53 protein-coding genes (1 of these 53 running past the window's edge) are annotated in these 56,120 nt (G+C 71.9%); 21 read left to right on the top strand and 32 right to left on the bottom strand.

The genetic code is table 11. From position 1 onward, the window contains the following. Together ABZ370_RS39745 and ABZ370_RS39740 are read right to left on the bottom strand one after the other, a co-directional pair. A protein-coding gene (locus tag ABZ370_RS39745; RefSeq protein ID WP_358631979.1) for a transcriptional repressor crosses the window boundary here: on the bottom strand, window positions 1–88 show its 5' end (the start). Its footprint begins 386 nt before the window's first position; the window shows 88 of its 474 coding nt (coding positions 1–88); its start codon is at window positions 86–88; its stop codon lies beyond the left edge, outside the window. Between the two features lie 81 nt (window positions 89–169). Continuing rightward, window positions 170–733: an FABP family protein gene (locus ABZ370_RS39740; protein ID WP_358631978.1), complete on the bottom strand. Its 564-nt coding sequence runs from the start codon at window positions 731–733 to the stop codon at window positions 170–172. 227 nt (window positions 734–960) lie between these two features. Here ABZ370_RS39740 and ABZ370_RS39735 point away from each other — a divergent pair, with 227 nt between their 5' ends. Then, entirely contained in the window at window positions 961–1,323 is a 363-nt protein-coding gene (locus tag ABZ370_RS39735) for a DsrE family protein (protein ID WP_358631975.1), read from the top strand. Between the two features lie 20 nt (window positions 1,324–1,343). Here ABZ370_RS39735 and ABZ370_RS39730 read toward each other — a convergent pair whose 3' ends face one another. The 7 genes from ABZ370_RS39730 to ABZ370_RS39700 all read right to left on the bottom strand — a co-directional run bounded on the left by ABZ370_RS39730 (window position 1,344) and on the right by ABZ370_RS39700 (window position 5,759). Further along, a complete protein-coding gene (locus ABZ370_RS39730; protein WP_358631972.1) occupies window positions 1,344–1,601 on the bottom strand; it encodes a DUF3099 domain-containing protein in 258 nt (85 codons plus the stop codon). Between the two features lie 172 nt (window positions 1,602–1,773). Continuing rightward, complete coding sequence (locus ABZ370_RS39725; protein ID WP_358631970.1) at window positions 1,774–2,061, bottom strand: DUF1416 domain-containing protein; 288 nt, start codon at window positions 2,059–2,061, stop codon at window positions 1,774–1,776. A 37-nt stretch (window positions 2,062–2,098) separates the two neighbouring features. Further along, window positions 2,099–2,938, bottom strand: coding sequence for a sulfurtransferase (locus ABZ370_RS39720; protein ID WP_358631968.1), 840 nt, complete (start codon window positions 2,936–2,938; stop codon window positions 2,099–2,101). A gap of 157 nt (window positions 2,939–3,095) precedes the next feature. Continuing rightward, window positions 3,096–3,176, bottom strand: a complete 81-nt coding sequence (locus ABZ370_RS39715; protein WP_350962106.1) for a putative leader peptide — start codon at window positions 3,174–3,176, stop codon at window positions 3,096–3,098. 199 nt (window positions 3,177–3,375) lie between these two features. Beyond that, entirely contained in the window at window positions 3,376–4,062 is a 687-nt protein-coding gene (locus ABZ370_RS39710; RefSeq protein WP_358631965.1) for a DUF2993 domain-containing protein, read from the bottom strand. Between the two features lie 84 nt (window positions 4,063–4,146). After that, on the bottom strand, window positions 4,147–5,487 hold the full coding sequence (locus ABZ370_RS39705) for a hypothetical protein (protein ID WP_358631962.1): 1,341 nt from the start codon (window positions 5,485–5,487) through the stop codon (window positions 4,147–4,149). Further along, window positions 5,484–5,759 carry a MoaD/ThiS family protein gene (locus ABZ370_RS39700; protein WP_358631959.1) on the bottom strand — a complete coding sequence of 92 codons (276 nt, stop codon included), beginning with the start codon at window positions 5,757–5,759 and terminating at the stop codon, window positions 5,484–5,486. The genes ABZ370_RS39705 and ABZ370_RS39700 overlap by 4 nt, the downstream gene beginning before the upstream one ends. A gap of 123 nt (window positions 5,760–5,882) precedes the next feature. Between ABZ370_RS39700 and ABZ370_RS39695 the strand changes: the two genes are divergently transcribed. Both ABZ370_RS39695 and ABZ370_RS39690 read left to right on the top strand, forming a co-directional pair. Then, on the top strand, window positions 5,883–7,628 hold the full coding sequence (locus ABZ370_RS39695) for an ABC transporter ATP-binding protein (RefSeq protein WP_358631957.1): 1,746 nt from the start codon (window positions 5,883–5,885) through the stop codon (window positions 7,626–7,628). Between the two features lie 65 nt (window positions 7,629–7,693). Further along, on the top strand, window positions 7,694–9,592 hold the full coding sequence (locus ABZ370_RS39690; RefSeq protein ID WP_358632088.1) for an ABC transporter ATP-binding protein: 1,899 nt from the start codon (window positions 7,694–7,696) through the stop codon (window positions 9,590–9,592). 31 nt (window positions 9,593–9,623) lie between these two features. Here the strand turns inward: ABZ370_RS39690 and ABZ370_RS39685 are convergent, their stop codons facing one another. Next, on the bottom strand, window positions 9,624–10,514 hold the full coding sequence (locus ABZ370_RS39685; protein WP_358631954.1) for an alpha/beta fold hydrolase: 891 nt from the start codon (window positions 10,512–10,514) through the stop codon (window positions 9,624–9,626). Window positions 10,515–10,779: 265 nt separating this feature from the next. Here ABZ370_RS39685 and ABZ370_RS39680 point away from each other — a divergent pair, with 265 nt between their 5' ends. The 6 genes from ABZ370_RS39680 (at window position 10,780) to ABZ370_RS39655 (ending at window position 16,893) form a co-directional block, all read left to right on the top strand. Further along, complete coding sequence (locus ABZ370_RS39680; RefSeq protein WP_358631951.1) at window positions 10,780–11,598, top strand: response regulator transcription factor; 819 nt, start codon at window positions 10,780–10,782, stop codon at window positions 11,596–11,598. 23 nt (window positions 11,599–11,621) lie between these two features. Beyond that, the gene (locus tag ABZ370_RS39675) at window positions 11,622–12,644 is read left to right on the top strand and encodes a LacI family DNA-binding transcriptional regulator (protein WP_358631948.1); all 1,023 of its coding nucleotides are present in this window, start codon (window positions 11,622–11,624) and stop codon (window positions 12,642–12,644) included. Between the two features lie 127 nt (window positions 12,645–12,771). Then, a complete protein-coding gene (locus ABZ370_RS39670; RefSeq protein ID WP_358631945.1) occupies window positions 12,772–13,854 on the top strand; it encodes a trypsin-like peptidase domain-containing protein in 1,083 nt (360 codons plus the stop codon). Between the two features lie 81 nt (window positions 13,855–13,935). Beyond that, window positions 13,936–14,676, top strand: a complete 741-nt coding sequence (locus ABZ370_RS39665; protein WP_358631942.1) for a response regulator transcription factor — start codon at window positions 13,936–13,938, stop codon at window positions 14,674–14,676. After that, window positions 14,673–16,091, top strand: a complete 1,419-nt coding sequence (locus tag ABZ370_RS39660; protein ID WP_358631939.1) for a HAMP domain-containing sensor histidine kinase — start codon at window positions 14,673–14,675, stop codon at window positions 16,089–16,091. The genes ABZ370_RS39665 and ABZ370_RS39660 overlap by 4 nt, the downstream gene beginning before the upstream one ends. 76 nt (window positions 16,092–16,167) lie before the next feature. Continuing rightward, window positions 16,168–16,893, top strand: a complete 726-nt coding sequence (locus ABZ370_RS39655; protein WP_358631936.1) for a response regulator transcription factor — start codon at window positions 16,168–16,170, stop codon at window positions 16,891–16,893. A 62-nt stretch (window positions 16,894–16,955) separates the two neighbouring features. Here the strand turns inward: ABZ370_RS39655 and ABZ370_RS39650 are convergent, their stop codons facing one another. The 5 genes from ABZ370_RS39650 to ABZ370_RS39630 all read right to left on the bottom strand — a co-directional run bounded on the left by ABZ370_RS39650 (window position 16,956) and on the right by ABZ370_RS39630 (window position 22,545). After that, window positions 16,956–18,917 carry an ABC transporter ATP-binding protein gene (locus ABZ370_RS39650; RefSeq protein WP_358632087.1) on the bottom strand — a complete coding sequence of 654 codons (1,962 nt, stop codon included), beginning with the start codon at window positions 18,915–18,917 and terminating at the stop codon, window positions 16,956–16,958. A gap of 138 nt (window positions 18,918–19,055) precedes the next feature. Further along, window positions 19,056–19,178, bottom strand: a complete 123-nt coding sequence (locus ABZ370_RS39645; protein WP_358631934.1) for a hypothetical protein — start codon at window positions 19,176–19,178, stop codon at window positions 19,056–19,058. Between the two features lie 323 nt (window positions 19,179–19,501). After that, window positions 19,502–20,896 (bottom strand): LmeA family phospholipid-binding protein, encoded by a 1,395-nt coding sequence (locus ABZ370_RS39640; RefSeq protein WP_358631931.1) that lies wholly within the window; start codon window positions 20,894–20,896, stop codon window positions 19,502–19,504. Window positions 20,897–21,014: 118 nt separating this feature from the next. Then, window positions 21,015–21,275 (bottom strand): RNA-binding protein, encoded by a 261-nt coding sequence (locus tag ABZ370_RS39635; protein WP_358631928.1) that lies wholly within the window; start codon window positions 21,273–21,275, stop codon window positions 21,015–21,017. Window positions 21,276–21,414: 139 nt separating this feature from the next. Then, complete coding sequence (locus tag ABZ370_RS39630) at window positions 21,415–22,545, bottom strand: NADH:flavin oxidoreductase (RefSeq protein ID WP_358631925.1); 1,131 nt, start codon at window positions 22,543–22,545, stop codon at window positions 21,415–21,417. Between the two features lie 91 nt (window positions 22,546–22,636). Here ABZ370_RS39630 and ABZ370_RS39625 point away from each other — a divergent pair, with 91 nt between their 5' ends. Next, the gene (locus tag ABZ370_RS39625) at window positions 22,637–23,077 is read left to right on the top strand and encodes a MerR family transcriptional regulator (RefSeq protein WP_358631922.1); all 441 of its coding nucleotides are present in this window, start codon (window positions 22,637–22,639) and stop codon (window positions 23,075–23,077) included. On the opposite strand, the gene ABZ370_RS39620 is transcribed toward ABZ370_RS39625, so the two are convergent. Beyond that, entirely contained in the window at window positions 23,037–23,489 is a 453-nt protein-coding gene (locus ABZ370_RS39620; protein WP_358631919.1) for an Lrp/AsnC family transcriptional regulator, read from the bottom strand. The two genes, ABZ370_RS39625 and ABZ370_RS39620, sit on opposite strands and share 41 nt — an antisense overlap. On the opposite strand from ABZ370_RS39620, the gene ABZ370_RS39615 reads away from it, so the two are divergent. Next, entirely contained in the window at window positions 23,488–24,351 is an 864-nt protein-coding gene (locus ABZ370_RS39615) for a thioesterase family protein (RefSeq protein WP_358631916.1), read from the top strand. The two genes, ABZ370_RS39620 and ABZ370_RS39615, sit on opposite strands and share 2 nt — an antisense overlap. Here ABZ370_RS39615 and ABZ370_RS39610 read toward each other — a convergent pair. From ABZ370_RS39610 to ABZ370_RS39600, 3 genes are read right to left on the bottom strand one after another with little or no spacing between them, the layout of a single operon-like run. Then, complete coding sequence (locus tag ABZ370_RS39610; RefSeq protein ID WP_358631913.1) at window positions 24,317–24,799, bottom strand: GNAT family N-acetyltransferase; 483 nt, start codon at window positions 24,797–24,799, stop codon at window positions 24,317–24,319. The genes ABZ370_RS39615 and ABZ370_RS39610 overlap by 35 nt on opposite strands. Further along, complete coding sequence (locus ABZ370_RS39605; RefSeq protein ID WP_358631910.1) at window positions 24,793–25,614, bottom strand: class I SAM-dependent methyltransferase; 822 nt, start codon at window positions 25,612–25,614, stop codon at window positions 24,793–24,795. The genes ABZ370_RS39610 and ABZ370_RS39605 overlap by 7 nt, the downstream gene beginning before the upstream one ends. A gap of 33 nt (window positions 25,615–25,647) precedes the next feature. Next, a complete protein-coding gene (locus ABZ370_RS39600; protein WP_358631907.1) occupies window positions 25,648–28,635 on the bottom strand; it encodes an NACHT domain-containing protein in 2,988 nt (995 codons plus the stop codon). Between the two features lie 338 nt (window positions 28,636–28,973). On the opposite strand from ABZ370_RS39600, the gene ABZ370_RS39595 reads away from it, so the two are divergent. Continuing rightward, a complete protein-coding gene (locus ABZ370_RS39595) occupies window positions 28,974–29,591 on the top strand; it encodes a M23 family metallopeptidase (protein WP_358631904.1) in 618 nt (205 codons plus the stop codon). Window positions 29,592–29,646: 55 nt separating this feature from the next. On the opposite strand, the gene ABZ370_RS39590 is transcribed toward ABZ370_RS39595, so the two are convergent. Further along, window positions 29,647–30,234: a helix-turn-helix domain-containing protein gene (locus tag ABZ370_RS39590; protein WP_358631901.1), complete on the bottom strand. Its 588-nt coding sequence runs from the start codon at window positions 30,232–30,234 to the stop codon at window positions 29,647–29,649. Window positions 30,235–30,398: 164 nt separating this feature from the next. Here ABZ370_RS39590 and ABZ370_RS39585 point away from each other — a divergent pair, with 164 nt between their 5' ends. Next, the gene (locus ABZ370_RS39585) at window positions 30,399–32,030 is read left to right on the top strand and encodes an MDR family MFS transporter (RefSeq protein ID WP_358631898.1); all 1,632 of its coding nucleotides are present in this window, start codon (window positions 30,399–30,401) and stop codon (window positions 32,028–32,030) included. A gap of 102 nt (window positions 32,031–32,132) precedes the next feature. Here ABZ370_RS39585 and cseC read toward each other — a convergent pair whose 3' ends face one another. The 5 genes from cseC to ABZ370_RS39560 all read right to left on the bottom strand — a co-directional run bounded on the left by cseC (window position 32,133) and on the right by ABZ370_RS39560 (window position 36,719). Continuing rightward, window positions 32,133–33,431 (bottom strand): two-component system sensor histidine kinase CseC, encoded by a 1,299-nt coding sequence (cseC, locus tag ABZ370_RS39580; protein ID WP_358631895.1) that lies wholly within the window; start codon window positions 33,429–33,431, stop codon window positions 32,133–32,135. A gap of 9 nt (window positions 33,432–33,440) precedes the next feature. Then, window positions 33,441–34,151 carry a two-component system response regulator CseB gene (cseB, locus tag ABZ370_RS39575; protein ID WP_358631892.1) on the bottom strand — a complete coding sequence of 237 codons (711 nt, stop codon included), beginning with the start codon at window positions 34,149–34,151 and terminating at the stop codon, window positions 33,441–33,443. Between the two features lie 9 nt (window positions 34,152–34,160). Further along, the gene (locus tag ABZ370_RS39570) at window positions 34,161–34,931 is read right to left on the bottom strand and encodes a hypothetical protein (protein WP_358631889.1); all 771 of its coding nucleotides are present in this window, start codon (window positions 34,929–34,931) and stop codon (window positions 34,161–34,163) included. Further along, the gene (locus ABZ370_RS39565) at window positions 34,919–35,536 is read right to left on the bottom strand and encodes a SigE family RNA polymerase sigma factor (RefSeq protein ID WP_358631886.1); all 618 of its coding nucleotides are present in this window, start codon (window positions 35,534–35,536) and stop codon (window positions 34,919–34,921) included. The genes ABZ370_RS39570 and ABZ370_RS39565 overlap by 13 nt, the downstream gene beginning before the upstream one ends. A gap of 262 nt (window positions 35,537–35,798) precedes the next feature. Beyond that, the gene (locus tag ABZ370_RS39560) at window positions 35,799–36,719 is read right to left on the bottom strand and encodes an A/G-specific adenine glycosylase (protein ID WP_358631883.1); all 921 of its coding nucleotides are present in this window, start codon (window positions 36,717–36,719) and stop codon (window positions 35,799–35,801) included. A gap of 238 nt (window positions 36,720–36,957) precedes the next feature. Between ABZ370_RS39560 and ABZ370_RS39555 the strand changes: the two genes are divergently transcribed. Next, on the top strand, window positions 36,958–37,830 hold the full coding sequence (locus tag ABZ370_RS39555) for a hypothetical protein (RefSeq protein WP_358631880.1): 873 nt from the start codon (window positions 36,958–36,960) through the stop codon (window positions 37,828–37,830). 63 nt (window positions 37,831–37,893) lie between these two features. Here ABZ370_RS39555 and disA read toward each other — a convergent pair whose 3' ends face one another. Together disA and radA are read right to left on the bottom strand one after the other, a co-directional pair. Beyond that, a complete protein-coding gene (gene disA / locus ABZ370_RS39550) occupies window positions 37,894–38,952 on the bottom strand; it encodes a DNA integrity scanning diadenylate cyclase DisA (RefSeq protein ID WP_358631877.1) in 1,059 nt (352 codons plus the stop codon). A gap of 259 nt (window positions 38,953–39,211) precedes the next feature. Next, entirely contained in the window at window positions 39,212–40,633 is a 1,422-nt protein-coding gene (radA, locus tag ABZ370_RS39545) for a DNA repair protein RadA (RefSeq protein ID WP_358631874.1), read from the bottom strand. 182 nt (window positions 40,634–40,815) lie between these two features. Between radA and ABZ370_RS39540 the strand changes: the two genes are divergently transcribed. Next, complete coding sequence (locus tag ABZ370_RS39540) at window positions 40,816–42,519, top strand: sigma-70 family RNA polymerase sigma factor (protein ID WP_358631871.1); 1,704 nt, start codon at window positions 40,816–40,818, stop codon at window positions 42,517–42,519. Window positions 42,520–43,213: 694 nt separating this feature from the next. Here ABZ370_RS39540 and ABZ370_RS39535 read toward each other — a convergent pair. Continuing rightward, a complete protein-coding gene (locus ABZ370_RS39535) occupies window positions 43,214–43,948 on the bottom strand; it encodes a hypothetical protein (RefSeq protein WP_358632084.1) in 735 nt (244 codons plus the stop codon). Between the two features lie 249 nt (window positions 43,949–44,197). On the opposite strand from ABZ370_RS39535, the gene ABZ370_RS39530 reads away from it, so the two are divergent. From ABZ370_RS39530 to ilvD, 4 genes are all read left to right on the top strand, one after another. Further along, window positions 44,198–45,127 carry a Ppx/GppA phosphatase family protein gene (locus ABZ370_RS39530; protein ID WP_358631868.1) on the top strand — a complete coding sequence of 310 codons (930 nt, stop codon included), beginning with the start codon at window positions 44,198–44,200 and terminating at the stop codon, window positions 45,125–45,127. 66 nt (window positions 45,128–45,193) lie between these two features. After that, a complete protein-coding gene (locus ABZ370_RS39525) occupies window positions 45,194–46,039 on the top strand; it encodes a sugar phosphate isomerase/epimerase (RefSeq protein WP_358631865.1) in 846 nt (281 codons plus the stop codon). Continuing rightward, a complete protein-coding gene (locus ABZ370_RS39520; protein WP_358631862.1) occupies window positions 46,036–46,674 on the top strand; it encodes a TetR family transcriptional regulator in 639 nt (212 codons plus the stop codon). The genes ABZ370_RS39525 and ABZ370_RS39520 overlap by 4 nt, the downstream gene beginning before the upstream one ends. A gap of 154 nt (window positions 46,675–46,828) precedes the next feature. After that, window positions 46,829–48,679 carry a dihydroxy-acid dehydratase gene (gene ilvD, locus ABZ370_RS39515; protein WP_358631860.1) on the top strand — a complete coding sequence of 617 codons (1,851 nt, stop codon included), beginning with the start codon at window positions 46,829–46,831 and terminating at the stop codon, window positions 48,677–48,679. Here ilvD and ABZ370_RS39510 read toward each other — a convergent pair whose 3' ends face one another. Next, on the bottom strand, window positions 48,680–50,899 hold the full coding sequence (locus ABZ370_RS39510; protein ID WP_358631857.1) for a PQQ-binding-like beta-propeller repeat protein: 2,220 nt from the start codon (window positions 50,897–50,899) through the stop codon (window positions 48,680–48,682). It abuts the gene before it with no gap. A 145-nt stretch (window positions 50,900–51,044) separates the two neighbouring features. On the opposite strand from ABZ370_RS39510, the gene ABZ370_RS39505 reads away from it, so the two are divergent. Further along, the gene (locus ABZ370_RS39505) at window positions 51,045–51,320 is read left to right on the top strand and encodes an SH3 domain-containing protein (RefSeq protein WP_358631854.1); all 276 of its coding nucleotides are present in this window, start codon (window positions 51,045–51,047) and stop codon (window positions 51,318–51,320) included. A 70-nt stretch (window positions 51,321–51,390) separates the two neighbouring features. Here ABZ370_RS39505 and ABZ370_RS39500 read toward each other — a convergent pair whose 3' ends face one another. Both ABZ370_RS39500 and ABZ370_RS39495 read right to left on the bottom strand, forming a co-directional pair. After that, the gene (locus ABZ370_RS39500) at window positions 51,391–52,932 is read right to left on the bottom strand and encodes a SulP family inorganic anion transporter (RefSeq protein WP_358631851.1); all 1,542 of its coding nucleotides are present in this window, start codon (window positions 52,930–52,932) and stop codon (window positions 51,391–51,393) included. A gap of 201 nt (window positions 52,933–53,133) precedes the next feature. Beyond that, entirely contained in the window at window positions 53,134–53,520 is a 387-nt protein-coding gene (locus ABZ370_RS39495; protein ID WP_358631849.1) for a hypothetical protein, read from the bottom strand. 299 nt (window positions 53,521–53,819) lie between these two features. Between ABZ370_RS39495 and proC the strand changes: the two genes are divergently transcribed. Beyond that, window positions 53,820–54,629, top strand: coding sequence for a pyrroline-5-carboxylate reductase (proC, locus tag ABZ370_RS39490; protein ID WP_358631846.1), 810 nt, complete (start codon window positions 53,820–53,822; stop codon window positions 54,627–54,629). Window positions 54,630–54,724: 95 nt separating this feature from the next. Here proC and trpS read toward each other — a convergent pair whose 3' ends face one another. Further along, window positions 54,725–55,747 carry a tryptophan--tRNA ligase gene (trpS, locus tag ABZ370_RS39485; protein ID WP_358631843.1) on the bottom strand — a complete coding sequence of 341 codons (1,023 nt, stop codon included), beginning with the start codon at window positions 55,745–55,747 and terminating at the stop codon, window positions 54,725–54,727. Window positions 55,748–56,120 lie beyond the last annotated feature (373 nt).

Genomic DNA, 56,120 nt, shown 5'->3' with positions numbered 1-56,120 from the left:
GGTCGACGGCTTCGAGCACGAGCTGGCGCTGCGGGGTGAGCCGGTAGCCGCGCTCCCGCAGATCGGTCTTCCAGTCGGTGGTCGCCACGCTGCCAGTGTAGGCGGCGTGGCACCGGGCCGCGGTCGCGCTCGGCCGGAGCGGCTCAGAGGCCGGAACGGCTGCGGCGGCTCAGCGGAAGAAGGCGATCCCGTCGTCCGGCAGGTCCTTGAGGTCCTTGGCCCACTCCCGCGGGTCGACGACCTTCTTCAGGTGCGCGGACATGTACGGGCGCAGCTCGACCTCGGGGGTGGCCTTCTCGCCGACCCACATCAGATCGCTCTTGACGTAGCCGTACAGCCGCTTGCCGCCCGAGTACGGCCCCGAGGCGGAGGTGCGCGCGACGGCGTCGGTGGCCAGGTCGATCTGCGGCTTGCCGTCCGCCAGCTCGCCGTACCAGACCTCGACGACGCCCTGGTCGCGGATCATCACGACCTCGATCTTGCGGTTCTTGTCGATCCGCCAGTATCCGGACTCGGATTCCAGCGGGCGGACCTTCTTGCCCTCCGAGTCCAGCACCCAGGTGTGCGAGATGTACTCGATGAAGTCGCGGCCGTCGTGGGTGAAGGTCGCTTCCTGCCCGAAGTTGCACTTCTCGGCACCGGGGAAGTCCGATACGCCGGCGCCTTCCCAGTTGCCGAGGAGGAAGGCCAGCGGCACCAGGTCCGGGTGGAGGTCGGAGGGAATCTCGATCATGGGTTCAGACGATCCGTCGCTAGGCGGGCTGGGGCGAGGGGGCGCGAGCGCTCAGCGCTGGCCCTGGTAGAGCTTCTTCCAGGTGAGCCCGACGAAACCGAGGCTGGCCACGATGACCAGGACCAACAGGACGGTGAAGACTGCCTCAAGCACGAGCTGCTCCTCGTAACGGATGACGGACCGGGAACGAGTCTAGTCGCCGGACCGGCGAGCCTAGGCTGTGGGGCATGGCGAAGAAGCTCGTGATCAAGGTGACGGCGGGCGCGGACGCGCCCGAACGGTGTTCGCAGGCGTTCACGGTGGCGGCGGTGGCCGTGGCGAGCGGGGTCGAGGTCTCGCTGTGGCTGACCGGCGAGTCGGCGTGGTTCGCGCTGCCGGGCCGGGCGGCGGACTTCTCGCTGCCGCACGCGGCGCCGCTGCCGGAGCTGATCAGCGGCATTCTGGCGAGCGGGACGATCACGGTGTGCAGCCAGTGCGCGGCGCGCCGGGAGATCGACGAGGCGGATCTGATCGAGGGCGCGCGGATCGCGGGGGCGCAGGTCTTCGTGAGCGAGATCATGCCGGACGGCGTGCAGGCGCTCGTCTACTGAGCCCGGGCCCGCACGGCGCCTCAGTGCCGGTGGTGGTGCTCGTCCAGCTCCCGCCACCACCGGTCCGACTCCGGGTCCCCCGACTCGTCCCACCAGCGGTCCTGCGGGCCCCGGCGGTTGGCGACGATGGCCGCGAACGGCGGGATGACCATCGCGACGACGCACATCGCGACGGCGGCGGGGATGGACCACAGACGCACGAAGGCCCAGGCCGAGATGAAGAGCGTCAGACACGCGCCCATCAGGAAGAAGTATGCGTGGCGGCGTCGCGCGTACATATGGCCAGGATACGTCCGGGAACACCGCGCGGACAGACGGCGGACGGACCGGCGCACAGATGGAGCGCTCAGACGAGGCGCGCAGACGGAGCGCACAGACGGAAGGGCCGCATCCCGCCGAGCGTCCAACCCCGGGATGCGGCCCTCACGCCTTACGACGCGTGGTGTGGCGTCAGACGGTGATGGCGACCTCCGCCAGACCGCCCTGCTGTGCGACGACCGTGCGGTCGGCGGTGCCGCCCGGGACCAGGGCGCGCAGCGTCCAGGTGCCCTCGGCGGCGTAGAAGCGGAACTGTCCGGTCGCGGAGGTGGGGACCTCGGCGGTGAACTCGCCCGTGCTGTCCAGGAGGCGCACGTAGCCGGTGACGGGCTCGCCGTCGCGGGTCACCTGGCCCTGGATCGTGGTCTCACCGGGCTTGATGGTCGAGGCGTCGGGGCCGCCTGTCTGCGCTCCACACATGTGTCTTGTCCTTACGTTCTGCGTTCGGGGAGAGGGGTCAGCTGCCGGAGCCGAGCTCGATCGGCACGCCCACCAGCGAGCCGTACTCGGTCCAGGAGCCGTCGTAGTTCTTGACGTTGGTCTGGCCGAGCAGCTCGTGCAGCACGAACCAGGTGTGCGCGGAGCGCTCACCGATGCGGCAGTAGGCGATGGTGTCCTTCGACAGGTCGACGCCCTCGCCCTCGTACAGCTCCTTGAGCTGGTCGTCGGACTTGAAGGTGCCGTCGTCGTTGGCCGACTTCGACCACGGGATGTTGCGGGCGCTCGGGACATGGCCCGCGCGCTGCGACTGCTCCTGCGGGAGGTGGGCCGGGGCGAGCAGCTTGCCGGAGAACTCGTCGGGCGAGCGGACGTCGACCAGGTTCAGGCTGCCGATGGCCGCCACGACGTCGTCGCGGAAGGCGCGGATCGAGGCGTCCTGCTCCTGGGCCTGGTAGTCGGTCTTCTCGCGGGACGGGACCTCGGCGACCAGCTCGCGCGAGTCCAGCTCCCACTTCTTGCGGCCGCCGTCGAGGAGCTTCACGTCCTGGTGGCCGTAGAGCTTGAAGTACCAGTAGGCGTACGACGCGAACCAGTTGTTGTTGCCGCCGTAGAGGACGACGGTGTCGTCGTTGCCGATGCCCTTCTCGGACAGCAGCTTCTCGAAGCCGGCCTGGTCGACGAAGTCACGGCGCACCGGGTCCTGGAGGTCCTGCTTCCAGTCGATCCGGATGGCGTTCTTGATGTGGTTCGTGTCGTAGGCGGACGTGTCCTCGTCGACCTCGACGATGACCGTCTTGGGGTCATCGATGCGGGCCTGTACCCAGTCGGCGTCCACCAGGACGTCACTGCGGCTCATGTATCTCTCCTCCGGGGCAGTTGCGGCGGTACGGGTGCTCGACGCGCGGCACTGCGCGGGGCCTGGTCGCGAGCGTACGAGCGGAGTGCTGGGCGGCCCGGGAGACGGGCCGGAGGGGGCGGGGCCGAAGCTGCGGCGGCCGGGCGCGCCCTCGGTTTCAGACGGCGCGACAGAGCATGGCGGCGACGCGGCACAGGTCGACTGCCCGCCGCTTCGTGAGGTCCGCCTGTCGCTTCATGCGTCCGATCGTAAGGACGGACGGGCGGACATGTCACCGGTGTGTCGAATCGTGAGACGCCAATGTCCGCGATGTGGACGCCGACGGGTGTGGGGGACCACGGAGAACGGCCGCCGAGGGGTCCGGCGGCCGTCGGCGTCTGTCATCGCGGACATGATCGTCTCGTTACGTGGACACGGTGGGGTCCGCGGCGGACGGGTCAGCCGGTCAACGCGACGTTATTACCCACGACCGAGACGTCTATGCCGCTCCTGCCGGTCTTCACCGTCTCCAGCCGCATGCCCTTCGGCATGCCGTCGATCTTCCGCTCGATGTCGGTGCGCTCGCGCACCTTGTCCTCCCACTGCGGGATGGAGCCGCCCGGGACGCGCTCGGCGTGCAGCTTGATCGTGTCGCCGTTGACGATGGTCACCTTGGAGCGGGCGCTGAGGCTGAAGCCCAGCAGATTCCCGGTGATCTTGACCTGGTTGGTCCCCTCCGGGTCGTAGCCCACCGTGACCCCGGGGCCCGCGGCCCGTGAGAGGTCCGCGTAGGAGATATGGGCCGAACCGCTGGCCTGGTTCGCGATCGCGGACGTGAAGTTCCCCCCGATGCGGACGTCGTGCAGCTGGGCGTTCAGCTCGGAGACGCGGACGGTGGTCCCGCCGCCCGCGTCCGTCGTCAGCCCGTCCACCCCGACGTCGACCTCGTCCAGCTCCTTGCCCGCGACCTGGGTCAGGAACGGGAAACCCTTGATCGAGACGTGGGGGGTGTTGGTCAGCCCCTGTGAACTCTTGATCTTGTCGGCGGCCTTCGACTCCGCCATGGATACCGCCACCCGGTCGGCCCCCACGAAGAGGCCGCCCAATATCACTGCGACGATCAGTGTGATGCGTAGTGCGCGCATGTACGTAGATCCCCCAGGGTCTCGCTCAGGCCCTTGCCTGACGCAGCGAGCCTAACCGGAGCGGACACCCGGGGGCCTGCCACATCAGACGAGTGCGCGGCCGAGTACGTAGACGGCGGGGGCGGCGGCCGCGAGGGGCAGGGCCACGCCCGCCGTCAGGTGGACGAAACGGGACGGGTAGTCGTACGCCGCGACCCGCAGCCCCACCAGCGCGCACGCCCCGGCCGCGAGCCCCAGCACGGCGGCGGTGGCGGTCCCGGTGCCGGTGAGTTGCCCGGCCCCGACGCCCGCCCCGGCCGCCGCGAGCAGCCCGAGGACGACGGCGGCGGGCGTCGGCAGCGGCAGCGCGCGGGCCAGTGTGCCCACGGCGACCGCGGCCGCGCCCACCACCACGGCGTCCGAGGACTCGGCGACCGCGGCCAGATACCCGGCCGCGATCACGGTGAGGGCGGTCGAGGCGACCGCGGCGGTCAGCCCGTACATCCGCTCGTCCGCCGAGGCGTGGCTGCGCAGCTGGAGGACGATCACCAGCAGCACCCAGACGCCGATCGTGCCGATGAGCACCGTCGGGGCGTGGACGCGCCCGGTGGTGAGCAGGGCGACGTCGGCGGCGAGGCCGCCCGCGAAGGCGAGCGCGATGCCCTGCCGGGCGGGCCACATGCCGTTCAGCCGGAACCAGCCGGCCGCCGTGATCGCCTGGAGCAGCGCCACGGCCACGGCGACGGCGCCCTGGCCGAGCGGCGCGGTGGCCGCGAGCAGGGCGGCCAGGACGGCCGTGAGAGCGGCGGGCTGCAGCCCGGGGTCGACGATCTGGGGGCGGCCCTCGGCGCGGGCCTTCTCGGCGGCGGTCATCGGCCGGTCGGGCTCCGCCGCGGCGGGCTCGGGCCGGGCAGCTTGGGGCCGGGCGGCTTCGGGCCGGGCGGGCTGCTCCGCCTGCGGGGCGGGGTACGGCGGCCGCTGCGCCTGCTGCGCGGCCTGCTGGTACGAGTGTTGCTGCTGATACGGCTGTTGCTGTTGTTGCTGGGCGTAGTGCTGCTGCTGGTCCCAGCCCGCCGGGTACTGCTGTTCCTGCTGCTGGCCCTGGTACCCCTGCTGCGCGGCGGCGTAGGGATCGGCGTACGGAGCGGCGTAGGGCTGCTGGTACGGCTGCTGGGGCTGCTGTTGCTGGGGGTACGCCTGCTGCTGCGGGTAGCCGTACCCGGGCTGCCCCTGGGGCTGCTGGGGCTGCGGCGGCTGCGCGCCGTACGGGTCGGCGGGCGGCTGCTGCTGCCCTTCATACGGCTGCCCTTCGTACGGCTGCCCCTCGTACGGCCGCCCTTCGTACGGCTGTCCCTCGTACGGCGGCGGGTACGACCCGTACGGCCCATACGGCTCGTACTGCTGGTGCGGATCGTGCGGCTGGTTGCTCATGACGTCGTAGGTCACCCTCCTGCGAACGGCGGAAGCACCTCGACCGTGCCGCCCTCGGCCAGTTGGACCGTCTTGTGATCACGGGTGCCGACGGGCGCGCCGTCGACCAGGAACGAACAGCTCAGCAGGACCCGGGCGAACTCCGGGCGCAGGGCGTGCCGCTCGCGGGCGACGTCGAGCGCGTCGGCCAGTGTCACCGCGGTGTACGGCTCCTCGGAGGTGCCGGCCGCCGCCCGGGCCGCTGCCCAGTACCGGATGGTTCCGGCGGGCGTTTTGTTCAGCGCCATCGCGTGTCCCTCTCCCGTCTTCTGCCGCCCTCCATGATGACGGGTGCGGAAGGGCCCCGAGGACGCGGTACGCCACGGGGAAAATCCGGGCGGTTCCACAGTCTGCTCGCTTAGGGTTTCGGTGTGCTGGTCCGACTCATACGGGCGTATCTGCGGCCCTATACCCGAACGATCACTTTGATCGTGCTATTGCAGCTCGTGCAGACCCTGGCGACCCTCTACCTGCCCGCCCTCAACGCCGACATCATCGACGACGGAGTCGTCAAGGGCGACACCGGCTACATCCTCACCACCGGCGGTCTGATGATCGCCATCACCCTGGTGCAGATCGTCTGCGCCATCTGCGCCGTCTACTTCGGCGCCCGCACCGCCATGGCGCTCGGCCGGGACATCCGGGCCGACGTCTTCGACCGGGTGCAGTCCTTCTCCGCCCGCGAGATGGGCCGGTTCGGGGCTCCCTCGCTGATCACCCGCACCACCAACGACGTCCAGCAGGTGCAGATGCTGTGCCTGATGTCGTTCACGCTGATGGTGTCGGCGCCCATCATGTGCGTCGGCGGCATCGCCATGGCGCTCGACCAGGACGTGCCGCTCTCCGGGCTGCTGCTGCTGATCGTGCCGGTGCTGGGCATCTCCGTGTCGCTCATCGTCCGCCGGATGCGCCCGCTGTTCCGGCACGTCCAGGAGCGCATCGACACCGTCAACCGGGTCCTGCGCGAGCAGATCACCGGCATCCGGGTCATCCGGGCCTTCGTCCGCGACACCCATGAGCGGAAGCGTTTCACCGGCGCCAACGCCGCGCTGATGGACGTCTCGCTGCGGGCCGGGCGGCTGATGTCGCTGATGTTCCCCACCGTGATGCTGGTGGTGAACGTGTCCAGCGTCGCCGTGGTGTGGGCCGGTGGCTACCGCATCGACAGCGGCGAGATGCAGATCGGCGCGCTGACCGCCTTCATCAGCTACCTCATGCAGATTCTGCAGTCGGTGATGATGGCCACCTTCATGTTCATGATGGTGCCGCGCGCCGAGGTGTGCGCCGAGCGCGTCCAGGAGGTGCTGGACACTGGGACCAGCGTCGTCCCGCCGCTCGCGCCGGTCACCCCCGGGACGACCGCCGACGGCGGTCACGGGCTGCTGGAGCTGCGGGGCGTGGAGTTCCGCTATCCGGGCGCCGAGGAGCCCGTGCTGCGCGACATCTCGCTGACCGCCCACCCCGGCCGGATCACCGCCGTCATCGGCTCCACCGGCAGCGGCAAGTCCACCCTCCTCGGGCTGGTGCCCCGGCTGTTCGACACGACCGACGGCAGTGTCCACCTCGACGGCGTGGACGTACGCGACCTCGACCCCGCGGTGATGACCCGGTCCATCGGCCTCGTACCGCAGAAGCCGTACCTCTTCTCCGGCACCGTCGCCTCCAACCTGCGGTACGGAAAACCGGACGCCACCGACGAGGAGCTGTGGCAGGCCCTGGAGACCGCCCAGGCCCGGGACTTCGTCGAGGCCATGGAGGGCGGTCTCCAGGCGTCCATCGCGCAGGGCGGCTCCAATGTCTCCGGCGGGCAGCGGCAGCGGCTGGCGATCGCCCGCGCCCTGGTCCTGCGGCCGTCCGTCTACCTCTTCGACGACTCCTTCTCGGCGCTCGACTACGCCACCGACGCCCGGCTGCGGGCGGCGCTGGCGGACGAGACCGGGAACGCGACCGTCGTGATCGTCGCCCAGCGGGTGTCCACCATCCGCGGCGCCGACCGGATCGTCGTCCTCGACGAGGGCCGCGTCGTCGGCAGCGGCACCCACGGCGAGCTGATGGACGGCAACCAGACCTACCGGGAGATCGTGCTCTCCCAGCTCACCGAGCAGGAAGCCGCATGAGCCAATCCACGAATTCTCCGGCACCCCGCAGGGGCCCCGCGCCCGGCGCCGGTCCCGGCCGCTTCATGGGCGGCCAGCCCGTCGAGCGGTCCATGGACTTCCGCGGCTCCGGCCTCCGCCTGCTGGCCGCGCTGCGCCCCGAGCGCGGTATCGCCTTCGCCGTGCTCGCCCTGTGCACGGTCAGCATCACGCTGACGGTGCTGGGCCCCAAGGTGCTCGGCCACGCCACCGACCTGATCTTCGCGGGCGTCGTCGGACGGCAGCTCCCGGAGGGCGCCACCAAGGCCGAGGCCGTCCAGCACCTGCGCGACAGCGGCCAGGGCACGGTGGCCGACATGGTCGCGTCGATGAACGTCACACCCGGCCAGGGCATCGACTTCGGCGCGGTCGGCTCCGTGCTGCTGTGGGCGCTGGGCCTGTACCTCGTCGCCTCGCTCCTCAACCTCCTCCAGGCGCGGGTGGCCACGAGCGTCGTCCAGCGCGCCGTCTTCCGGCTGCGTGAGGACGTCGAACACAAGCTGGCGCGGCTGCCGCTGTCGTACTTCGACAAGCAGTCGCGCGGCGAGGTGCTCTCGCGGACCACCAACGACATCGACAACATCCAGCAGACGCTGCAGCAGACCCTCAGCCAGATCATGGCCTCGCTGCTGACCCTGGTCGGCGTGCTGGCCATGATGTTCTGGATCTCGCCGCTGCTCGCGCTGGTGGCGCTGGTCACCGTCCCGGTGTCGGTGCTGGTCGCGACGCGCGTCGGCAAGCGCGCCCAGCCCCAGTTCGTCCAGCAGTGGAAGACCACGGGCAGGCTCAACGCCCATATCGAGGAGATGTACACCGGCCATGCGCTGGTGAAGGTCTTCGGGCGGGAGCGGGAGTCCGCCGAGGTCTTCCGGGCGCAGAACGAGAAGCTGTACGAGGCGGGCTTCCGCGCCCAGTTCATCTCCGGGCTCATCCAGCCCGCGATGACGTTCATCGGGAACCTCAACTACGTACTGGTCGCCGTGGTCGGCGGGCTGCGGGTGGCGAGCGGGGCGCTGTCGATCGGCGACGTCCAGGCGTTCGTCCAGTACTCCCGGCAGTTCAGCCAGCCGCTCACCCAGGTGGCGTCCATGGCCAACATGGTCCAGTCGGGCGTCGCCTCCGCCGAGCGGGTCTTCGAGCTGCTGGACGCGGAGGAGCAGAGCCCGGACCCGGAGGGCCCGGTGGGGCCGCGGACCGTGCTCGGCCAGGTCGAGTTCGAGGACGTCTCGTTCCGCTACCAGCCCGACACGCCCCTCATCGACGAGCTCTCGCTGTCGGTGAGCCCCGGCCAGACCGTGGCCATCGTCGGCCCGACCGGCGCGGGGAAGACCACCCTGGTCAATCTGCTGATGCGGTTCTACGAGGTCAGGGGCGGACGCATCACGCTCGACGGCGTCGACATCGCCACCATGCCGCGCGAAGAGCTGCGCGCCCACATCGGCATGGTCCTCCAGGACACCTGGCTGTTCGGCGGCACGATCGCGGAGAACATCGCCTACGGCTCGGAGGGCGCCTCCCAGGAGGCGATCGTGGAGGCGGCGAAGGCCACCCATGTGGACCGCTTCGTGCGCACCCTGCCGGACGGCTACGACACGGTGATCGACGAGGAGGGCACCGGCGTCAGCGTCGGCGAGAAGCAGCTGATCACCATCGCCCGCGCCTTCCTCTCGGGGCCGTCCATCCTGGTCCTGGACGAGGCGACCAGCTCCGTCGACACCCGCACCGAGGTCCTCATCCAGCACGCGATGGCCTCGCTGCGCACCGGCCGCACCAGCTTCGTGATCGCCCACCGGCTCTCCACGATCCGCGACGCGGACGTGATCCTGGTGATGGAGTCGGGCCGCATCGTGGAGCAGGGCAGCCACGACTCCCTGGTCGCGGCCGGGGGAGCGTACGCCCGGCTGTACGCGGCCCAGTTCGCGGAGCCGGTGGCCGAGCCGGAGTAGCGCTGACGAGCCGGGTCGGGGGCGGACCGGGTCAGGTGTGGGCGAGGGCCCATCCCGCGACCCGGTCCAGCAGCTCCGCCGGGGCCGCCGTCTCCGCGTGGCCGAAGCCCGGCTCGATCCACAGGTCCGTGGCCGCCCGGTCCGCCGCCGCCATCAGCATCCGCGGATGGTCCAGCGGGAAGTACGGGTCCCGGTCGCCGTGCACGATCAGCAGCGGCGTCGGCGCGATCAGGGGGACCGCCGCCACCGGAGGCAGTGGCTCCTGGTTCCAGCCGCGGGCGTCGATCCGGGTCCGCAGCCCGTAGCGGGAGACCAGCCGGCCGGTCGGCCGGGTGATCGCCCAGTGGACGCGGCGCATCGGGGCCGTCCCCCGGTAGTGCCAACGGGCGGGCGCGCTCACCGCGACCACCGCGTCCGCTCCCGCCGCGTGCGCCCCTGTGCGCCGTTCGCGCCCCTCGCGCCCCTCAATTTGGTCCGGCTGATCCGGCCTGTGCCGGCCGTACAGCGCCGCGTGGCGCAGCACCACCGAGCCGCCCATCGAGAAGCCGACCGTGATCACCCGCCGGTGGCCGAGGGCCCGGGCCCAGCGCGCCGCGGCCGCCAGGTCGAGGACCTCCCGGTCGCCGACGGTGGACCGCCCGCCGGACCGCCCGTGACCCCGGAACGAGAACGTGATCACGGCCGTACGCTGTGTGAAGGCCGACGCCACCCGGCGCAGCGCGGGCCGCTCCAGGGCGCCGGTGAACCCGTGCGCGACCACGATCACAGGGGCATCCGCGGATAGCCCCCCGGCTGCCCGGGAAGGCTCGTAACGGGCGTCGATCGGGACCCCGTCCTCGGCGAGCAGCGTGGCTCTCCGAGTGCCCGCGGCAGCCGGGGGAAGGAAACTACGAGCAGATTCAGCCTCTCCACCGGGTGTCATGTGGGTTATTCTGCTGGGTGAAGGACCTGGGCAACGTCGCCTCCGGGTCCTTTTGTGCTTTCAGGGGCACCGCGCGCGTTTGAGCGTGGCTGTGCGCGTATGCCCCCGGGGTGCGAGCAGACCGTACGAAGCAGTAGCCGCAGACTCCCCCGGGCCGAACAGCCCGGGCGGTACCCCTCTCGCAAGGGACCGAGGAGGAAACCGAGGCAATGGGCGAGCGAAGCGTGCACGATATCGAGATCACGGCCGGGGCGGGTGGTGGACGATGAGTTCCCTCCTGCTGCTGACCAACGCACTCCAGCCCTCGACGGAGGTGCTCCCCGCCCTCGGCCTGCTGCTGCACAGCGTGCGGGTCGCCCCCGCGGAGGGCCCGGCCCTGGTGGACACCCCCGGTGCCGACGTCATCCTGATCGACGGCCGCCGCGATCTGCCGCAGGTGCGCAGCCTGTGCCAGCTGCTGCGGTCGACCGGCCCCGGCTGTCCGCTGGTCCTGGTGGTGACCGAGGGCGGGCTCGCCGCCGTCACCGCCGACTGGGGCATCGACGATGTCCTGCTGGACACCGCGGGCCCGGCCGAGGTCGAGGCCCGGCTTCGGCTGGCCATGGGCCGCCAGCAGATCACCACGGACGACAGCCCGATGGAGATCCGCAACGGCGACCTGTCGGTGGACGAGGCCACCTACAGCGCCAAGCTCAAGGGGCGGGTGCTCGACCTCACCTTCAAGGAGTTCGAGCTGCTGAAGTACCTCGCCCAGCACCCTGGCCGGGTCTTCACCCGGGCGCAGCTGCTGCAGGAGGTCTGGGGCTACGACTACTTCGGCGGCACGCGCACGGTCGACGTCCACGTGCGGCGGCTGCGGGCCAAGCTGGGCCCGGAGCACGAGTCGCTGATCGGGACCGTCCGTAACGTGGGCTACCGCTTCGTCACACCGGAGAAGGTCGAGCGGGCCGAGCGGGCCGCCGAGGAGGCCCGGGCCAGGAACGCGGCCCGGGACGTCCGGCCCGGCCCGGCGGGCTCCGGCCCCTCCGGCGGAGGCGCGCGGTCCGCCGGTGAAGCGGCGCCCGCACGGCCGGTCATTACCTAGCTGGACCCGCGTAGACTTCGCGCGTGGCCAAGGTGACGCGTGATGATGTGGCAAGGCTGGCGGGAACCTCGACCGCGGTCGTCAGTTACGTCATCAATAACGGACCCAGGCCGGTCGCCCCGGCCACGCGCGAGCGGGTACTCGCCGCGATCAAGGAGCTGGGCTACCGGCCCGACCGGGTCGCCCAGGCGATGGCGAGCAGGCGTACCGACCTCATAGGGCTGATCGTTCCGGACGCCCGCCAGCCGTTCTTCGCCGAGATGGCGCACGCGGTCGAACAGGCCGCCGCCGAGCGCGGCAAGATGGTGCTGGTCGGCAACTCCGACTACCTGGACGAGCGCGAGGTGCACTATCTGCGCGCATTCCTGGGGATGCGGGTGTCCGGGCTGATCCTCATCAGCCAGGGCCCCAGCGAGAACGCCGCCGCCGAGATCGAGGCCTGGGAAGCCCGGGTGGTGCTGCTGCACGAGCGGCCCGAGGCGATCGACGACGTGGCCGTGGTGCTGGACGACGTCGGCGGCGCCCAGCTCGCGGTGCGCCATCTGCTGGAGCACGGCCACCCCTATGTGGCCTGCCTCGGCGGCACCGAGATAACCCCGACCGTCGGCGACCCGGTGACCGACCACGTCGAGGGGTGGCGCCGGGCGATGCGGGAGGCCGGGCGGTCCACGGAGGGGCGGCTGTTCCAGGCCCCGTACAACCGGTACGACGCCTATCAGGTCGCCCTCGGCCTGCTGGCCGGTCCTGACCGGCCCCCGGCCATCTTCTGCGCCACCGACGACCAGGCGTTCGGAGTGCTGCGCGCGGCGCGCGAGCTGCGCATCGAGGTCCCCGGCGAGCTGGCCGTCGCGGGCTTCGACGACGTCAAGGAGGCGGGTCTGACCGACCCGCCGCTGACCACGGTCGGCTCCGACCGCCCCGCGATGGCCCGCGCCGCGGTCGACCTGGTGCTGGAGGACGGGCCGCGGCTCGCGGCCTCGCGCCGGGAGCGGATGCGGCAGTTCCCGTCCGCGCTGGTGGTACGGCGCTCCTGCGGCTGCGCGTAGCGGCATTGCGCGGCGGCCTTCGCATAGCGCCTTCACGTAGCGCCCTTATGTCGGGCATACCGACTTCTGCCCTGGTTCTCAGCAGGCCCTCAGCTGGCTCTCATACTCGCGCCGCACAGTCATAGACATGACCGACAGCCCACGCCGTAGCGGCGACCACGAGTCCTATCCCTACGCGTACGGCGGCGCGGCGGCCTACCCGCCGCCGCCCACCCGTGAGCCGCGGACGCCGATGACGACCCCCTCCGGGGACACCACGGCGATACCGCACACCGGTGGCGACCGCCGCAAGCGGCGGGTCACCCGCTCGGCCGGGCTGATCGTCGCCGTGGCGGTCGTCTCGGCGCTGGTGGGCGGCGGTACGGCGACCCTGGTCGGGCAGGCCGCGGACAAGGGGGACACGACCGTCTCGGCCCCCGTCGTCAACGCCAACTCCAGCAGCGCCGGCAGCGGCGTCTCCGCCGTGGCGGCGGCCGTGAGCCCCAGCATCGTGGAGATCAGCGCGACGTCCGCCGACGGCCAGTCCACCGGCTCCGGCGTGGTCATCACCAGTGGCGGCGAGATCATCACCAACAACCACGTCGTCTCCGGCGCCGATTCGATCAAGGTGACGTTCAGCGACGGCAGCACGAAGCGCGCGTCGGTCACCGGCACCGACAGCAAGAAGGACCTGGCCCTGATCAAGGTCGCGGGCGCGAGCGGCCTCAAGGCCGCGTCCCTGGGCGACTCCGGTCAGGTCAAGGTCGGCGACCAGGTCGTGGCGATCGGCTCGCCCGAAGGGCTGACCGGCACCGTCACCAGCGGCATCGTCTCCGCGCTCAACCGCGACGTCACCGTCTCCACGGACGAGAGCCAGGGCCAGGGACAGGACCAGGGCCAGGGCGGTCAGGGCGGGCAGGGCGGCGGCCAGTGGCCCTTCGAGTTCGGCGGCGGCCGGTACAACGGCGACGTCGGCGACTCGACGACCACGTACAAGGCCATCCAGACCGATGCCTCGCTCAACCCCGGCAACTCCGGCGGTGCGCTGATCAACATGAGGGGCCAGATCATCGGGATCAACTCCGCGATGTACGCCTCGGCTTCCCAGTCGAGCGGCAGCAGCGCGGGCAGCGTGGGCCTCGGCTTCTCCATCCCCGTCAACACCGTCAAGTCCGACCTGGCCGCCCTGCGCGACGGCGGCAGCGACAGCGGCAGCAACAGCAACAGCTGACCCGCCCGCCGCGGGCCGGCGTGCGAGGCTGGCAGCACATCGCCCGTCCCCGCCCCGCCCACCGTTTAAGGAAACCGATCCATGAGCCCCGCCGACCACGGTGATCAGCCCGCCCGCATCCTGATCGTCGACGACGAGCCGGCCGTCCGCGAGGCGCTGCAGCGCAGCCTCGCCTTCGAGGGCTACGCGACCGAGACCGCCGTCGACGGAGTGGACGCCCTGGAGAAGGCCGGTACCTATGACCCCGAGCTGATCGTGCTCGACGTGCTGATGCCCCGTATGGACGGGCTCACCGCCGCCCGGCGGCTGCGTGCCACCGGCGTGACCGTGCCCGTCCTGATGCTCACCGCACGCGACACGGTCGGCGACCGGGTCACCGGCCTGGACGCGGGCGCGGACGACTACCTCGTCAAACCGTTCGAGCTGGACGAACTGCTGGCCCGTATCCGTGCCCTGCTGCGCCGCAGTTCGTACGCGGCCGCGGCGGGCGCGCCGGTCGCCGACGACGACACGATGTCCTTCGGCGACCTGCGGATGGACCTGGTGACCCGCGACGTCACCCGGGCCGGGCGGCGCGTCGAGCTGACCCGGACCGAATTCACCCTGCTGGAGATGTTCCTCGCGCATCCGCGCCAGGTCCTCACCCGCGAACAGATCCTGAAGGCCGTATGGGGCTTCGACTTCGAGCCGTCGTCCAACTCGCTGGACGTGTACGTGATGTATCTGCGCCGCAAGACCGAGGCGGCCGGGGAGCCGCGGCTGGTCCACACGGTGCGCGGCGTGGGCTACGTCCTGCGGCCCGCCGAGGGCGAGCCGTCGTGAGGTTCCGCGGACTCCCGCTGCGCTCGCGGCTGGCCCTGCTGACCGCGGTGGCGGTGGCGGTCGCGGTCGCGGCGTCGGCGTTCGCGTGCTGGCTGATCGTGCGCGAACAGCTCAGCGCACAGCTCGACTCGTCGCTGCGCAACGTCAAGGTCGACGAGCGCAATGTGGTGAGCATCCTGGACGCGTGCCAGAACCCCGGCGACGACGACGGCCACACCCCGCGGGCGCTGGGCTCGTACTCCGTGCAGATCGTGCTGCCCGACGGCAGCCGCTGCCCCCAGCCCGGGGCGACGAAGCTGCCGGTGAGCGCCGACGACGTGGAGGTCGCCACCGGGACGCGGCCGACCGCGCTGCACGACGTGACCGCCGAGGACGGCCGGGACATGCGGGTCTTCACCTACCGGCCGTCCGGCGGCCCGGACAGCCCGCTGCCGCGCGGTATCGCCGTGTCCATGGCCCGCCCGCTCAGCGAGGTCCAGGACCCGCTGAACACGCTCGCGCTCGTCCTCGCCCTCGTCGCGGGCATCGGCGTCGTCGGCGCCGGGGCGGCCGGGCTGTGGATCGCCCGGACCGGGCTGAAGCCGGTGGACCGGCTGACCCACGCCGTCGAGCATGTGGCCCGCACCGAGGACCTGGCCGTCCGCATCCCCGCCGAGGGCGACGACGAGATCGCCCGGCTGTCCCGGTCGTTCAACGCCATGACCGCCGCCCTCGCCTCCTCCCGCGACCGCCAGCAGCAGCTGATCGCCGACGCGGGGCACGAGCTGCGCACCCCGCTCACCTCGCTCCGTACGAACGTCGAACTGCTCGCCCGCAGCGACGAGACCGGCCGCGCCCTGCCTCCGGACGACCGCAAGGCGCTCATGAGCAGCGTCAAGGCGCAGATGACCGAGCTGGCGGCGCTCATCGGCGACCTCCAGGAGCTGTCCCGGCCGGACGCGCTGCCCGGCAGCGGGCCGCTCCAGGTGGTCGCGCTGCACGAGATCGCGGACACCGCCCTGCGGCGGGCCCGGCTGCGCGGCACCAGGCTCACCCTCGACGCCTCGATCGAGCCCTGGTACGTACGCGGCGAGGCGGCGGCCCTGGAACGGGCGCTGGTCAACCTGCTCGACAACGCCGTGAAATTCAGCCCTTCGGGTGGTGTCATCGATGTCGCGCTCAGAAAGGGGGAGTTGACGGTGCGGGACCATGGCCCCGGCATTCCCGCCGATGAACTCCCGCACGTCTTCGAGCGGTTCTGGCGCTCCCCGTCCGCCCGCGCCCTGCCCGGCTCCGGGCTCGGGCTGTCCATCGTCGCCCGTACCGTCCAGCAGTCCGGCGGCCAGGTGGGGCTGCGGCCCGCGCCCGGCGGCGGCACCGTCGCCTGGCTCCGCCTCCCCGGCGCCCCCACGGCCCCGCCCGAACTCGACGCCTGACCCTCCGCCGACGTTCTCAGCCTCCGTACACGCCGGACCCAGCGGACCCACAGCCTCGGGCACCAGGTTGGGCCCCATGCACGAGACTTCCCGGATCTTGGTCGTGGACGACGAGCCCTCGGTACGCGAAGCCATCGGCAGAGCCCTGCGGCGCGAGGGCTACGAGGTCGAGACGGCGGGGGACGGCCTCGCTGCGCTGCGCCGCGTCGACGAGGAGCCGCCCGACCTGGTGCTGCTCGACGTGGCGCTGCCCGGCCTGGACGGGCTGGCGGTGGTCCGCCGCGTCCGGGCCTCCGGACGCACCCTTCCGATCATGATGGTCACCGGGCGGGACTCCGTGGGCGACCGCATCGTCGGCCTCGACAACGGCGCCGACGACTACCTCACCAAGCCCTACGCGTGCGAAGAACTGCTGGCCCGGGTGCGCGCGCTGCTGCGCCGGGGCCGGGCGGCCGTGCCGTTGGGCGAGCCGCCCGTCCGTACCCCGCCCCCGGCGCCGGACGCCCGGCTCGCCTTCGACGACATGACCCTGGACACCCTCACCCGCCAGGTCACCCGCTCCGGCCGCCGACTCGACCTCACCAAGACCGAGTTCGCCCTGCTGAAGCTCTTCCTGTCCCGCCCCCGCCAGGTCCTCAGCCGCGCCGCGATCCTCCGCGACATCTGGGGCTTCGACTTCGAGCCGTCGTCCAACACGCTGGACGTGTACGTGATGTACCTCCGCCGCAAAACGGAGGCGGCCGGTGAACCGCGCGTGGTCCACACGGTCCGCGGCGTGGGCTACGTGCTCCGCGCGGACTGACGCCCCGGCCCCCGCGCCGGGCTCTGGGCGCGGGGGCCGGGTGGGAGAAAGCCCTCCGCACCTCAGACCGACGGGCCGAGCTGCACCGTGGGGTGCGAACCGGTGTCCGTCAGGGGGCTGTTCTGGGAGCCGTGGAGGCGGGCGTAGGCGCCGTTCAGGGCGAGCAGTTCGCGGTGGGTGCCGGTCTCCACGAGGCGGCCGTGGTCGAGGACGAGGATGCGGTCGGCGTCCGGGGCCAGGTTGAGGTCGTGGGTGATCATGATCGTCGTACGGCCCGACATCAGCCGCCGCAGCGGCCGCACCACGCGCCGCGCGGCCAGCGCGTCGAGGCCGGTGGTGGGCTCGTCCAGGACCAGTACGGGTGCGTTGCGCAGCATCGCCCGGGCGATCGCGATCCGCTGGAGCTGACCGCCCGACAGCTGGGCGGTGTGCGGGTCGATCCGGGTGTCGTATCCGTCCGGCAGGGCGCGGATGAACTCGTCCGCGGCCGCGTCCCGCGCCGCCCGGACGACGTCGTGGTCGCTCGCGTCCGGCCGTCCGCAGGCGATGTTCTCGCGGATCGTGTCGTGCAGGATCAGGGTCTCCTGCGGCAGCAGCGTCACGTGGTCGCGCAGGAAGGTGAGGGGTACGGCGTGCAGCGGCACCCCGTCCAGCCGTACGTAGCCCTCGCCCGGGTCGTAGAAGCGCAGCAGCAGCTTGGAGACGGTCGACTTGCCCGCCCCGCTCGCCCCCGTGATCAGGACGAACTCGCCCGGCCGCGCGGTCAGCGAGACCCCGGCCAGGGTCGGGCGCTCGGCGCCCGGGTACCGGAAGGCGACCCGGTCGAACTCCACCGTGCCGTGCACCCGCCACGGCGCGACGCCCGCCCCGGGCGCGGGATCGCGCACGGCGGGTTCGGCGTCGAGGATCTCCAGCAGTCGTTCGGCGCCCGCGGTCGCGGCGGTGAGGGTCAGGCCCAGCTGGCCGAGGTTGCGGATCGGCGGGTAGAGGTAGCCGAGGAAGGCGGCGAAGGCGAGCAGCTGGCCGATCGTCATCCGGTCCTGGGAGATCTCCCAGGCGCCCAGCCCGATGACGGCGAGCACGCACAGCGTCTCGATGACCTCGACCAGCTGCTCGTACAGCTCGCTCATCCGCGCCCCGGACACCGAGGCCCGCATCCACGCCCACGCCTCCCGCCGCAGCCGGTCCTCCTCGGCGGCCCTGCGGTTGTACGCCTGCGTCAGCACGACGTTGCTCAGCGACTCCTCGACCACGGAGGTGATGGCGCCGTCGGCGACCCGCTCCTCCCGGGCGACCGTCTTGATGCGGCTGGAGAAGCGCCGGGCGGCCAGCCAGAACAGCGGCGCGAGGACGAAGGTGGCCAGCGCCAGGTCCCAGCGCAGGGTGAAGGCGGCGACCGAGAAGAAGACGGTGCTGAAGATGGCCGATACGGTGCCCACCACCCCGGACACCACCATCTGCTCGATGGCGTCGATGTCCCCGGTGAGCCGCTCCAGCAGATCGCCCTGGCGGTGGCGGGAGAAGAAGTGCGGCGGCAGGTCCTGGACGTGCCCGAAGACCCGGGCCCGCAGCCGCATCACGAAGCGTTCGGCGGTCCAGACGGCGAGCGAGTTACCGGCGTAGCCGACGCCCGCGCCGAGGACGGCGACCGCGAGCCACTGCGCGGCGGGGCTCCAGAACGCGCTGAGCGACCCCTGCCGCAGGGCGTTGTCGGTGAGGTCGGAGAAGAGCAGGATCGCGGCGGTCTCGGCGAGCGCCGCGGCGACCACACAGGCGCAGATCAGCACGATCCAGCGGCGGTCGCCCTTGGTGAGCGGCCAGAACCGGCGGAACGCCAGCCGCGCCGGAAGCTGCGGAGCGGTCGGCTCCGCCTCGTGGCCGTCCTCGGCGGCGGGGACGTACACGTACTCCTCGGGCAGCGGCTGCACCGCCCGCTGATGGCGGCCGTACGGGCGGGGCCGCCCGGGGCGCCGGTGCCGGCCGCCGCCGGTGACGGGATCGGCCACGACCATGCGCAGCTGCATGGTGGCCTGGTCGTCATAAGAGGGCGGCGGCGGGGGCTGGGGCGGGGTTGAGGTCACGTGGGGTCTCCCGGGTCCGGAAACGGCCGAGGCGGGCCCGCGGCGCAGTTGCCGCGGGCCCGCCTTTCAGGGGGTGGTGGGTCAGCCACCGATGGGGCGACGGTGCTGCTTCTTCGGGGGCTTCGGGGCCGGCTTCGGGTGCTTCTTCTTGCCCGGCGCGGGCTTGCGGGCGGGCTTGACCGGGGCGATCTTCTTGAAGCTCATGATGTTTTCCTCTCGCGATTCCAGCGATTCTTTTTCTTTTGTCTGGGCCGTTCGGCTTCGACACGGAAAACATTAGGAGGGCTATCCGTGAGGGAGTTCGGACTCCGCTGTGCGTTTGCCCAGAGCCGTCTGACGGATTTCTCAGGAGATCCCTGGAACCGCCGTGTGCCCGCGCGCGTCCCTCGCGCGTACGGGCATACACGCGTACGGGCATGCGGAAGGGGCCGGTGGCGTGCTGCCACCGGCCCCTTCTGATGCCCGTACTGATCCCCGAAGAGCTGAAACGCTATTTGAGAATTCTCATGTCCCCAGCGTACGGCGCTTTATGGCCGCTTTCCGAAGCCCATCTGGCTGCCGGTCAGGTCGGCCACGATCCCGTCCGGCTTCACCCCGATGTTCTGGATCTTGATGCCCTTGGCCTTCTCCGGGAGCTGGAAGGAGAGCGACAGCTTCTCCGACAGCTCCGGCAGCTTGTACTTGGTCAGCGCGGCGGCCACCGTCGGGTCGATGCCGAGCTTCTTGATCAGCTCGGGGTGCTCGTTCGTCACGTCGACGAGGTTGACCTTCGTCAGCGACGGCACGAACTTCGGCGACTTGGTGATCTTGTCCAGCTGCCGGTCGTCCTGGCGCGCCCGCCCGGCCGGTTCGGGAGCGATCCCCAGTCGCTGCGCCACCGACGGCACCGCCAGCAGCGCCCTCGCCTTCGCGGTGTCGTCGCTGATCTGCTTGGCCGCCTTCGGGTGCAGCCGCAGCCCGGCGTTCTTGCCCGGCCGGTAGGTGGCGATCCCGGGGATCTCCAGCCGCATGCCGGTCACCTCGGTGGAGATCCCCCGGTCTCCCTGGCGCTGTATGTGGGCCATCGCGTGCAGCGACACATCCTGCCCGGCGACCGGCAGCTTGCCGTCCGCGCGCACCGAGTTGGGCCCGAACGCCCGGAACCGCACCTGCGAGGCGCCCAGTTCCCGGTCCAGGTCCTCGAAGGCGAGCAGGACGTCGCCCTTCATGCGGTCCACCACGGCGCCCTTGATGGACGTGGGCAGATCGGCGTTCAGCCGGATGCCCTGGGCCTTGACGTTCACCTTGGCGAGCGAGACGCGGTCGGCCGCCACATCGGGCACCGCCACGTCGACCTGCTGCAGCTTCTTGTCCATCACCTGGGTGAGGAACGGGAAGCCGTGGATGGTCACGTTGGGGGCCGTGGCCAGCTTGAGCTTCTTCTGCAGCGTGGCCTCGGCCTTGCGCTCCACGTACATGACGGCGACTCGGTCGGCCAGCACCGCGATCACCGCGAGCACCAGCACGCCGATGATCAGCTTCGCGGTGAGCGGCACCGCTTTGAAGCGCCCGCGCCCGCGCCGCCGGCCGCGCCGGGAGCGGCCGTGGTCGGGCGGCGACCACGGCTCGCCGTCGTTCCCGCCCGGGCCGTCCTTGCCGGTGCCGCCGGCGCCGCCGAGGTCGGCGGTGTCGTCGTCATCCGGCTTCAGCCCGAGGCCGAGCGGGTCGTCCGGGTCGTACGGATCGGCCAGCTGGCCGAGTTCCTCGTACGGGTTGTTGTACGGGGTGCCCGGCGCCGCGCGGTGCGCGTCGTCGTGCGCCTCGGGGCGCGAGCCGCTGTGCGAGCCGCCGTGCGGGCCTTGCGAGCCGTGCGACTCGCCGGGGTCCGAGCCGCTGTGAGGGTTTTGGGGACGAGGTGAAGATATGCGTGTGGGGGATCGCATCGACCAATACCACCACGCCACACTGCTCCGCCCGCAAGTCCTAGCGGCGATACGTGGCGAACGGCACGCTCACGCGGCGCTCGCCGCCGTGCCGTCCGCCGCCGTCGGCTCGCCCCGTTCACCGCCCGCCGCGTGAAACCGCCCGCGCTTCTGTGACGGTGACGGACCGTCCGTTCATCTCCTGGCCATCCAGCTGGGCCATGGCCTTCTCGGCCTCCATGTCCGCCATTTCCACGAATCCGAACCCGCGTGAGCGCCCGGTGTCCCGGTCGGTGATGACGGTCGCGTCCATCACCTCGCCGAACTGCCCGAACACCTTCTCCAGGTCGTCCTTCGTGGTCTGGTAACTGAGATTGCCCACATGCAGCCGCTTCGCCATGACCCGCTCTCCCTGCCTGATCCGGGACGCCGTCAAGGTGGCGCCAATCGGGTCAATCGTCGCAGCGAGGTGGAAAGCGGGCCATTGCGATACGGCCGAACCGGTGACCCGGGGCACTCCCCGGGTCACCGGCCGGGGCTCAGTGCAGGTTCTGGAGCTGGTCGGCGTTGAAGGGGATCAGCGCCTCGGTGTCCCCGGAGAGGACCTTCCGGACCCACTCCGGGTCGGCGATCAGGGCGCGGCCGATCGCGATGAGGTCGAACTCGTCCCGCTCCAGCCGGTCCAGCAGCTTCTCGATGCCCGCGACCCCGATCCGGGTCCCGCCCTGGAACGACGAGGGGTCGAACTGCTTGTCCAGGCCGACGGAGCCGACGCTGATGGTGGCCTTGCCGGTGAGCTTCTTGGTCCAGCCCGCGAGGTTCAGGTCGGAGTCCTCGAACTCCGGCACCCAGTACCGGCGGGTGGAGGAGTGGAAGGCGTCCACCCCGGCGTCCGCGAGCGGGGCGAGGACCGCCTCCAGCTCCTGCGGGGTGGCGGCGAGCCGCGCGTCGTAGTTGTTCGCCTTCCACTGCGAGGTGCGGAAGACGATCGGGAAGCCGGGGGAGACGGCCTTCCGGCAGGCGGCCACGATCTCGGCGGCGAACCGGGTACGGGCCACCGGGTCGCCGCCGTAGCCGTCGGTGCGGCGGTTGGTGCGCTCCCACAGGAACTCGTCGATCAGATAGCCGTGGGCGCCGTGCAGTTCGATGCCGTCGAAGCCGGTGCGCTCGGCGGCCGCCGCGGCGTCGGCGAAGGCGGCGATCACCGCGTCCAGGTCGTCCTGGGTCATGGCCCGGCCCGCCGGGTCGCCGTCCAGCCCGATGCCCGACGGGCCGACCGTCGGGGCCTCGGGGAACGGGCCCGAGCCCTCGGCGCGCGTCACCCCGACGTGCCAGAGCTGCGGCATGATGCGGCCGCCCGCGCGGTGCACCTCTTCCACCACGTTCTTCCAGCCCGTCAGCGCGTCCTCCCCGTGGAAGCGCGGCACCCGGTCGCTGTCCCCGGCCGCGTCGTGACCGACGTACGTACCCTCGGTGACGATCAGCCCGACCCCGCCGGCCGCCCGGCGCGCGTAGTACCGCGCCACGTCGTCACCGGGGACGCCGCCCGGCGAGAACTGGCGCGTCATCGGCGCCATGGCGACGCGGTTCGGCACGGTGAGCCCGCCCAGGGTGAACGGGCGGGACAGAATCTGGGCCGCGCGGTCGGCGGCGGCGCTGCTGGCAGACACGTGAATGCTCCTCGAAACAGGATGATGTTGCGCGGGAGCTAAGCTAAAACCTGACGTTGACGTCAGAGGCAAATATCGCTGGGAGGCACGGGTGCGCATCGGTGAAGTGGCCGCCAGGGCAGGGGTGAGCGTACGGGCGCTGCGCTACTACGAGGAGCAGGGCCTGCTCACCCCGGCGCGCAGCGCCAGCGGCCAGCGGCACTACCCGGAGAGCGCGGTCGACCGCGTCCATCTGATCCAGCAGATGTACGCGGCGGGACTGCCGAGCCGGACCATCGTGCGGCTGTTGCCGTGCGTCGACACCGGTGAGGCGACCCCGGCGATGCTGCAACTGCTGCTCGACGAGCGCGACCGTATCGACCGTCAGCTGGGCGAGCTGGCCGACGCCCGCGACCGCCTGGACACCGTCATCGCCTCCACGAAGGTGCGCTCCTGTGCGCACCAGCCGCCCGGGACCCAGCGGCCCGGGTCCCGGCGGCCCCGGCCCCGGCTCACAGGGGCAGCGGCCGGTCCACCACGACGTCCTTCATGACCAGGGTGGAGCTGAGGCGCTGCACGCCGGGGAGCGTGGCGAGGCGGTCGTCGTACAGCTCCTGAAAGGCCGGCAGATCGCGGGTGACGACGCGCAGCAGATAGTCCGGGTCGCCGAAGAGCCGCTGCGCCTGGAGGACGTGGGGGATCGCGGCGACGGCCTCCTCGAAGGCGGCGACGGTGTCGCGGGTCGCGTCGTGCATCGTGATGAAGACCAGGGCGTCGAAGGTGAGCCCGAGGGCGTGGGCGTCGAGGTGCGCGCGGTAGCCGCTGATCGCGCCGGAGCGCTCCAGGGCGCGCAGCCGCCGGTGACAGGGCGAGAGGCTGAGACGGACGCGCTCGGCCAGTTCGGTGACGGTGAGGCGCCCGTCCTTCTGTAGCTCGGCAAGAATTTTGCGGTCTACGTCATCCATGGGGAAGATCCTCCCTCACCTCTACGGTAGGACTCGTCAACCCCTGTCGAGGAGGACCCCGTTGGACAGCTACTTCGAGCGCACCGCCGAGCACCGCTACCGGCCCACCCACCATGTGAGCGGCGCGTGGGCCACCGACGAACAGCACTTCAGCCCGCTCGGCGGCCTGATCGTCCACGCCATCGACCGCCATCTGGCCGCGCGCCCGGACGGTCCGGGAAGCGGCATGGTCCTGAGCCGCGTCAGCTTCGACATCCTCGGGCGCCTCGCCCTCGACGAGTGCGAGATCCAGGTCGAGACCCTCCGGCCCGGCCGCACCATCGAACTGATCGAAGCCACCGTGCGCATAGCCGGTCGTCCGGTGGTCCGGGCCCGCGCCTGGCTCCTGACCACCCTCGACACCGGCGCCGTCGCGGGCGGCGGCGCCGAGCCCCTCACCCCGCCCGACGCGCTCGCGCCCTGGGCCATGTCCAGCCTCTGGCCCGGCGGGTTCATCGCCTCCCTGGACTCCCGGCCGGTCACCCCGCCGCGGCCGGGCCGCGCGACCGTCTGGGTTTCCACCGGGGTGGGCCTGGTCGCCGGAGAGGAGGCGAGCCCGCTGGCGTCCTACGTCGCCCTCGTGGACACCGCCAACGGCATCGCCGTCCGCCAGTCGCCCACCGCCTGGATGTTCCCCAACGTCGACCTGACCCTCCACCTCCACCGGCAGCCCGAAGGCCGCTGGACCGGCCTGGACACCACGGTCACCTTCGGCCCCACCGGCCAGGGCATCACCAGCACCGTCCTCCACGACCTGAACGGCCCCGTGGGCCACGCCCAACAGATCCTCACCGTCCGCCCCCAGCCGGACGAAGCGCCTTGACCATCACCCGCTCCCCGGTCACGCCGTCGAACCGCAGGTCCACAAACCCATGACGCCGGTAGAGGGCGAGGGCGGCCGCGTTGCCCGGGAGCACGGCGAGCGTGAGCGTCTCACCCCCCGACGCCCGCGCCCAGCCCTCGACCGCCCCGATCAGCCGGTCCCCCAGCCCGCTACCGCGCGCATCAGGGCCAACCCACACGGACCGCAGCTCCCGCACCCCGCCCTCCCCGGGCACCCCGCCTGCCACTCCGACGGCGCGGCCGTCCTCGACGCCGACGACGTGAAACGCCCCCGGCATCTCCAACCGGGCCCGCCACCGCTCCTCACCACCGCGATGCCAGTCCGCGAGCGTGGCCTTGAACGCATACGGCGCCTCCCCCAACGCGGCGAGCCGCACCTCCCGCCACAGCACCCAGTCCTCCGCCGTGAGCACCCGCAGGCTCACCACTTCGTCGCCCGGATCGAGTACATCAGCGGCACCCGGGGATGCCCTGCGGGGAAGCGGAAGGTGGGGTTCTCGGCGGGGCCGGTCCGCTCCAGTGCCGGATAGCGCGCGAAAAGCGTGGTGTCGTGCTCGTGCAGAAACTCGATCCGCAGCCCCGCTTGGGCGAGGGCGGTCACCACGTCGCCCAGGGGGTGCTGCCACTGCACGGAGACGGTGCGGGTGAGCGGCGGCCCGTCGGTGTACGTGTGCGGCTCGTCCCACGTCGCGCCCCGGTCGTCGAAGTAGTCCACCTCGACGCTCTTCCCGTCGTCCCCCAGCACCTCGGTGAACGGGTGGAACTCCGCCAGGTACAGCACCCCGCCGTCGTTCAGCAGCCCGGCCACGACGCGCGCCCAGCGCGGGACGTCGGGCAGCCAGCACAGCGCACCGGGCCCGGTGTACACGACGTCGAACCGTTCGCCGCCGAGCGCCGCGGCCGCGTCGTAGACGTCCGCCGCGACGAACCGCGCCCGGTCCTCGCCGAGCCCGACGTCCCGGGCCAGCCCGCGCGCGGTACGGATGGCCTCCTCGGAGAAGTCCAGCCCGGTGACGTGCCCAGCCCCACGGAGGGCCCAGGACAGCGTGTCCTGTCCCATGTGGCACGGCAGATGCACGAGCCGCTTACCCGCGACGTCCCCGACCTCGTCCAGCTCGAAGCGGCGCAGCGTGCAGGCGCCGGTGCGGAACCCCGGCAGATCGTAGAAGTCGCTGCCGGCATGGACCCGGACCCGGTCGTCCCAGTTCGCCCGGTTGTGGCGTAGCCAGTCGTCGTCGGTCATGGCCGGGACGGTAGTGGGTGCGCCCTTCGGCTCTCATCCGGTTTCCCCGTCGTCGAGCGGCCGGCCCTCGTTCACGGTGACGCCCGGGAGCGCGTCCGGGTTGGTTACCGGGGCGTCGACGACGGTGACCGTCTCCAGGTCGGGGAGTGTGGAGAGCGGGGCCAGGTCGACGGGGTGACCGGGTGTCGCGGCGAACGCCACGTTCAGGTGGCGGAGGCGGGGGCAGGTGGTGGCGAGCCAGGTGGTGTCGATGGTGTTTCCCCTGACGAAGAGGTCGAGCCAGGTGATCTCCGGGGGGAAGCCGAACCGCGTGGGCGGGTGCTCGCCGAAGCTGATCTTCAGTTGGTCGAGTGTGCGCAGCGTGGCCAGGCCTCGGGGGAACGGTTCGCCGCCGGGCGGGACGTAGACCAGGGTGCGGAGGGGGAGTCCGGAGAGCGGGGTCAGGTCGTGGGCTTCGGGGCATCCGTTCAGATACAGCGTTTCGAGGTGGGTGAGGTGGCTGAGGGCGCCGAGGTCGGCGACCGCCTCGTTTCCCTCCAGCCGCAGCCGGGTGACCTCCTCGCCGCGGAGGCGGTCCCTGAGGTCGTCCTCGCCGACGTGGCCGCGCAGGATCAGATGCGGGCGGGGCCCGGTGTCCTGGAGCAGGCGCAGGTGCTCCAGGGACTCGGCCACGAAGTACAGGCCCTCCCGGCCAAGGCGGAGGATGACCTCGGTGAAGTAGCGCTCGGTGTCGAACCGCCCCCAGCTGGACGCCAGCTGTGCGCGTACGGCGGTCGCGGGGTGGTCGGCGAATCGGGCCAGGTAGGGGATGGCCGCGTCCACGGGGATGCGTGAGGCCGTCACGACGCAGTACTCCGCTTGCTGGTCGGTCAGGCCTTGCGGAGGCGGGAGGAGTTCCAGGACGAGGGGGCCCACCGTGGCGAGTTCCCGGGCGCGCTGGACGTCCAGGGGCGGGATGAACCCCATGGCGTGCCGGGTGACCTGTTCCCGTATCTCCGGCTCCAGGTCCGGCGCGTGGTCGAGGCAGGCCATGGCCAGGAGGAACAGCCGCAGTGAGGACTGAGAGTTCTTGCTGCGGGCCAGGTCGAGCAGCTTGCCCAGCAGCTCGGCCCGTTCGCGCGGGCGCCCGTGCGCGACGGCCATGCGGATGACGTCTTCCCACTGCGAGTCGTGGGCGTTGTTCACGAGCAGGCCGACGTCCCACGCCTCCACCGCCGCCTTCGCGCCCAGGTAGTCCTGGAAGGTGCGGTGGACGAACTCCACGGTGCCCACCGACGGCTCCCGCAGCAGCCCGCTGCGCAGCAGCAGGTGGTTCAGGATGCGCGGGGCGTCGCCCAGGGCCTGCGCGGCCGGGACGGACGGCAGGGCCTCGGCGACGATGGTCTCCGCGCGGTCGCGGTCGAGTTCGGCCTCGCCGTTGCGGATCAGGTAGTACGCCAGCCGCTGGAGAAGCTGGATCTGCGGCTCCTCGTCGAGCTGGATGTCGCCGGGGGCGTAGACGTGGCGTTCGGTGTCGCGGCGGGTCAGGAGCATCGACAGCGCCGCGTCGTAGAGGGCCTTGCGGCCGGGCGGGAGGTAGCCCCGGCGGGCCCGGTGGAGGGCGCAGATGAGGCCGCACATCAGGGGGTTGGTGGCGAGCCCGCTGAGGTCCTGCTTCGTGCGGACGGCCGTGTGCAGGGCGGCCTGGTACGCGCCGAGGGCCGCGCGCTCGTCGTCGTCACGGCAGGTCTGGCGCGCCGCGTCGTGCCAGCGGTCGATGAACGCGGTCATGTCGTCGCGGCTCATGGGGGACAGCGCGAACTCGCTGAAGTCCTGCGCGGCCAGCCAGTCGTCGGCGACGGCGGAGGGGCGGGAGGTGACGAGCCACAGGTTGCCCGGGTAGGCGATCAGCAGGTCGGCCAGCCAGGCGCGGGTGCGTTCCCGGTCGCGTTCGGGGATCTCGTCGATGCCGTCGATGAGGAGCAGCCCGCGCCCGGCGGTGAGGACGCGGTCGGCCCAGCCGGTCGGCTGGGCGGCGTCCAGGGGGCTGTGGACGGAGGCCAGGAAGCGGGCGGGGGAGGGCAGGGCGTCCTGGCGGGCGATGGTGCGCAGCGGGAGGACGAAGGGGACGCGGCCGATCAGCTGCTCCAGCCCGCGCGGCGGTTCCTGCCGGGCGGCGGAGACGGCGAGCCACTGGACGAGGGTGGTCTTGCCGGAGCCCGCGACCCCGCGCAGCAGGACGCGCTCGTGGCCGGAGAGGGCCCGGTCGGCGGGGAGGGCGGCGAGCGGGGCGCCGCCCTCCCCGCCGAGGGGGCGTTCGTCGTCCTGGGAGACGGCCTCCAGGCTGAGGTACGCGGCGTCCAGGGGCCAGGTGGCCTCGGAGTGGCTGAGGTCGATGCCGACGATGGTCAGCGTGCCGTGTTTCTTGACCGTGTAGTCGGCGTACCGGCGCTCGAAGGCGGCGTCCTGCGCGGACTGGGACGGAAGCCGCTCGATCAGGATGTCGATCTTGGTTATCAGCTCGGTGAGCTGGCCGCTCTGCTCGACCAGGGTGCGGGCGACGAAGGTCGAGCGCTGGGTGAAGAAGTGCAGGATGTGCAGGCAGGCGGTGTCGAGGAGGTCGCGGTAGAGCCGGGACGCGTTCAGCGAGAGGTGGGCGTCGGGAAGCTCGGCCTTGTAGTGGAGATCCTTGGCCAGCACCCGGTGGCCGAACCGCACGGCCTGGACGTCGTCCATGGTCAGGTCGCCCAGCGAGTGCAGCGACCTGGCCAGCGCGTCGGTCAGCGGCTCGGCCTCGTCGGCGGGGATCGGCCGCTCGCCCGGACCCGCCCCCGCCATGGCCCGTTCGACGAGTTCGGCGGCGAGCTTGCGCAGGTCCTTGTCGGTCAGCGTGCGCTTCTCGCCCCGGAAGGAGACGAGCGAGGAGATACGGACCGGCCGGTCCACCAGCCCGGCGCCCGGCCCCTCCGGTACGAACAGCTTCTTGACCAGCGGCGCGACGGCGCTGGACGCGAGGCGCGCGCCGATGACTGCGGGATCCACGTCCCATTCCCCCTAGGTGTGGTGGCTCCTGGCCGGACAGCATAGCGGCGGGCCGGGACTTTGGTCCCGAAACGGACACCCGGAAGTCCTTGCGAAAGGAGCGCGGATCGCGCCGCACGGTGATATGCGGCACAGCGCTTCCGGGACCTACTACGGGATATAGGAATGGCGGCCGGGTCGATCAAAAGGCGAGGTCAGGGGCCGTGGAATTCCCTGGCGGAAAGGGTGCCGGAAGCGCGCGAACTACGGAAGTGCTTAGTAGTGGCGCATCTTGGCCATATCGCGCGAACCAGATACCAAGGGGCGTCGTCTTCCCGCATTCCCGGAGGTACTCCCCTATGGCCCCGCGCGCCACCACCCGCCGCTATTCGCATTCGCATTCGTCGTCCCTCCGGCGCGCCCGTGCCGCCGTGATCGCCGTGGGTGTGGGCGCTTCGCTCGTGCTCGGCGCCGGTGTGACGTTCGCCGCGGACGCGTCGGCCGCCCAGAGCCCGGCGGCCCAGAGCCCGGCGAAGACCGCCGAGGCCAAGAAGGCCGACTCGTGGGAGACCCCGGTCGCCAAGTACGTCCTGGGCGCCTCCTTCGGCCTGGCGGGCAACCTGTGGTCGCACAACCACAGCGGCCAGGACTTCGTGGTGCCCTCCGGCACCCCGGTGCGGGCCGCGCACACCGGTGTCGTGGTGAAGGCGGGCCCGAACGGCGGCGGCGACGGCCCGGCGTACGGCAACGCCATCGTGATCAAGCACGACGACAACACGTACTCGCAGTACGCGCACCTCTCCCGGATCGACGTGCGCATAGGCCAGAGCGTGACCACCGGCCAGCACATCGCGCTGTCCGGCGACACCGGCAACACGACCGGCCCGCATCTGCACTTCGAGATCCGTACGACGCCGAACTACGGCTCGGCCGTGGGACCGCTGACCTTCCTGCGGGCGCACGGCGTCAAGGTCTGACGCACGTCAAGGTCTGACACAGCGCCAAGGTCCGACCCGTATCCGCCGGGCGTCGTTACCGGCCGCCCAGGCGCTCCGCTGGCGCGTGCGCCTGGGTCAGAAGATCGAGGGCGACTTCGAGGACGGCTTGCCGCTTCTCCTCGGGGTCGCCCTCGATCGTCTGCATGACGAACAGCCCCGCGTGCATGCTGAACAGCGCGGTGGTGCAGCGGACCTGATCGGTCAGGCTGGCCTTGGGGTCACGGACGAGGGCGGACAGCGCGATCATGCGGTCCTTGAAGATCTGGCCGATGCTCAGCTCGCGCACCGTCGCCTGGTTCTCCTGCATGAAGCGCAGCAGCGGTTCGACGTGGGCCAGCGCGTCGCCGTAGCGGCGCAGCAGCTCCCGCTTGCTCTCCAGGGTGCGGGGCTGCCGCTCGCCCCAGGCGATCAGCTCGTCGAGGGGCCTGCTCAGGTCCTGGAAGAGGCTGAGGACGATGTCTTCCTTGGTCTTGAAGTGGTAGTAGAGCGCGGCCTTGGTGACGTCGAGGTTCTCGGCGATCTCGCGCAGCGAGGTCTTCTCGTAGCCCTGCTCGGCGAAGAGGGCCAGGGCCACGTCCTGGATGCGCTGACGGGTGTCGCCCCGGCGCGGTGCAGTGCCCAAGATGCTCTCCTGTGGGGGTGGGGCCAGCCCTCTGAGCAGGCCGAACAAAACTTACTTGACGCCCGGCTAGTAGACGTCTTACCGTTCCCACTGTACTCAACTAGCCGGGCGGCAAGTAAGTGGCGCGTCACCGGAGCTCGTCGTAACCAGGGGGAGTGGAGATCATGTCCCAGAAGAAATCAGAAGGTGAAGCGCCACCCGCTTCCCTGCCCGCACAGGGCACCGCCCAGACCACCCCGGGCAAGAAGGGCAAGGAGCCGAAGACCCGCAGCACCAGCGTGGTCATCCTTGCCCTCATGATCGCGATGTTGCTCGCGATGCTCGACAATATGATCGTCGGCACCGCGATGCCGACCATCGTCGGTGAGCTGGGCGGGCTCGACCACCTCTCCTGGGTGGTGACCGCGTACACCCTGGCGACCGCCGCCTCGACCCCCATCTGGGGCAAGCTCGGCGACATGTACGGCCGCAAGGGCGTCTTCCTCACCTCCATCGGCCTGTTCCTCGTCGGCTCGGCCCTCTCCGGCATGGCCCAGACGATGGGCGAGCTCATCGGCTTCCGGGCCCTCCAGGGCCTGGGCGCGGGTGGTCTGATGGTCGGCGTCATGGCGATCATCGGCGATCTGGTCCCGCCGCGGGAGCGCGGCCGGTACCAGGGCATCATGGCCGGTGTGATGGCCGTGGCCATGATCGGCGGCCCGCTGGTCGGCGGCACGATCACCGACCACCTCGGCTGGCGCTGGATCTTCTACATCAACATCCCGCTCGGCGCGATCGCCCTGTTCGCGATCAGCGCGGTGCTCCACCTGCCCAAGAAGCGATTCGAGGGACGGATCGACTACACCGGCGCGGCCCTGCTGACCGTGGGCATCACCTCGCTCGTGCTGCTCACCACCTGGGGCGGCAACGAGTACGCCTGGGACTCGGTCGAGATCTTCGGGCTCGGCGCGCTCGGCGTCGTCGCGCTCGCCGCGTTCCTGTACGTCGAGAGGCGGGTCGCCGAACCCGTCCTGCCGCTGCACATCTTCCGGATCGGCAACTTCTCGCTGGTCACCGTCATCGGCTTCCTCACCGGTTTCGTGATGTTCGGCTCGATGACCTTCCTGCCGCTCTTCCAGCAGACCGTCCAGGGCGCCTCGGCCACCAACTCCGGTCTGCTGCTGCTCCCGATGCTGCTGAGCATGATGGCCGTCTCGCTGATCGCGGGCCGGGTCACCACCCAGACCGGCAAGTACAAGATCTTCCCGGTCCTGGGCGGCTTCCTGATCACCGCGGGCATGTTCCTGCTGGCGCAGATGGACACCGAGACCACCCGCACCACCTCCGGCATCTACATGGCGGTGCTCGGCGCGGGCATGGGCTTCCTGATGCAGACGACCATGCTGATCGCGCAGAACAGCGTCGAGATGAAGGACATGGGCGTCGGCAGCTCCTCCGCCACCCTCTTCCGCACCCTGGGCGGCTCCTTCGGCGTCGCGATCCTCGGCGCCCTGTTCACCCGGCAGGTGAACGACACCATGGCCGAGCGGGGCGGCGGAAAGGCCGCGGCGGCCACTTCCGGCAGCGCCCAGCTCGACCCGGACAGCATCCACAAGCTGCCCCCGCCGATCAAGGACGCCTACCTCCACGCCGTGGCCAGCGGCGCGCACCAGGTGTTCCTGTGGGGCGCCGTGATCAGCGTCGTCGGCTTCATCGCGGCCTGGTTCATCAAGGAGGTCCCGCTGCGCACCGGCGCCGCCAAGACCGCCGACGATGACTCCCGGGCCGATGTGACGCCGATCGCCGAACCCGTCTGACGCGTACGAGCCCCGTAGCGCCCCGAGCCGCCCGTCCCTCCTCGAGGGGCGGGCGGCTCGCGTGCGCAGCAGGTATCAGCCCGTCTCAGTCCGGCGTACGTCTCAGTCCGGGACGTCGATGACGGGGAAGCTGCCGGTGTTGGTGGGCGCCGACTCCGGCAGCCAGAGCACCGCCACCGCGCCGTCCTCGCCCTCCGCCGCCGGGTCCGCGTTACGGAACGTCAGCCGCGCGCCGAGCACCCGGGCCTGGCCCGCGGCGATGGTCAGGCCCAGACCGTGGCCCTTGCCCGCCCGGTCCTTGGCTCCGGTGCGGAACCGGCTCGGCCCGTCCTTCAGCAGCGCCTCCGGGAAGCCGGGCCCGTGGTCGCGGACCCGCAGCACCCGCCCCTCCACGGTGATCTCGAACGGCGGCTTGCCGTGCCGGGCGGCGTTGGCCAGCAGATTGCCGAGGATGCGCTCCAGCCGCCGCGGATCGGTGGAGACGTGGGCGTCACGGTCCACCGTGACCACGGCGTCCGGCGCCACCACGCGCACCCGGCGGGTGATGAACTCGGCGAGGTCGATCTCCTGGAGCTCGGCCCGCTCGGCGAAGCCGTCCAGCCGGGCCACCTCCAGGACGTCCTCCACCAGCGTGCGCATCGCCTGCGCCCGGTCCCGTACCAGCTCGGTGGGGCGGCCCGGGGGCAGCAGCTCGGCGGCGGTGAGCAGCCCGGTGACCGGGGTGCGCAGCTCGTGCGCGATATCGGCGGTGACCCGGCGCTCGGCCTCCAGCCGCTCCTGGAGCGCCTCGGCCATGCCGTCGACGGCACGCGCCAGGTCGTCGGTCTCGTCGCGCACCCGGCCGCCGATGGCGTCCCGTACCCGCACCTCGGAGTCGCCCTCGGCGAGTTTGCGGGCCGCGGTGGCGGCCTTGCGCAGCCGCCGCGAGAGCTGGTCGCCTATGAGCACGCCGAGCGCGATCCCGCCCAGCACCACGGAGACCGAGCCGAGGATCAGCACCCGGTCCAGGTCGTCCAGGACGGCGAAGCGGTCCTGGAAGCGGGTGTGGACGGAGAGCACCTTGCCGTCGCGCAGCGGCACCGACGCCCACACCTCGGGGCTGCCGGTGCCGGAGTCCTCCAGATAGGTGGCGCGCTGCCCGCGCGCCGCGAACTTCCGCAGGTCCTCGGGGAGCACCGGATCGTCCAGCTTGGCGCCGAAGCCCAGCACCCGGGACTCCTCGTACCACTTCTGGGCGACCTTGACCCGCTCGTCCATCACCGTGCGGCTGTTGTCGAGCATCGAGACCCGGGCCGCGTTGTGGACGACGAGGCTCAGCGCGACGGCGACCAGCGCGCTCACCGCGGCGATGGCCAGGCTGACCTTCCAGCGCAGTCCGGAGCGGAGCGCGAGTCTCACCATGGTCCCGCTTCAGCCCCTGAGCTTGTAGCCGAAGCCGCGGACCGTCTCGATGCGGTCCTGGCCTATCTTGCCGCGCAGCCGCTGCACGTGGACGTCGACGACCCGGGTGTCCCCGCCCCAGCCGTACTCCCACACCCGCTCCAGCAGCCGGTCGCGGGAGAGCACGGTACCGGGCGCGGTCGAGAACTCCAGCAGCAGCCGCATCTCGGTCGGCGTCAGCGCGACCTGCTCACCGCCCTTGCGGACCTCCATGCCCTCCGGGTCCACCTCCAGGTCGCCGAAGCGCAGCACCCCGCCCTCGGGCTCCTCGGGGCCGGTCTGCTCACCGCCGCGTCCGCCGGGGCCGCTGGCGTGGCCGAAGCGGCGCAGCACGGCCCGGATGCGGGCGACGAGCACGGCGCCGTCGAAGGGTTTGGTGACGTAGTCGTCGGCCCCGGCCTCCAGGCCCAGCACCACGTCGATCGAGTCGGCGCGGGCCGACAGCATGATCACGGGCACGGTGGACTCGTCGCGGATGCGGCGGCACAGGCTGACCCCGTCCAGGCCCGGCACCATCACGTCGAGCAGGGCGATATCGGGCCGGTCGGCGCGGAAGCACTCCAGCCCCGTCAGCCCGTCGGGCGCGGCGGTCACCAGGAACCCGTCGCGCTCCAGGGCGAGCTGGGTGGCCTCGCGGATGACGTCGTCGTCCTCGACGAAGAGCACATGGGTTTCGGCCACAGCCTTGGTTCAGCCTTCCGTTCCGTCGTCCCCGCCGCTTACCTTCGCGGCGGTGCTGGGGGCGGGCTCCTCCGTGGGGCTGCTCTTGCTGTAGTCGGTGTGCTTGTGCCGGACCACGGTGAACGCCTGCCTGCTCGCCGCCCAACGGTAGGTGATCACATCTTCGCGCGAGGGGCAGCAGACGGTGTCCCCCGAGGCGTAGCTGAGCTTGGTGACGCTCAGATCGCCCTTGACGACGTCGGCGTAGACCGGCGGCTGCTCGTCCGTGAAGACGTTCTCGTACCGCTGTCCCACCTTGCGGTACACATACGAGCCGATACCGAAGCCGTCGTCGCAGCTCGTGACGTTGATGACGAGATCGGAAGTGTCGGGTCCGGTCAGTTTCCCCCGGGACACCTCCACCGGGTAGCCCTTGACCGGCTGCGCCTTCGCCGACTTGCCCGTGCACGGCTGGAGGTGCGACTTCAGGTCCTGGCCGACCTTCGGGTCCTCTTTGATCAGCCGCACCGCGTCGGCCTTCTGCACCGCAGGCGGCTTGGTCGTCGAGCCGCTCGCGTACGAGCCTTTGTCCTGAGAGGAGGGCGGTGAGGTCCACTGGGTGCGCGCCGGGCCCTCCGTCCGCACGCCCTGGCTGCCGGAGCCGCATCCGGCCAGCATCCAGCCCCCGGCGGCCGCGAGGCCGACGACCGCGCCGCCGGTGATCATGGCAGTCCTGCCGGTCCTGCTGGTCCCGCTGGTCTTGCCGGTCCTGCTGGGAGAGGCCTTGATCAGGCCGCGCACCGTTCCTGCCCCCGCTCCTGGCGGTCACGCCGGACCTGGTTCCGGACCCGGAGCGGCTTCGCGGCGGCGGGCTCGCCCACCGGTTCGCGGCCGAGCGCGCGGGCATCCAGCTCGCGGTTCTCCAGCTCCTGCCGCAGCCGGGCGAGCGCCCGGTGCAGCGTGCTCTTGACCGTGCCGGTCGACATACCGAGCGCCTCCGCCGTCTCCTCCGTCGTCATCTGCTCCCAGTGTCGCAGCACGACGACACTGCGCTGCTTGGGAGCCAGCACCCCGAGGATGTCCATCAGCAGGGCCCGGTCGGCGTGCTGCTCGGTGCCGTCCTCGACGGCGGCCTCCGGCAGCTGCTCGGTGGGCACCTCGTCCAGCTTGCGGGCGCGCCACCACTCGGTACGGGTGTTGATCATGACGCGGCGGAGATAGGCGTCGGCGAGCGACTTGTCGGCTATCCCGTCCCAGCGGCCGTAGGTGCGCACGAGCGCGGTCTGGAGAAGGTCCTGTGCCTCGATCGGGTCCGGAACCAGTCGGCGGGCGCTGCGCAGAAGCGCGTCCTGCCGGTTGCGCACGTACTCCTCGAAGTCCAGAACCTTGCCGCTGCTGCCGGTCATCGCAGCCTCCATCCCGCTGTCTTCCCCACGTTGGATGCCGGTCGTTCGCCCGGCACGGGAAGGACGCTACGGAGGCGCTGTTGCGGCGCCATGTGCGTCAGCACCCCGGGAAACGCACAGCTGTCCATAGGTTGTGTAACAGCGGAACCCGGTTCGACGGTGTGTCAGAACCGGGTCCTGGAAGTGTCACAGCCCTGTCACAGACTGCCTGATGAGGCCGTGAAACGGGGATGTGGCAAGGGCTTTCGGGTCAGGTCGGCGGTCAGGTCAGCGGCAGCCGGTAGAGGCCTCCCGTGAGCGGTTCGACGAGACCGTCGGAGACCAGCCCGTCGAGCGCCCGGGCCCGCTGCACCGGCTCGTTCCACACCCTGTCCAGCGACGCCTGCGGAACCGGCGCGATCGCCTCCCGCAGCACCGCCAGCAGCTTGCCGCGCACCTGACGGTCCGTCCCGGCGTAGGTCTGGGCGCGCCGCGGCGGGCCTGCGTGCTCCGGCGAACCGGCCCCGCGCCAGGCGCAGGACGCCGCGATGGGGCAGCGCGCGCACTCGGGGGTGCGGGCCGTGCAGACCAGCGCGCCCAGCTCCATCGTGGCCGCCGCCCAGCTCGCCGCCGTCCGCTCGTCGTCCGGCAGCAGGGCGCGGGCGAGCTTGCGCTCGGCGGCGGTGGTGGCGTTCGGCGGGTACTGGGTGCCGCCGACCGCGCGGGCGAACACCCGGCGGACGTTGGTGTCCAGCACCGGGTGGCGCTGTCCGTACGCGAACGAGGCCACGGCCGCCGCCGTGTACTCGCCGACCCCCGGCAGCGCGAGCAGCTGCGCGTGTTCCCGCGGTACGTCACCGCCGTGCCGCTCCCTTATGGCCGCCGCCGCGCCGTGCAGCCGCAGCGCTCGGCGCGGATAGCCGAGCCTGCCCCAGGCGCGCACCGCCTCACCGGGCGGTTCGGCGGCCAGGTCGGCGGGGCGCGGCCAGCGGGCGAGCCACTGCTCGTACACCGGCAGCACGCGGTTCACCGGCGTCTGCTGGAGCATGAACTCGCTCACCATCACGCCCCACGCTCCGGCCTCCGGGCGGCGCCAGGGGAGGTCGCGGGCGTGGGCGTCGAACCAGTCGATGACGGGCCGGTGGAGCTCGGCACCGTCGGGGGTCGGGGTTGCGGCGGCCGGGGCGGCGGAAATGGCAGTCATCACATCCGATCCTGACACGGCGGAACGCCCGATGGGGCCGAGGGCGCGGGCGTTCGGGTCGACACTGGGCAGATATGTGCGAAACGGTGCAATTCCGGTGTGCTTGTGCGAGGGGTGACCGGGTGCCCCCCGCCCTGTTGTCGCCCAGGTGGCCGATCCGGTCGGATGATGAGAAAAGTAGGGAGTCCAGCGGCGGTTATTGGCTGGTGTAGGGGCCGATCTCCCATAGAGTTTCCGCGTGGGATCTCTGCGCAATCCGATCGGGCCGCTTCCCTCCTCCATCTACTGGCGGCGGAGGGCTGTTGGGCTGGCCCTGCTCGCCCTCATCGGGCTGCTCGTCATCTGGGCCTTCGGCTGGGGTGGTTCGGGCGGCGGCGGAAGCGACGAGGGCAAGGGGCCGGGCGGCGGCCCCGCACGCACGATCACCCCGGGGCCGACCACCTCCGGGCCGGTGAACAGCGAACGCCCCGGCGGGCGCGACGAGTCGGACACCGGCGGTGCGGGGCCCGGTGCGAGTTCCGGCTCCGGCTCCGGTTCGGGCTCCGGCTCCGGCTCCGGTGACACCGGCGGCGACGGCGGCACGGGCGCCGACGGCGGCGGCTCGGGCGATACGGGCGGCACCGGGGCCTCCGGCGGCACCGGCGACGGACTCGGCGACGGGGACGGTCAGGGGCTGCCGGTCGGGTCGAGCCTGCCGGAGTGCAAGCGCGGCGACATCGAGCTGACGGTGCGCAGCGTCAAGGACGCGAAGGTGAAGAACTCCTACGAGCCGGATGAGAAGCCGACGTTCGAAATCACCGTGAAGAACTCCTCGAACAGCTCCTGCGCGGTGGACTTCGGCCGGGCAGCCGCCTCGCTGACCATCACGGACGCCGACAACGAGCACATCTGGGCCTCGGACGACTGCCCCGAGGGCACCGCCACCGCCCTGATCGAGGTGCCCGCCTCCGGTGAGACCAAGCGCACCGTGGACTGGGACCGCGAGCGCACCGCCGCCCACTGCGCGACGCCGAAGGGCGGCAAGACCGCGGGCCCCGGCACCTACCTGGTCGAGGCGAAGCTGGACGGCCTGGGCGCGGCCAAGGTGTCGTTCGTCCTCGCCAAGGACTGACGACGGCAAAAGAACGAGCCACAGCCGGATGGGCTGTGGCTCGTCGCTGTTTCCGGGGCGGGCCTAGACGTACCGCTCCAGGATCGACGACTCCGCCAGCCGCGACAGGCCCTCGCGGACCGAGCGGGCCCGCGCCTCGCCCACGCCGTCGACCATCTGCAGGTCGTCCACGCTCGCGGCCAGCAGCTTCTGCAGCCCGCCGAAGTGCTCCACCAGCCGCTCGATGATCGTCCCCGGCAGCCTCGGCACCTTGGCCAGCAGCCGGAAGCCGCGCGGGGAGACCGCCGAGTCCAGGGTCTCGGGGGAGCCCGTGTAGCCCAGGGCGCGGGCCACGACGGGGAGTTCGAGCAGCTCGGTGTGGGTGAGCTTGTCCAGCTCGGCCAGCGCGTCGGCGACGGTGCGGGTGCGCTTGGCGGTCGGCTCGGGCACGTAGTCCCGTACGACCAGCTCCCGCTCCGGCTCGACGCCCGCGATCAGCTCGTCCAGCTGGAGCGAGAGCAGACGGCCGTCCGTGCCCAGCTCCACCACGTACTCGGCGATCTCGGTGGCGATGCGCCGCACCATCTCCAGCCGCTGCGCGACCGCGCTGACGTCCCGGACGGTGACCAGGTCCTCGATCTCCAGCGCGGAGAGGGTGCCCGCGACCTCGTCCAGCCGGAGCTTGTACCGCTCCAGGGTGGCCAGCGCCTGGTTGGCGCGGGAGAGGATGGCCGCGGAGTCCTCCAGGACCCGCCGCAGCCCGTCCACGTACAGCGCGATCAGCCGCATGGACTGGCTGACGGACACGACCGGGAACCCGGTCTGGATGGAGACGCGCTGCGCGGTGCGGTGCCGGGTGCCGGTCTCCTCGGTGGCGATCGCCGCGTCCGGGACCAGCTGTACCCCCGCCCGCACGATCTTGCTGATGTCCTTGTCGAGTACCAGCGCCCCGTCCAGCTTGCACAGTTCGCGCAGCCGGGTGGCGGTGAACTCGACGTCGATGATGAAGCCGCCGGTACACAGCGACTCGACGGTCTTGTCGGTGCCGAGCACGATGAGCCCGCCCGTGTTTCCACGGAGGATGCGCTCAAGGCCGTCACGCAGGGCGGTGCCCGGCGCGACGGCGCTCAGAGTGGCACGCATCAGACTGTCGGCTTTGCCGGGATTCGATGCCCGGTCGCCTGCTGCCACTGCACTCCTCCGTCACAAGGTCTGAATCGGTGCCGCGAGTCGCCCTCCCGCGCCGCTGACGAGGTCACGTACGGGCGAGACCAGGGCAAAGTCTACCGGCGGTCCCCGGGCTCCCGTGGGGTCTCCCGGCGTACGCCCCCGGGCGGGGGGCGGAGCGCGGCTTCCCCCACGGCCCGGACCGCCCCGCTCACCACCGCGTTCGCCCCCTGGCTCACCCCTGGTCGGGGGCGTCCGCGCGGGTCCGGTCCGCGCGCTCGCGCCGGGGCAGTACGCGCAGCGCGTCCCCTATGTCCGCCACCTCCAGCACCCGCATACCGTCGGGGACACGGCCCGGATCGGAGGGCACCAGGGCGTGGGTGAAGCCCAGCCGGGCGGCCTCGGACAGCCGCCGCTGCACCCCCGTGACCCGCCTGACCTCGCCCGCGAGCCCCACCTCGCCGATCGCCACCAGGTTCTTGGGCAGCGGGGTGTCGCTCGCGGCGCTCGCCAGCGCGAGCGCCACCGCGAGGTCCGCCGCGGGCTCCGACAGTTTCACCCCGCCCACCGTGGCGCTGTAGATGTCGCGCTTGCCGAGCGCGCTGATCCGGCCGCGCTGCTCCAGGACGGCCAGCATCATCGACACCCGGGAGGTCTCCAGGCCGGAGGTGGTGCGGCGGGGGGAGGGGATCTGCGAGTCGACGGTGAGCGCCTGCACCTCGGCCACCAGCGGCCGGCGGCCCTCCAGGGTGACGGTCAGACAGGTGCCCGGCACCGGCTCGGCGCGCCGGGTGAGGAACAGCCCGGACGGGTCGGCGAGGCCGGTGATGCCCTCGTCGTGCAGCTCGAAGCAGCCGACCTCGTCGGTCGCCCCGTAACGGTTCTTGACGCCGCGGACCAGTCGCAGCCGGGCGTGCCGGTCGCCCTCGAAGTGCAGCACCACGTCGACCAGGTGCTCCAGCAGCCGGGGGCCCGCGATCGCGCCGTCCTTCGTCACATGGCCGACCAGCAGCGTGGACATGCCGCGCTCCTTGGACGCCCGGATCAGCGCCCCCGCCACCTCGCGCACCTGGGCCATGCCGCCGGGCGCGCCGTCGAGCTCGGGCGAGGCGACGGTCTGGACGGAGTCCAGGATCAGCAGCGACGGCTTGACCGAGTCGAGATGGCCGAGCACGGCGGACAGATCGGTCTCGGCCGCGAGATAGAGGTGCTCGCTCAGCGCCCCGATGCGGTCGGCGCGCAGCCGGACCTGACTGGCCGACTCCTCAGCGGTCACATACAGCGTCCGGTGGTCCTCGGAGGCCGCCTTGGCCGCGACGTCCAGCAGCAGCGTCGACTTGCCGACGCCCGGCTCCCCGGCCAGCAGTGCCACGGCGCCGGGGACCAGACCGCCGCCCAGCACCCGGTCCAGCTCGGCCACGCCCGTCGAGCGGGCGGTGGCCTGGCGGCCGTCGACCTGGCTGATGGGCACGGCGGCCGAGGTGACCCGGCCGGGCGCGGTGGTCCGCACGGCGGGCGCGCCGTGCTCCTCGACCGTGCCCCACGCCTGGCATTCCGGGCAGCGGCCGAGCCACTTGGCGGTGGTCCAGCCGCACTCGGTGCAGCGGTAGGAGGGCCGGTCCTTGGCGGATGAACGGGAGGAGCTACGGGCAGCCATGGCGACAACGCTAACGTCGGCCGCCGACAGCGGGGCGCCCAGGCTGCTTGTGGGCTCATAGCAGTTCCGGCTCCCGGGAGTGGGACACCTGTCCCCTTATGAGGGAGATGGTCACCCGTAAGGGTTAAAAGTGCCCAAGTAAGGCGAGCAAGTCTGCTTCATCCGCCTACGGTCGCCGGGTGATGAGCAGCAGGTCCGAGCACTCGACACACGCCACCGGCGCACACCGGGCGCAGCGCCGCGCGCCCCGCGTCGCCACCACGCGCCCCCAGCGGCCTCCCGCGCGCTACGAGCCGTATCTGGACGGTCTGTTCACCTACTGCCTGTCGGTCCTGTGCGAGCACGACGCCGCGGCCGTCACGCTCGGCGATGTGCTGGCCGTCGCCGAGCGGCGGCGCGGCCGAGGGCGCGGGCGCGCGGAGGCCGAGGAGGAGCCGAGCCGCCCGTGGCTCTACGCGGTCGCCCGCTGGGCCTGTTTGCGCAAGCTCGCCGAACTGCGGGAGCGGCGTGAACCGCGTGAATCGCGGGAGCCGACCGGCGGGCGGGGCGGCTCGGACACCGCGCTGCCCGAGCCCGTCGCCGACCGGCGCCGCCGCGAACTCGCCGCGCTCGCCTGGCCCGAGGCCGCCGGGACCACCGCCGCCCAGCGCGAGGCGCTCGAACTCCACGTCCGCCACCAGCTCACCGCCGCCGAGGTCGCCGCCGCGCTCGGCAAGGAGCCCGACGAGACCCGCGCCCTGCTCTCCAGCGCCGCCTGCGAGGTCGAGCGGACCCGCGCCGCGCTCGCCGTCGTGGAGCTGGGCCACTGCCCCGTCGTCGCCCGGCTCGCGGGCGACACCCGGGTGCTGCTCTCCGCCGCGCTCCGCCGTGAGCTGGTGCGCCATGTCGACGACTGCCGCGAATGCCGCCGGATGGCCGAGCGGGCCACGGCGGACGGCCCCTGGCCCGGCACCGCCGCCGCGCCCGCCGCGCTGCCGGTGGTGGAGGCGCCGCGCTCCGCCGTGCACGCCGCGATGCTGTGCGCCCTGAGCGCCCGCCCCGCGCGCGCCGCGGCCGGTCCGCGCTTCGACCGGCGCGGCTTCCCGCTCGACCCCCAGGACCGGGCCGCCCGCCGCCGCAGGCTGCGCAGCCGCGCCCTGACCACGACCGTGGTCGCCACGGTCGTGGCCGCCCCGGTGCTCGCCCTCTGGGCCGCCTACCGGGGCGCGCCGCTCGCCGGTGACGAGCACGACACGGACTCGGTGGCCGCCGCCGCGGACGGCGCGGACGAGGCCCCGGCCGGTGAGCAGGATCGGTCCGCCGGGCGTGCGTACGAGCAGGCGGGCAGCGCGCAGGACCGTTCCGGCGCGGCCCGGCTGCGGAGCCGGGCCGGTGCGTCGGGGCCCGAGGTTTCGGTCGAGGTGATCGGCGCGGACGGCCGTCCGGAGCGTCACGCCAAGGGCGGCGGGCCCTCCCGGGGGGCTTCCCGCCCCGACGGCGGCGGCCGCCACGGCGGCTCCGCCCCCTCCCGCCCCGCCCCCGGGCCCGGGCGGCTCACGGTGGAGGCCCAGCCGAGCGGCGATGTGACGGTCATCACCCTGTCCGCCTCGGGCGGCGCCCCGGTCCGCTGGTCGGCCTCGGCGTCGGGCGGCGCGTCCTGGCTCCAGCTGAGCCGCACCGCCGGTGAGCTGCGGCCCGGCCAGACGGCGACGATCACGGTGTCGGTGGACCGCGACCGCGAGCCGCCGGGCCGGTGGCGGGCCCGGGTGACGGTGGCGCCGTCGGGCGCGATGGTGGTGATCGAGGGCCGGGGCACCACCCCCACCCCGACCCCCACCACATCCCCCGCCCCCACCCACCCCCCCTCCACCCCACCCCCCTCGGACGCCCCCGCGCCCAAGAACTAGCGCCCCCAGCAACGCACCACCCCGAAACCAGGGGCCGCGCCCCGGACCCCGGGGCGGGCTCCAGGGCGTGCGGAGCCGCGCCAGGCACGGGGCTCCGGGGCGGAGCCCCGAAAGCGCGGGGTCCAGGGGGCGCAGCCCCCTGGTTACGGGAAGGGGCGGGTAGGGGAAAGGCCACCCCTCAGCCCACCACGACGCCGGACCCGCCAGGCCCGAAGCCCGGGTGCCGGAGCGCAGCCCCCTGGTTTCGGGAGGGGCGGGGGTGCGGCCCGCCCTCGGCCCGCCGGGGCATCGGACCCGCCGCTCACCGAAGCCCGGAGCCCCGGAAAGAGCGGGGGCCCGGAGGCGCAGCTCCCTGGTTACGGGAAGGGTCCGCCCCCAGCCCGCCATGGCGCCGGGCCCGAAGTCCGGGCGCCGGGGGCAGCCTCCCGGTTTCGGGAGGGGCCGGGGGTGCGGCCCGCCCTCGGCCCGTCGCGGCGCCGGGCCCGCCGTTCACCGAAGCCCGGGGCTCCGGGGCGGAGCCCCGAAAGCGACGGGGGTCCGGGGGCGCAGCCCCTGGTTACGGGAAGGGGCGGGTAGGGGAAAGGTCCGCTCTCGGCCCGCCGCGGCGCCGGGCCCGGCAGGCCTGCGGCCCGGGTTCCGGGGCGGAGCCCCGGAGGGAGCGGAGGGCCGGGGGCTCAGCCCCCGGTTTCGGGCGTCAGCCCGTCGGGTCCGCCGGGTGGGGCGCCACCAGCGGCAGCGACGCCGCAAGCCGCGCCTCGCACAGCTCGGCCAGCCGGTCATACCCGGCCTTGCCCATCAGCTCCGTCAGCTCCGGCCGGTACGACACGTACACCGGATCACCGGCACCGTGCGCCGACACCGCCGACGTGCACCACCAGTGCAGGTCGTGCCCGCCCGGGCCCCACCCCCGGCGGTCGTACTCGCCGATCGTGACCTGCAGTACCCGCGTGTCGTCCGGGCGGTCGATCCACTCGAACGACCGCCGCACCGGCAGCTGCCAGCAGACGTCCGGCTTGGTCTCCAGCGGTTCGCGCCCCTCCCGCAGCGCCAGGATGTGCAGCGCACAGCCCGCGCCGCCCGCGAAGCCGGGCCGGTTCTGGAAGATGCACGAGCCCTCGTGGCGGCGCGTCTGACGGTCGCCGTCCTCGTCCTCCTGCGTCCAGCCCCGGGCGCGTCCCTCGTCGTGGAACTGCCACAGCTCCGGGGTCAGCCGGGCCATATGGCGGCCGACCCGCTCCTCGTCCTCCTCGTCCGAGAAGTGCGCGCCCAGCGTGCAGCAGCCGTCGCTCGCGCGCCCCGCCTGGATGCCCTGGCAGCCCTGGCCGAAAACGCAGCTCCAGCGCGAGGTGAGCCAGGTCAGATCGCAGCGGAAGACCTGCTCCTCGTCGGCGGGGTCGGGGAATTCGACCCAGGCGCGGGCGAAGTCCAGGCCGACCTCGTCCGCCGACGGGACCGGCTCCCCGGCCCGCTGCTCCCCGTCCCGCTTCCGCTCCGGCTTTGGGTCTTTGTCCTGCTTCGCCTTTTTCGTCTTTGCCACGGGGCAAGGGTATGCCCCCGCCGTGAACGCACCGGGGACGGGGACCGCACGCGGGACCGGGAAGCGACCGGGAAGGGACCAGGAAGCGATCGGGAGGGATCGCGTGCATGACCACTTCAGGCGCACAGTAGCGTTCTGGCCATGAGACTCGGTGTCCTCGACGTGGGTTCGAATACGGTCCATCTGCTGGTGGTGGACGCACACCAGGGTGCCCGCCCGCTGCCTGCCCACTCCCACAAGGCGGAACTGCGGCTGGCCGAACTCCTCGACGGCGACGGGGCCATCGGCTCCGAAGGCGTCGACCGGCTGATCGCGGTGGTCAAGGAGGCGCTGGAGGCGGCCGAGGACAAGGGCGTCGAGGAGGTGCTGCCGTTCGCGACCTCCGCGGTCCGGGAGGCCGCCAACGCGGACGCCGTCCTCGCCCGCGTCGCCGAGGAGACCGGCGTACGGCTGCGCGTGCTCAGCGGCGAGGACGAGGCCCGGCTCACCTTCCTGGCCGCCCGCCGCTGGTGCGGCTGGTCGTCGGGGCGGCTGCTGCTCCTGGACATCGGCGGCGGCTCGCTGGAGATCGCGTACGGGCTCGACGAGGAGCCCGACGCGGCCGTCTCGCTGCCGCTGGGCGCCGGCAGGCTGACCGCGGGCTGGCTGCCCGGTGACCCGCCCGACCCGGCGGACGTCCGCGCCCTGCGGCGGCATGTGCGCACCGAGATCGCCCGCGTCGTCGGCGACTTCAGCCGTCACAGCACCCCGGACCAGGTGGCCGCCACCTCGAAGACCTTCAGGCAGCTGGCCCGGATCGCGGGCGCGGCGCGCTCCGCCGAGGGCCCGTACGTGGTGCGCAGGCTCACCCGCAAGTCGCTGGAGGAGTGGGTGCCCCGGCTGACCGCCATGCCCACCGCCGAGCGCGGCGGGCTCCCCGGGGTGTCCGAGGGGCGCGCCCCACAGCTGCTGGCCGGGGCGCTCGTCGCCGAGGCCGCCATGGATCTGTTCGAGGTCGACGTGCTGGAGATCTGCCCGTGGGCGCTGCGCGAGGGGGTCATTCTGCGCCGCCTGGACCACCTGCCCACCTGACGCCCGCATGACGTGATCGGCAGTCGCGGTTTAGTCGCACAGAGCAGCGGCCGTACGCTGTCCCTCGTGACAGAGCCAGTGGTGCGCATCCCGGATGCGAAGGTCGCCCTGTCCACCGCCTCGGTCTATCCGGAGTCGACGGCGACGGCCTTCGAGATCGCCGCGCGGCTGGGCTACGACGGCGTCGAGGTCATGGTGTGGACCGATCCGGTCAGCCAGGACATCGAGTCGCTGCGCCGCCTCTCGGATTATCACGGGGTGCCGATTCTCGCCGTGCACGCGCCATGTCTGCTGATCACCCAGCGGGTGTGGTCCACCGACCCATGGGTCAAGCTGCAGCGGGCCAGGACGGCGGCCGAGCGGCTGGGCGCGTCCACCGTCGTCGTCCACCCGCCGTTCCGATGGCAGCGCAGTTACGCCCGCGAGTTCGTACGCGGAATCTGGCGGATGGCGGACGAGACCGATGTGCGGTTCGCGGTGGAGAACATGTTCCCGTGGCGGTACCGCGACCGGGAGATGCTCGCGTACGCGCCGGACTGGGACGTCACCAAGGACGACTACCGGCACTTCACGATCGACCTCTCGCACACCGCGACCTCCCGGACGGACGCCCTGGACATGGTGGACCGGATGGGCGACCGGCTCGCCCATCTCCACCTCGCCGACGGCCAGGGCTCCAACAAGGACGAGCACCTGGTGCCCGGGCGCGGCTCCCAGCCCTGCGCCGAACTGCTGGAACGTCTCGCCACCACCGGCTTCGACGGCCACGTGGTGGTCGAGGTGAACACCCGGCGGGCCATGTCCCAGGCCGAGCGCGAGGCCGATCTCGCCGAGGCGCTGGCCTTCACCCGGCTCCATCTGGCCTCCCCGACCCCGGCCTCCCGGGCGGGCAGGGCGGTGCGCCGGAAGTGACCCCCGCCACACCCGAGCCGCCCGCCGCGGGGCCCCGCCGCGGCCGCGGCCGCCCCGCCCGCGGCTCCGCGGCCGACGGCCCCGGGGCCCGCGACCGCATCCTGGCCGCGGCGCGCAACCAGTTCGCCGAGCGCGGCTACGACAAGGCCTCGATCCGCGGCATCGCCAAGGCCGCCGAGGTGGACCCGGCGCTGGTCCACCACTACTTCGGCACCAAGGAACAGGTCTTCGGCTCGGCGATCGAGCTGATCCTCGCGCCCGCCATGGGCGCCCCGGACGCGGTGCACGGCGGCAGCCGCGAGGGCGCGGGCGAGCGGATGGCCCGCTACTTCTTCGCCACCTGGGAGAACCCGGTCTCCCGGCTGCCCCTGCTGGCGGTGATGCGCTCCGCGCTCACCAACGAGGCGGCCGCCGCCGTCCTGCGCGGGCTGATCGAGCGGCGGCTGCTGATGCGGATGGCGCGCGACCTGGACGTGCCGGACCCGAAGTTCCGGGCCCAGCTCGCGGCCGCCCAGATCATCGGCGTCGCGATGCTGCGGTACGTGATCAAGATGGAGCCGGTGGCCTCGGCGAGCGTGGACGAGATCGTCGCCATGGTGGGCCCGACGCTCCAGCGGTATCTGACCGAGAGCTGACCCGCGGTCCCGTAGCCGTTCCGCACTGTGAGCTACCCGTCTCTCGATCCGGACACCGCATCGGGATTTGCGCCCCACAGGCGTAGAGTCGGAAGACTCCGAACCGATACGCAGGTCCGTTTCACCGGACGCACTTATGAGGGAGCCGAGCACCGTGCCCGAGCTGAGGTCTCGCACCGTCACCCACGGCCGAAACATGGCGGGCGCGCGCGCCCTTATGCAGGCTTCCGGCGTAGCGCGCGAGGACTTCGGCAAGCCGATCGTCGCCGTGGCCAACAGCTTCACCGAGTTCGTGCCCGGCCACACCCACCTCCAGCCGGTCGGCCGGATCGTCAGCGAGGCGGTCCACGCGGCGGGCGGCATCCCGCGCGAGTTCAACACCATCGCCGTCGACGACGGCATCGCGATGGGCCACGGCGGGATGCTCTACAGCCTCCCCTCCCGCGACCTGATCGCCGACTCCGTCGAGTACATGGTCGAGGCGCACTGCGCGGACGCGCTGATCTGCATCTCCAACTGCGACAAGATCACGCCCGGGATGCTGATGGCCGCGATGCGGCTCAACATCCCGACCGTCTTCGTCTCCGGCGGCCCCATGGAGTCCGGCCGCGCGACCCTCGTCGACGGCACGGTCCGCAAGCTCGACCTGATCACCGCGATCTCCGAGGCCGTCAACGACCAGGTCTCGGACGAGGACATCGCCCTCATCGAGGACAACGCCTGTCCGACCTGCGGCTCCTGCTCCGGCATGTTCACCGCCAACTCGATGAACTGCCTCACCGAGGCGATGGGTCTCGCCCTGCCGGGCAACGGCTCGGTGCTGGCCACCCACACCGCCCGCAAGGAGCTGTACGAGACGGCCGGGCGCACGGTCGTGGAGATCACCAAGCGCCACTACGAGCAGGACGACCAGACCGTCCTGCCGCGCAACGTCGGCTCCCGCGCCGCCTTCGAGAACGCCATGGCCCTCGACATCGCCATGGGCGGCTCCACCAACACGATCCTCCACCTGCTGGCCGCCGCCCAGGAGGCCGGTCTCGACTTCGACATGAAGGCCATCGACGGCATCTCCCGCCGACTGCCCTGCCTGTCCAAGGTCGCGCCCAACATCGCCCCCGGCGGCGTCTACTACATGGAGGACGTCCACCGGGCCGGCGGCATCCCCGCCATCCTCGGCGAGCTGTACCGCGGTGGCCTCCTCAACGAGGACGTGCACTCCGTGCACGCCGATTCGCTCGCCGACTGGCTCAAGCAGTGGGACATCCGCGGCGGTTCACCCTCCGCCGAGGCCGTCGAAATGTTCCACGCCGCCCCCGGCTGCGTCCGCTCCGCGACCGCGTTCTCCCAGTCCGAGCGCTGGGACACCCTCGACACGGACGCCGAAGGCGGCTGCATCCGCGACCTCGCACACGCCTACTCCACCGAGGGCGGCCTCGCCGTCCTCTACGGCAACCTCGCCGAGAACGGCTGCGTCGTGAAGACCGCGGGCGTCGACGAGTCGATCTGGACCTTCGAAGGCCCGGCCGTCGTCTGCGAATCGCAGGAGGAGGCCGTCGACCGGATTCTGAACAAGCAGGTCAAGGAGGGCGACGTCGTCGTCATCCGCTACGAGGGCCCCAAGGGCGGCCCCGGCATGCAGGAAATGCTCTACCCCACCTCCTTCCTCAAGGGCCGGGGCCTGGGCAAGGCCTGCGCGCTGATCACCGACGGCCGCTTCTCCGGCGGCACCTCGGGCCTGTCCATCGGCCACGCCTCCCCCGAGGCGGCCTCCGGCGGCACCATCGCCCTGGTCGAGGACGGCGACCGCATCCGCATCGACATCCCGGCCCGCACGATGGAACTCCTCGTCCCCGACGAGAAGCTGGCCGCCCGCCGCGAGGCCCTCGGCGGCGTCTACGCCCCGAAGAACCGAGAGCGCAAGGTCTCCACCGCCCTGCGCGCCTACGCGGCCATGGCCACCAGCGCCGACCAGGGCGCCGTGCGGGACATCAGCCAGCTGGGCTGATCACCACCGCGCCGGGTCCCGGGCGTCCACGGCGAACACCGTGCCGTCCGGGGCCGTGGCGAAGACCTTGCCCGCCGCCGCCACCGGCGCGGGCATCAGGGCCAGAAAGCCCTGGTCGCCGGAGCGGTCCGCGCGGGGGCGGGTCTGGCCGAGCAGCCGGGCGCGCCGCGTGTCCACGGCCAGCAGGCGGCCGTCCGCCGACGAGAAGTACAGCCGCTCACCCGAGGCCACCAGCGCCGAGGCGTTGGCCACCGAGGTCTCCATCCGCCACCGCTGGGCCCCGCGCGCGGTGTCGACGGCCACCAATCCGCCGTCCTCGCCCAGCAGATACACCCGGTCGCCCTGAACGGCGGCGCTGCTCGGCGACACCGGCGTGGTCAGCTCGGACCGCCGCGCCGCCCGCCGCGCCGGGTCGTACGCGACGACGGCGACGGTACGGGTCCGGTTGTCCGCCTCGGTCAGGTGGAGGACGCCGCCCGGGCCCGCCCCGACGGGGGTGAGGGTGCCGGAGAGCGAGCGGTGCCAGCGCGTCGTACCGCGCACCGTGTCGATCGCCGTGACCAGGGTGTGCCGACCGTCCGGGGCGGTGGTGAGGGCGTACGCGGTGCGGCCGTCGCCGTACGAGAAGAAGCTCGGCTCCGCGTGCCCGGTCAGCGCATGGCTCCAACGCTCCCGGTTCGTCGCCCCGTTCACCGCCGTGACGGTGCCGTCCGCCGCGACCAGCAGCACCGTGCCGCCCGCGGAGTAGACCCGGCCGCCGTACGCGGACACCTCGCGGCTCCAGCGGACCCGGTGCGTACGCGGGTCCAGCGCCTCCAGCCGCGTCCCGTCCGGGGACATCACCCGCACCAGCCCGCCCGCCGGAACCGGCGCGGCGGTGGCGGTCCCGGTGGTCCCGGTGGTCCCGCCGGGGCGGCTCGCGGCGGCGGGACGCGACCACACCACCCGGCCGTCGGCGGGATCGATCCGGGCGGCCTGGACGCCGCGCGCCGCGCAGTACAGCGCGCCGTCCCCGTACGAACACGACGCGGGCCGCGCCCCGTTGGACGTCACCTGCGGCGCGTCGCCGCGCAGCTCCCGCTGCCACGGCCGCCAGGCGGTGGCGGTCGCGGCGCTGTTCTGCTGGTGCCGCTCCGCGGCGGACTCCCGCTCGTTCAGCTGACGCAGCCCCACGACCGTGCCCGCACCCAGCAGGACCACCGCGGCGAGCGCTGCCGGAACCCACCGCCGCCCCCGCGACGCGACCGGAACGACCGGCTCGGACGCCACCTCAGACTCGGACGCCACGGCAGGCTCAGGCGCCATGACAGGCTCAGACGCCACGTCCGGCTCCGCCACCCGCTGCGCCGGGAGAACCACCGGGGCGGGCCCCCGCATCTCCGGCGGCTGGGGCCCGCGGACCGCCCGCAACACGGTCATCAGGGCATCCGGCGTGGGCCGTTCCGCCGGGTTCTTGGCCAGACAGCGCTCGATCAGCGGCAGCAGTTCGCCCGGAACCCCCGACAGATCCGCCTCGTCGTGCACCACCTGGTACGCCACGATGTACGGGCTCTCGGACTCGAACGGCCCCCGCCCCGTCGCCGCGTGCACCAGCAGCGACCCCAGCGCGAACACATCCGCCGCCGGACCCACCGCCCGCGGCCGCTGGAACTGCTCGGGCGCCATGAACGGCGGCGTACCGATCAACTTGCCCGTCTCGGTGCGCAGTTCACTGTCGGACGGCCGGGAGATCCCGAAGTCGATGACCTTCGGCCCGTCCGCCGCGAGCAGCACATTGCTCGGCTTCAGATCGCGGTGGACGACCCCCACCCGATGGATGTCACGCAGCGCCTCGGCGAGCCCGGCCGCCAGCGCCCCCACCTCGTCCGGCTTCAACGAGCCGTTCCGCTTGACGTGTTCGGCAAGGGTCGGGCCGGGGATGTAGGTGGTGGCCATCCAGGGCCTCGGCGCCTCCGGGTCGGCGTCCACGACGGGCGCCGTGAACGCCCCGCTGACCCGCCGCGCGGCCGCCACCTCCTGCCGGAACCGCGCCCTGAACTCGGGGTCTTCGGCGAACTCGGCATGCACGACCTTCACCGCGAGCCGTCGCCCGGACGCCGAGCGGGCGAGGTGGACCACACCCATGCCACCCGAGCCCAGGCGTGCCTCAAGCCGGTACTGCCCGGCGTACTCCGGGTCTTCCGCTTCTGGCCCCGTCCCGGCTCCGCGCACCGGCGGCATGCCCCCACCCCCGTGTTTTCGGACCGCTGAGCGACTCGGCGAGCCTAGTCGATGATGCGTACGAATCTTGTTAACCTCCGCATGTCGTGTCACTTAATCCGACATGTGCACTACGTCGGAACGAAGTTCAACGGGGGAGGGCCACATGGCCATCGAAGACACCGTCGCGCAAGCGGTCACCTATCCGACCGCGCCGGGCTACCAGGTGAACGTCCGCAGCGGTCCCGGCACCGGCTACGCGCTGGTCAAGAAGCTGCCGGAGAACACCCGCGTGCCGATCCGCTGCCAGACGCACGGTCAGCGGGTCTCCGGTCCGTACGGCTCGACGGACATCTGGGACTGCGTCGCGCCCGGGCAGTACGTCTCCGACGCGTACGTGAAGACGGGCAGCGACGGCTTCGTCACCGTCTCCTGCGGCTGACCGCGAAAAGCCCCGGGCCCCCGGCGCGGGATGCGCCGAGGGCCCGGGGCTGGGCTGTGCGGGTCAGTCGTTACGCCAGTACTTTGGCGTCTGCTTCAGCGCCCTCTTCGGCGTCCTGATGGTGGACCACCGCGTTGTGCCGCTCGGTCCAGGTGGCCAGCGCCATCTCGCAGGCGTGGTCGACGTGGCGCAGGCCCCTCAGGTCCAGCTCCACGACCCGCTCGCGGGGCAGCGCCTCCAGCGAGTCCAGCAGCTTGGGCAGCCGGAGGAAGGTCGCGTTGCCGAGCACCCGCACCTTGACGGGCTCGTCCTCGTCGGCGCTGTCGCGGCCCGTGACGTCGATGTGGACGTGCGAGGTCTCCCAGGCGGTCTTGATGACCGACAGCAGCAGACCGATGATGACGCCCTCGAACATGTCGGTGGTGACGATGGCCCCGGCGGTCACGATCAGGATGATCGCCTCGCCCCGGCGCTCCCGCCACAGCGGCAGCAGGTCCTTGGTCGGGATCAGCTTCCAGCCCGCGTGCACCAGCACACCGGCGAGCGTCGCGATCGGGATGACGCCCAGCGCGGAGGGGAAGAGGACCGCGAAGACCAGCAGCCACACACCGTGCAGGATGCGCGAGAGCTTCGTCTTGGCACCGGCGAACACGTTGGCCGAGCTGCGCACGATCACCGCGGTCATCGGCAGTGCGCCGAGCGCACCGCACACCGCGTTACCGGCGCCCTGCGCCATCAGTTCCTTGTCGTACTCGGTGCGCGGACCGTCGTGCAGCCGGTCCACGGCCGCCGCGCTGAACAGGCTCTCCGCCGAGGCGATCAGCGTGAACGCGAGAATGGTCCCGATCACGCCCACTTCGGCCAGCTGGGTGACCTCGTTGAGGCCGGGGGGCTGGATGGCCTCCAGCAGACCCTTGACCTCGACCCGGGCGACCGGCAGATCGAAGCTCACCGTCGCGATCGTCGCGAGCGCGACCGCGGCCAGCGGAGCGGGCAGGATCTTGACGCCCTGCCGGAAGCGCGGCCAGAGGACCAGGACCAGGATGGTTCCGACGCCGATGGCCACGGCCGTGAGCGCGTCGCTCGACCCGGCCACGTCGCCGATCAGCTCCGGAATACCGAAGATCTTGTCGAGCCCGCTGCTCGGGGCCTTCGCGTCGGCGAGCGCGTAGAGCTGCCCGGCGATCAGTACGAGGCCGATACCGGCCAGCATGCCCTGCACCACGGCGAGCGAGATCGCCCGGAACCAGCGGCCGAACCCCAGGGCGCCCATGGCCAGCTGGAGCAGTCCGGAGATGAGGACGAGTACGCCCAGCGCCGCGACGCCGTACTCCTGCACCGCCTCGTACACGAGCACGGTCAGACCGGCGGCGGGACCCGAGACCTGCAGGCTGCTGCCCGGCAGGAAGCCGGTGACCAGACCGCCGACGATGCCGGTGATCAGGCCCAGCTCGGCCGGGACGCCGGAGGCGACGGCCACACCCACGCACAGGGGCACGGCCACCAGGAAGACGACGAGAGAAGCGGTGAAGTCGGCGCGGAATGTCCCGGCGCCGGAGGAAGAGCCTGCGGCGCCGCCGGCGCCGCGGAAACGGTTGAGTAGAGAGTTCATGAGGGTTGCCTCCAGTGCGCCCCGTCACCGGCTCTGGGCAGGCGGGGGCACGGCATAGCACTTCGTCAGTGGGATCGATGGAATCGGTCGCTGGCGGTGTAGCTCACTTGCTCACAAGAAGAGTGAGAAAGCGTGAAATGTGGCGCGCGAGGGCGCACAGAATGAGCCGTCATCAGCCGTCGGCATATGACGGCGCAACCCTCAGCAGCGGAAGATCTGGAGAACGACGGGCAACTCGCCCGATCTCGAAACCGGGACGGCCTGCCGTCCCGTGAGAGATGTGGTGATCGCGGTGCGCGGCATCCGCACACCGGCGTCGCATCCGCACACACATCCGTATTTGCCGCTCGGAGTGGGCGCGGTCAGCGGTGCTCGTCCGCCGCGGAGCCCCTTGCAGTCCTCCACCCCGTCGTCATGATGGGCGGAGAGCGCCTTGATAATCGGCTTGGGGTCGGCGGACGCCGTCGAGGAGATCGATTCGGGATGAATGACCTGCGCGGACGCGCAGTCGGCGGCGATGAAGAGGGCGAGCAGTACGGATACCACGGCTAGCAGCCCACGGGCGGTATGCCGGACCGTCCTCACCATCGCCTCCCTCCATCTACGTATCGACACTCAACTCCATTGTGTCCAGAAGCCCGTGACCATTTGCAAGTCGATATGTAACCAACTTGTGAATAGGGAGGCGTCGAACAGGACGGATTCCTTCCGGTCGCCCCGGCGGACGCCCGCGCTCGCAAGCGATCGGGTCACGCCGGGCGCCCCGGGAAGGTCGTGGAAAATATTATTCATCGAACAATGAATAAGGCGCGGGCGTGTCGGCCGGTCCCCGGTGCGAGGATGAGACCTGTCCATCCATCGCAGCAACGCACGAGGTGAGCCGCACTATGACGGAGACGGTCGCCGTACTCGGCACGGGAAAGATCGGCGAGGCCCTGCTCAGCGGAATGATCCGCGGTGGCTGGAAAGCGACCGATCTGCTGGTCACCGCCCGCCGCCCGGAGCGCGCCCAGGAGCTGCGGTCCCGCTACGGCGTCGAGTCCGTCACCAACGCCGAGGCCGCCAAGGCCGCGGACACCCTCATCCTCACCGTCAAGCCGCAGGACATGAGCTCGCTGCTGGACGAGCTGGCCCCGCATGTGCCCGCCGACCGGCTGGTGATCTCCGGCGCCGCGGGCATCCCCACCTCCTTCTTCGAGGCGCGCCTGGCCGTCGGCACCCCTGTGGTGCGCGTCATGACCAACACACCCGCCCTCGTCGACGAGGCCATGTCCGTCATCTCGGCGGGCAGCCACGCCAAGGAGGAGCACCTCGCCCACGCCGAGGCGATCTTCGGCGGCGTCGGCAAGACGCTCCGCGTCCCGGAGAGCCAGCAGGACGCCGCGACCGCCCTCTCCGGCTCCGGTCCCGCGTACTTCTACTTTCTCGTCGAGGCCATGACGGACGCCGGAATCCTGCTCGGGCTGCCCCGCGACAAGGCCCACGACCTGATCGTCCAGGCCGCGATCGGCGCCGCGACGATGCTGCGCGACAGCGGCCAGCACCCGGTCTCGCTGCGCGAGGCCGTGACCTCCCCCGCGGGCACCACCATCAGCGCCATCCGCGAACTGGAGAGCCACGGCGTACGCGCCGCCCTGATCGCCGCCCTGGAGGCGGCCCGCGACCGCAGCCGCGAACTCGCCTCCGGCAACGGCTGACCCCGCCCGGGCCCCGGGACCGAGCCGGGGCCCGCATGGCCGCATGGCCGCGTGCCCGAAGGCTCAACGGCCCGCAGGTTCAACGGCCCGATGCCTCAGGCTGACGACGGCAGCAGCCCCACCGCCGCGTAGGCGGCGTCGACCCGAGGCCGGGCCAGCGCCCGGGCCCGCTCGGCCCCGGCCCGCAGCACCCCGTCCACGTAGGAGGGGTCCGCGCTCAGCTCCGCGTGCCGGGCCCGCATCGGCCGCAGCAGCTCCACCACCGCCTCGGCCACCGCCCCCTTCAGCGCCCCGTACGAGGTGTACTCCTCGGCCAGCACCTCCGGCTTGCCCCCGGTGCACGCCGCGAGCACGTCCAGCAGGTTCGCCACCCCGGGCCGCTCCTCCCGGTCGTACCGGACGTCGCTGCCGCTGTCCGTGACCGCCCGCATGATCTTCTTGCGCACGACGTCCGTCTCGTCCAGCAGATAGACGATGCCCCGGCCCTCGGCGTGCGACTTCCCCATCTTCGACAGCGGGTCCTGCAGATCCATCACCCGCGCCGCCACCGGCGGGGGCGTCGCCCGCGGCACGGTGAAGATCCGTCCGTACCGCTGGTTGAACCGCCGCGCCAGCTCCCGGGTCAGCTCCACGTGCTGCGTCTGGTCGTCACCGACCGGCACCTCGTCCGTCCCGTACGCCAGGATGTCGGCCGCCATCAGTGCCGGATAGGTGAGCAGCGACAGCCGTACGCTCCGGCCCCGCGCCGACTCCCGCGCGACCTTCTCCTTGTACTGGATCATCCGCCGCATCTCACCGTCGGAGGCCGTGCACTCCATCAGATAGGACAGCCGCGCGTGTTCGTCCACATGGCTCTGGACGAACAGGGTGCAGTGCGCCGGGTCCAGCCCGGACGCCAGGAACAGCGTGGCCGCCTGTCGGGACAGCCGTCGCACCCGCGCCGGATCGTGTTCAACGGTCAGCGCGTGCAGATCGACGACGCAGAACAGCGCGTCGGCCCGGTACTGGTCCTCCTCGACCCACCGGCGCAGGGCGCCGAGGTAGTTGCCGAGGGTCAGATGCCCGGTCGGCTTGACCCCGCTGAAGATCCGGGGACGTGCCGTCGTGGTGTGTGCCATGGGTCTGCTCTCTCCCGCTGTCTCGGGACCGCCGGGCCCGACGGCCGGCTCCGCGAGAGGGAGCAGATGCAGAAACGGCCGCCCGGAGAGGCGGCCGTGGAAGTGCATGCGCTGGGCGCGGCCGCCGTCAGGCGGGCCACCACTGTGCGATGTGCGCATGCTTCGTCATGCCCCAGACGGTACGCCTCCCAGGGCGTCCTGGCACCGGTTTGAAGGCCGCCGGGGCGTCGTGTAGTGTTCTTCGAGTTGTCACGGAGCCCGCAGGGAAACGGGACAGCCACTCACGCCGCACCGGCGGCAAACCACTCAGCACGACCCCCAATCGGGAACGACTTCGGCATGCCGAAATCTGGAACGAAAAGCTCGATTATGA

Source organism: Streptomyces sp. NPDC005962, assembly GCF_040629205.1.
GTDB lineage: Bacteria > Actinomycetota > Actinomycetes > Streptomycetales > Streptomycetaceae > Streptomyces.
The sequence above is the reverse complement of the archived record's forward strand: the minus strand, read 5'-3'. Positions and strand labels throughout refer to the sequence as shown.

Coding starts and splice junctions, on each gene's coding strand:
- ABZ370_RS39740 (WP_358631978.1), bottom strand. CDS start 733: ATGATCGAGATTCCCTCCGACCTCCACCCGGACCTGGTGCCGCTGGCC.
- ABZ370_RS39735 (WP_358631975.1), top strand. CDS start 961: ATGGCGAAGAAGCTCGTGATCAAGGTGACGGCGGGCGCGGACGCGCCC.
- ABZ370_RS39730 (WP_358631972.1), bottom strand. CDS start 1,601: ATGTACGCGCGACGCCGCCACGCATACTTCTTCCTGATGGGCGCGTGT.
- ABZ370_RS39725 (WP_358631970.1), bottom strand. CDS start 2,061: ATGTGTGGAGCGCAGACAGGCGGCCCCGACGCCTCGACCATCAAGCCC.
- ABZ370_RS39720 (WP_358631968.1), bottom strand. CDS start 2,938: ATGAGCCGCAGTGACGTCCTGGTGGACGCCGACTGGGTACAGGCCCGC.
- ABZ370_RS39715 (WP_350962106.1), bottom strand. CDS start 3,176: ATGAAGCGACAGGCGGACCTCACGAAGCGGCGGGCAGTCGACCTGTGC.
- ABZ370_RS39710 (WP_358631965.1), bottom strand. CDS start 4,062: ATGCGCGCACTACGCATCACACTGATCGTCGCAGTGATATTGGGCGGC.
- ABZ370_RS39700 (WP_358631959.1), bottom strand. CDS start 5,759: ATGGCGCTGAACAAAACGCCCGCCGGAACCATCCGGTACTGGGCAGCG.
- ABZ370_RS39690 (WP_358632088.1), top strand. CDS start 7,694: ATGGGCGGCCAGCCCGTCGAGCGGTCCATGGACTTCCGCGGCTCCGGC.
- ABZ370_RS39685 (WP_358631954.1), bottom strand. CDS start 10,514: ATGACACCCGGTGGAGAGGCTGAATCTGCTCGTAGTTTCCTTCCCCCG.
- ABZ370_RS39680 (WP_358631951.1), top strand. CDS start 10,780: ATGAGTTCCCTCCTGCTGCTGACCAACGCACTCCAGCCCTCGACGGAG.
- ABZ370_RS39670 (WP_358631945.1), top strand. CDS start 12,772: ATGACCGACAGCCCACGCCGTAGCGGCGACCACGAGTCCTATCCCTAC.
- ABZ370_RS39665 (WP_358631942.1), top strand. CDS start 13,936: ATGAGCCCCGCCGACCACGGTGATCAGCCCGCCCGCATCCTGATCGTC.
- ABZ370_RS39655 (WP_358631936.1), top strand. CDS start 16,168: ATGCACGAGACTTCCCGGATCTTGGTCGTGGACGACGAGCCCTCGGTA.
- ABZ370_RS39650 (WP_358632087.1), bottom strand. CDS start 18,917: ATGCAGCTGCGCATGGTCGTGGCCGATCCCGTCACCGGCGGCGGCCGG.
- ABZ370_RS39645 (WP_358631934.1), bottom strand. CDS start 19,178: ATGAGCTTCAAGAAGATCGCCCCGGTCAAGCCCGCCCGCAAGCCCGCG.
- ABZ370_RS39640 (WP_358631931.1), bottom strand. CDS start 20,896: ATGCGATCCCCCACACGCATATCTTCACCTCGTCCCCAAAACCCTCAC.
- ABZ370_RS39635 (WP_358631928.1), bottom strand. CDS start 21,275: ATGGCGAAGCGGCTGCATGTGGGCAATCTCAGTTACCAGACCACGAAG.
- ABZ370_RS39615 (WP_358631916.1), top strand. CDS start 23,488: ATGGGGAAGATCCTCCCTCACCTCTACGGTAGGACTCGTCAACCCCTG.
- ABZ370_RS39620 (WP_358631919.1), bottom strand. CDS start 23,489: ATGGATGACGTAGACCGCAAAATTCTTGCCGAGCTACAGAAGGACGGG.
- ABZ370_RS39605 (WP_358631910.1), bottom strand. CDS start 25,614: ATGACCGACGACGACTGGCTACGCCACAACCGGGCGAACTGGGACGAC.
- ABZ370_RS39595 (WP_358631904.1), top strand. CDS start 28,974: ATGGCCCCGCGCGCCACCACCCGCCGCTATTCGCATTCGCATTCGTCG.
- ABZ370_RS39585 (WP_358631898.1), top strand. CDS start 30,399: ATGTCCCAGAAGAAATCAGAAGGTGAAGCGCCACCCGCTTCCCTGCCC.
- cseC (WP_358631895.1), bottom strand. CDS start 33,431: ATGGTGAGACTCGCGCTCCGCTCCGGACTGCGCTGGAAGGTCAGCCTG.
- ABZ370_RS39565 (WP_358631886.1), bottom strand. CDS start 35,536: ATGACCGGCAGCAGCGGCAAGGTTCTGGACTTCGAGGAGTACGTGCGC.
- ABZ370_RS39560 (WP_358631883.1), bottom strand. CDS start 36,719: ATGACTGCCATTTCCGCCGCCCCGGCCGCCGCAACCCCGACCCCCGAC.
- disA (WP_358631877.1), bottom strand. CDS start 38,952: ATGCGTGCCACTCTGAGCGCCGTCGCGCCGGGCACCGCCCTGCGTGAC.
- radA (WP_358631874.1), bottom strand. CDS start 40,633: ATGGCTGCCCGTAGCTCCTCCCGTTCATCCGCCAAGGACCGGCCCTCC.
- ABZ370_RS39540 (WP_358631871.1), top strand. CDS start 40,816: ATGAGCAGCAGGTCCGAGCACTCGACACACGCCACCGGCGCACACCGG.
- ABZ370_RS39530 (WP_358631868.1), top strand. CDS start 44,198: ATGAGACTCGGTGTCCTCGACGTGGGTTCGAATACGGTCCATCTGCTG.
- ABZ370_RS39510 (WP_358631857.1), bottom strand. CDS start 50,899: ATGCCGCCGGTGCGCGGAGCCGGGACGGGGCCAGAAGCGGAAGACCCG.
- ABZ370_RS39505 (WP_358631854.1), top strand. CDS start 51,045: ATGGCCATCGAAGACACCGTCGCGCAAGCGGTCACCTATCCGACCGCG.
- ABZ370_RS39500 (WP_358631851.1), bottom strand. CDS start 52,932: ATGAACTCTCTACTCAACCGTTTCCGCGGCGCCGGCGGCGCCGCAGGC.
- ABZ370_RS39495 (WP_358631849.1), bottom strand. CDS start 53,520: ATGGTGAGGACGGTCCGGCATACCGCCCGTGGGCTGCTAGCCGTGGTA.
- proC (WP_358631846.1), top strand. CDS start 53,820: ATGACGGAGACGGTCGCCGTACTCGGCACGGGAAAGATCGGCGAGGCC.
- trpS (WP_358631843.1), bottom strand. CDS start 55,747: ATGGCACACACCACGACGGCACGTCCCCGGATCTTCAGCGGGGTCAAG.